The organism is Psychrobacter sp. AT9 (assembly GCF_047272965.1).
Classification (GTDB): Bacteria; Pseudomonadota; Gammaproteobacteria; order Pseudomonadales; family Moraxellaceae; genus Psychrobacter; species Psychrobacter glaciei.
Genome location: NZ_JBKOTW010000001.1, coordinates 3,286,732 through 3,344,402 on the forward strand (window position 1 = coordinate 3,286,732; position 57,671 = coordinate 3,344,402).

At 44.5% G+C, this 57,671-nt stretch carries 28 protein-coding genes, 6 tRNA genes, 8 rRNA genes and 1 pseudogene; 16 read left to right on the forward strand and 27 right to left on the reverse strand.

Going from position 1 to position 57,671, the window contains the following annotated elements:
* Positions 1 to 324 precede the first annotated feature (324 nt).
* The 11 genes and pseudogenes from ACMFL8_RS13775 to ACMFL8_RS13825 all read left to right on the forward strand — a co-directional run bounded on the left by ACMFL8_RS13775 (position 325) and on the right by ACMFL8_RS13825 (position 13,611).
* Positions 325 to 1,851, forward strand: a complete 1,527-nt coding sequence (locus tag ACMFL8_RS13775) for an aldehyde dehydrogenase family protein (protein ID WP_413190416.1) — start codon at positions 325 to 327, stop codon at positions 1,849 to 1,851.
* Between the two features lie 97 nt (positions 1,852 to 1,948).
* Positions 1,949 to 2,977: an alcohol dehydrogenase AdhP gene (adhP, locus tag ACMFL8_RS13780; protein WP_413190417.1), complete on the forward strand. Its 1,029-nt coding sequence runs from the start codon at positions 1,949 to 1,951 to the stop codon at positions 2,975 to 2,977.
* Between the two features lie 184 nt (positions 2,978 to 3,161).
* Positions 3,162 to 3,488 (forward strand): DUF779 domain-containing protein, encoded by a 327-nt coding sequence (locus ACMFL8_RS13785; RefSeq protein WP_060995664.1) that lies wholly within the window; start codon positions 3,162 to 3,164, stop codon positions 3,486 to 3,488.
* 262 nt (positions 3,489 to 3,750) lie between these two features.
* Positions 3,751 to 4,719, forward strand: a complete 969-nt coding sequence (locus ACMFL8_RS13790) for an IS4 family transposase (RefSeq protein WP_227523112.1) — start codon at positions 3,751 to 3,753, stop codon at positions 4,717 to 4,719.
* Positions 4,720 to 4,741: 22 nt separating this feature from the next.
* Positions 4,742 to 5,197 (forward strand): annotated as a pseudogene (locus tag ACMFL8_RS13795) (DDE-type integrase/transposase/recombinase); the annotation flags it as partial.
* Positions 5,198 to 5,930: 733 nt separating this feature from the next.
* The gene (locus ACMFL8_RS13800; protein WP_189586985.1) at positions 5,931 to 6,575 is read left to right on the forward strand and encodes a TetR/AcrR family transcriptional regulator; all 645 of its coding nucleotides are present in this window, start codon (positions 5,931 to 5,933) and stop codon (positions 6,573 to 6,575) included.
* A gap of 116 nt (positions 6,576 to 6,691) precedes the next feature.
* Positions 6,692 to 7,501, forward strand: coding sequence for a MipA/OmpV family protein (locus tag ACMFL8_RS13805; protein WP_413191292.1), 810 nt, complete (start codon positions 6,692 to 6,694; stop codon positions 7,499 to 7,501).
* A gap of 136 nt (positions 7,502 to 7,637) precedes the next feature.
* Complete coding sequence (locus ACMFL8_RS13810; RefSeq protein WP_413191293.1) at positions 7,638 to 8,774, forward strand: efflux RND transporter periplasmic adaptor subunit; 1,137 nt, start codon at positions 7,638 to 7,640, stop codon at positions 8,772 to 8,774.
* Positions 8,771 to 11,869 (forward strand): efflux RND transporter permease subunit, encoded by a 3,099-nt coding sequence (locus ACMFL8_RS13815; protein ID WP_413191294.1) that lies wholly within the window; start codon positions 8,771 to 8,773, stop codon positions 11,867 to 11,869. Before ACMFL8_RS13810 ends, ACMFL8_RS13815 begins: the two co-directional genes overlap by 4 nt.
* Before the next feature lie 138 nt (positions 11,870 to 12,007).
* Positions 12,008 to 12,781, forward strand: coding sequence for an STAS/SEC14 domain-containing protein (locus ACMFL8_RS13820; RefSeq protein ID WP_413191295.1), 774 nt, complete (start codon positions 12,008 to 12,010; stop codon positions 12,779 to 12,781).
* Positions 12,782 to 13,203: 422 nt separating this feature from the next.
* The gene (locus ACMFL8_RS13825; RefSeq protein WP_189586974.1) at positions 13,204 to 13,611 is read left to right on the forward strand and encodes a MerR family transcriptional regulator; all 408 of its coding nucleotides are present in this window, start codon (positions 13,204 to 13,206) and stop codon (positions 13,609 to 13,611) included.
* 88 nt (positions 13,612 to 13,699) lie between these two features.
* Here ACMFL8_RS13825 and ahr read toward each other — a convergent pair whose 3' ends face one another.
* The 4 genes from ahr to recG form a co-directional block, all read right to left on the reverse strand.
* Entirely contained in the window at positions 13,700 to 14,707 is a 1,008-nt protein-coding gene (gene ahr / locus ACMFL8_RS13830; RefSeq protein ID WP_189586973.1) for an NADPH-dependent aldehyde reductase Ahr, read from the reverse strand.
* Between the two features lie 510 nt (positions 14,708 to 15,217).
* Complete coding sequence (locus ACMFL8_RS13835; protein ID WP_413191296.1) at positions 15,218 to 18,319, reverse strand: efflux RND transporter permease subunit; 3,102 nt, start codon at positions 18,317 to 18,319, stop codon at positions 15,218 to 15,220.
* The gene (locus ACMFL8_RS13840; protein WP_413191297.1) at positions 18,316 to 19,614 is read right to left on the reverse strand and encodes an efflux RND transporter periplasmic adaptor subunit; all 1,299 of its coding nucleotides are present in this window, start codon (positions 19,612 to 19,614) and stop codon (positions 18,316 to 18,318) included. The genes ACMFL8_RS13835 and ACMFL8_RS13840 overlap by 4 nt, the downstream gene beginning before the upstream one ends.
* A gap of 681 nt (positions 19,615 to 20,295) precedes the next feature.
* Positions 20,296 to 22,662, reverse strand: coding sequence for an ATP-dependent DNA helicase RecG (gene recG, locus ACMFL8_RS13845; RefSeq protein WP_413191298.1), 2,367 nt, complete (start codon positions 22,660 to 22,662; stop codon positions 20,296 to 20,298).
* 382 nt (positions 22,663 to 23,044) lie between these two features.
* On the opposite strand from recG, the gene ACMFL8_RS13850 reads away from it, so the two are divergent.
* Positions 23,045 to 24,043 (forward strand): patatin-like phospholipase family protein, encoded by a 999-nt coding sequence (locus ACMFL8_RS13850; RefSeq protein ID WP_413191299.1) that lies wholly within the window; start codon positions 23,045 to 23,047, stop codon positions 24,041 to 24,043.
* 226 nt (positions 24,044 to 24,269) lie between these two features.
* Here ACMFL8_RS13850 and ACMFL8_RS13855 read toward each other — a convergent pair whose 3' ends face one another.
* On the reverse strand, positions 24,270 to 24,869 hold the full coding sequence (locus ACMFL8_RS13855; RefSeq protein ID WP_010201301.1) for a hypothetical protein: 600 nt from the start codon (positions 24,867 to 24,869) through the stop codon (positions 24,270 to 24,272).
* Between the two features lie 469 nt (positions 24,870 to 25,338).
* Between ACMFL8_RS13855 and argA the strand changes: the two genes are divergently transcribed.
* Entirely contained in the window at positions 25,339 to 26,661 is a 1,323-nt protein-coding gene (argA, locus tag ACMFL8_RS13860; RefSeq protein WP_413191300.1) for an amino-acid N-acetyltransferase, read from the forward strand.
* Positions 26,662 to 26,795: 134 nt separating this feature from the next.
* On the opposite strand, the gene ACMFL8_RS13865 is transcribed toward argA, so the two are convergent.
* The gene (locus ACMFL8_RS13865; RefSeq protein ID WP_189586963.1) at positions 26,796 to 27,527 is read right to left on the reverse strand and encodes an FKBP-type peptidyl-prolyl cis-trans isomerase; all 732 of its coding nucleotides are present in this window, start codon (positions 27,525 to 27,527) and stop codon (positions 26,796 to 26,798) included.
* A gap of 499 nt (positions 27,528 to 28,026) precedes the next feature.
* On the opposite strand from ACMFL8_RS13865, the gene ACMFL8_RS13870 reads away from it, so the two are divergent.
* Positions 28,027 to 29,721 (forward strand): mechanosensitive ion channel, encoded by a 1,695-nt coding sequence (locus ACMFL8_RS13870; RefSeq protein ID WP_413191301.1) that lies wholly within the window; start codon positions 28,027 to 28,029, stop codon positions 29,719 to 29,721.
* 276 nt (positions 29,722 to 29,997) lie between these two features.
* On the opposite strand, the gene ACMFL8_RS13875 is transcribed toward ACMFL8_RS13870, so the two are convergent.
* Positions 29,998 to 31,494 carry a hypothetical protein gene (locus ACMFL8_RS13875; protein ID WP_413191302.1) on the reverse strand — a complete coding sequence of 499 codons (1,497 nt, stop codon included), beginning with the start codon at positions 31,492 to 31,494 and terminating at the stop codon, positions 29,998 to 30,000.
* A 285-nt stretch (positions 31,495 to 31,779) separates the two neighbouring features.
* Here ACMFL8_RS13875 and ACMFL8_RS13880 point away from each other — a divergent pair, with 285 nt between their 5' ends.
* A complete protein-coding gene (locus ACMFL8_RS13880) occupies positions 31,780 to 32,562 on the forward strand; it encodes an SDR family NAD(P)-dependent oxidoreductase (RefSeq protein WP_189586957.1) in 783 nt (260 codons plus the stop codon).
* Positions 32,563 to 32,644: 82 nt separating this feature from the next.
* Here ACMFL8_RS13880 and ACMFL8_RS13885 read toward each other — a convergent pair whose 3' ends face one another.
* From ACMFL8_RS13885 to ACMFL8_RS13895, 3 genes are all read right to left on the reverse strand, one after another.
* The gene (locus ACMFL8_RS13885) at positions 32,645 to 33,343 is read right to left on the reverse strand and encodes a lysophospholipid acyltransferase family protein (protein WP_413191303.1); all 699 of its coding nucleotides are present in this window, start codon (positions 33,341 to 33,343) and stop codon (positions 32,645 to 32,647) included.
* 144 nt (positions 33,344 to 33,487) lie between these two features.
* A complete protein-coding gene (parE, locus tag ACMFL8_RS13890) occupies positions 33,488 to 35,374 on the reverse strand; it encodes a DNA topoisomerase IV subunit B (protein WP_201589714.1) in 1,887 nt (628 codons plus the stop codon).
* A 110-nt stretch (positions 35,375 to 35,484) separates the two neighbouring features.
* Positions 35,485 to 36,117, reverse strand: coding sequence for a YqiA/YcfP family alpha/beta fold hydrolase (locus ACMFL8_RS13895; RefSeq protein ID WP_413191304.1), 633 nt, complete (start codon positions 36,115 to 36,117; stop codon positions 35,485 to 35,487).
* Between the two features lie 187 nt (positions 36,118 to 36,304).
* On the opposite strand from ACMFL8_RS13895, the gene ACMFL8_RS13900 reads away from it, so the two are divergent.
* Positions 36,305 to 36,565 carry a DUF1289 domain-containing protein gene (locus tag ACMFL8_RS13900; protein ID WP_413191305.1) on the forward strand — a complete coding sequence of 87 codons (261 nt, stop codon included), beginning with the start codon at positions 36,305 to 36,307 and terminating at the stop codon, positions 36,563 to 36,565.
* A 247-nt stretch (positions 36,566 to 36,812) separates the two neighbouring features.
* On the opposite strand, the gene ACMFL8_RS13905 is transcribed toward ACMFL8_RS13900, so the two are convergent.
* The 17 genes from ACMFL8_RS13905 to ACMFL8_RS13985 form a co-directional block, all read right to left on the reverse strand.
* Positions 36,813 to 39,428 carry an AAA family ATPase gene (locus ACMFL8_RS13905; RefSeq protein ID WP_413191306.1) on the reverse strand — a complete coding sequence of 872 codons (2,616 nt, stop codon included), beginning with the start codon at positions 39,426 to 39,428 and terminating at the stop codon, positions 36,813 to 36,815.
* 353 nt (positions 39,429 to 39,781) lie between these two features.
* Positions 39,782 to 39,896 (reverse strand): 5S ribosomal RNA (gene rrf / locus ACMFL8_RS13910).
* A 188-nt stretch (positions 39,897 to 40,084) separates the two neighbouring features.
* A 23S ribosomal RNA gene (locus tag ACMFL8_RS13915) occupies positions 40,085 to 42,946 on the reverse strand.
* Positions 42,947 to 43,303: 357 nt separating this feature from the next.
* A tRNA-Ala gene (locus ACMFL8_RS13920) sits at positions 43,304 to 43,379 on the reverse strand.
* A gap of 10 nt (positions 43,380 to 43,389) precedes the next feature.
* Positions 43,390 to 43,466, reverse strand: a tRNA-Ile gene (locus ACMFL8_RS13925).
* 92 nt (positions 43,467 to 43,558) lie between these two features.
* Positions 43,559 to 45,097, reverse strand: a 16S ribosomal RNA gene (locus tag ACMFL8_RS13930).
* Positions 45,098 to 45,938: 841 nt separating this feature from the next.
* On the reverse strand, positions 45,939 to 46,388 hold the full coding sequence (locus tag ACMFL8_RS13935; protein ID WP_413191307.1) for a hypothetical protein: 450 nt from the start codon (positions 46,386 to 46,388) through the stop codon (positions 45,939 to 45,941).
* 463 nt (positions 46,389 to 46,851) lie between these two features.
* Positions 46,852 to 46,966, reverse strand: a 5S ribosomal RNA gene (gene rrf, locus ACMFL8_RS13940).
* A 188-nt stretch (positions 46,967 to 47,154) separates the two neighbouring features.
* Positions 47,155 to 50,016: ribosomal RNA gene (locus ACMFL8_RS13945) — 23S ribosomal RNA — on the reverse strand.
* 357 nt (positions 50,017 to 50,373) lie between these two features.
* Positions 50,374 to 50,449, reverse strand: a tRNA-Ala gene (locus ACMFL8_RS13950).
* Positions 50,450 to 50,459: 10 nt separating this feature from the next.
* Positions 50,460 to 50,536 (reverse strand) — tRNA-Ile (locus ACMFL8_RS13955).
* Between the two features lie 92 nt (positions 50,537 to 50,628).
* A 16S ribosomal RNA gene (locus ACMFL8_RS13960) occupies positions 50,629 to 52,167 on the reverse strand.
* Positions 52,168 to 53,008: 841 nt separating this feature from the next.
* Positions 53,009 to 53,458, reverse strand: coding sequence for a hypothetical protein (locus tag ACMFL8_RS13965; RefSeq protein ID WP_413191307.1), 450 nt, complete (start codon positions 53,456 to 53,458; stop codon positions 53,009 to 53,011).
* A 463-nt stretch (positions 53,459 to 53,921) separates the two neighbouring features.
* Positions 53,922 to 54,036, reverse strand: a 5S ribosomal RNA gene (gene rrf, locus ACMFL8_RS13970).
* 188 nt (positions 54,037 to 54,224) lie between these two features.
* Positions 54,225 to 57,086: ribosomal RNA gene (locus ACMFL8_RS13975) — 23S ribosomal RNA — on the reverse strand.
* The 16S, 23S and 5S rRNA genes sit together here with 6 tRNA genes alongside, the layout of an rRNA operon.
* A 357-nt stretch (positions 57,087 to 57,443) precedes the next feature.
* Positions 57,444 to 57,519: transfer RNA gene (locus ACMFL8_RS13980), tRNA-Ala, on the reverse strand.
* A 10-nt stretch (positions 57,520 to 57,529) separates the two neighbouring features.
* A tRNA-Ile gene (locus ACMFL8_RS13985) sits at positions 57,530 to 57,606 on the reverse strand.
* Positions 57,607 to 57,671: the final 65 nt, after the last annotated feature.

Here is a 57,671-nt window from a genome sequence, read left to right on the forward strand (position 1 = left end):
TCAGGTTTTGGGTTAAAGTTTCACTAAGTCTGTTAAAGTTTGGCATGGTCTGATTCGTCTTAAAAATTACTATTATGCCTTTGCTTTAACAGACTTTTTTGTTTTTTTGTCGTGTGCAGAGCCTAAATTTATGAAACAACCTGATTTGCTTTACTAAAAGTACCTATCTATATGTATAAAAGTTCAGTAGGATAGACTGTCAACCTGATCAGGAAGATCCAGCAAAACCGTGCAAGTGACTTTATAGATATGACCTCAAAAGATCATATATCAAAGGCTTGAACGTTTATTTGCTTTATAAATTAATACAACAAGGAGTCGTTAATGCTACACGCCTATCCCAATACAGAAAACAGCCCCGTCCAATTCCGCGAAAAATATGACAACTTTATCAATGGTGAGTGGGTCGCACCAGCCGATGGAGAATACTTTGACAACACCAGCCCCATTGACGGTAAAGTCATCTGCCAAGTCGCCCGTTCAAAAGAAGCGGATATTGAAAAAGCCTTAGACGCTGCTCATGCTGCCAAAGACGCTTGGGGCAAAACCAGTGTCGCTGAACGTGCCAATCTACTGCTCAAAATTGCAGATAAGATGGAAGCCAATTTAGAAGCCATCGCCATTGCCGAAACGTATGAAAACGGCAAGCCTGTACGTGAAACCCTAGCAGCAGACATTCCATTAGCTGTCGATCACTTTCGCTATTTTGCCAGTGCCATTCGTGCACAAGAAGGCGGCATCAGTCAAATTGATGATGACACGGTTGCTTATCACTTCCATGAGCCACTTGGTGTCGTCGGCCAAATTATCCCATGGAACTTTCCGATCCTCATGGCAGTATGGAAGCTAGCCCCTGCGCTTGCTGCTGGTAACTGTATAGTACTCAAGCCTGCAGAGCAAACGCCTGCCTCTATCCTATTTATGCTAGAGACGATCGGGATTGCTGATATCTTACCAAAAGGTGTCCTCAACGTGGTCAACGGTTTCGGAGTTGAAGCTGGTAAGCCGCTTGCCTCCAATCCACGTATCAATAAAGTTGCCTTTACTGGTGAGACGACTACTGGTCGCCTAATCATGCAGTACGCCAGTGAAAACATCATTCCAGTTACCCTAGAGCTGGGTGGTAAGAGTCCAAATATCTTCTTTGCTGATGTCATGGACGAAGACGATGATTTCTTGGATAAAGCCGTTGAAGGTTTGGTCATGTTTGCCTTAAACCAAGGTGAGATTTGTACCTGTCCGTCGCGTGCGCTGGTACATGAGAGTATTTATGATGAATTTATCAAACGCTGTGTCGAGCGTGTTGAAGCCATCAAAATGGGCAATCCACTAGACACTGACACCATGATTGGTGCCCAAGCCAGCTCAGACCAGTTAGAAAAAATCTTATCTTATCTGGATATCGGTAAAAAAGAAGGCGCAAAAGTCTTGGTTGGCGGCGAGCAAGCCAAACACGATGGCGAGCTTGGCGACGGTTATTATGTGAAACCGACCATCTTTGAAGGCACCAATGATATGCGCGTGTTCCAAGAAGAAATCTTTGGACCAGTACTTGCCGTCACGAAATTTAAAGACGACGAAGAGGCCATGAGCATTGCCAATGATACCTTATATGGTCTTGGTGCTGGAGTCTGGACACGCAGTGTACACAAAGCCTATCGCTTCGGACGTGGCATCCAAGCAGGTCGCGTGTGGACCAACTGCTACCACATCTATCCTTCGCATTCTGCATTTGGTGGCTACAAGCAATCGGGTATCGGCCGCGAAAACCACCTAATGATGCTTGATCATTATCAGCAAACCAAAAACATGCTGGTTTCTTATAGTCCCAAAAAGATGGGCTTCTTTTAAGCCTGTCTGTCACGCACTTTATGGCAGCCACCATAAAATAATGAGTTGGTAGATATGACATCTATCAACTCACCATCCACGATAAGGAGAAAGTAACATGGCTAATAAAATGAAAGCTGCGGTTCTGCATGAGTTCAACCAACCTCTGCAGATTGAAGAAGTTGATATCCCTACCCCAGGTCCTGGTCAAATTGTAGTAAAAATGCAGGCATCAGGTGTCTGTCATACCGACCTGCACGCTGTCGAAGGCGATTGGCCAGTCAAACCAAGCCCCCCGTTTATCCCTGGTCATGAAGGTGTCGGCCTGATCACTGCTGTGGGTGAAGGTGTTAAGCATATTAAAGAAGGCGACCGTGTCGGTGTGCCTTGGCTCTACTCTGCCTGTGGTCACTGTACGCACTGTCTAGGTGGCTGGGAAACCCTGTGCCTAAGTCAAAAGAACTCTGGCTACTCAGTGAATGGTAGCTTTGCAGAATACGTATTGGCAGATGCTGACTATGTTGGCATTATTCCTGAGAGCGTTGACTCTGTTGAGATTGCACCAGTTCTATGTGCGGGTGTGACGGTATATAAAGGTCTGAAAATGACAGACACCAAACCAGGTGATTGGGTCGTCATTTCAGGTATCGGTGGACTTGGTCACATGGCGGTACAGTACGCCATTGCCATGGGACTGAACGTTGCTGCCGTCGATATTGACGATGAAAAGCTCGATTTTGCCAAAAAACTGGGGGCAAAAGTCACCGTCAATGCCAAAAACACCGATCCTGGTGAGTATCTGCAAGAAGAGATCGGCGGTGCTCATGGTGTGCTAGTGACAGCCGTCTCCTCTAAGGCCTTTGATCAAGCGCTGACCATGCTGCGCCGCGGTGGTACTTTAGTCTGTAATGGTCTGCCAACAGGCGACTTCCCTGTCTCTATCTTTGATACGGTACTAAATGGTATTACCATTCGTGGCTCAATCGTTGGTACACGCCTGGACCTACAAGAGTCGCTAGATATGGCAGCGGCAGGTCAAGTAAAAGCGACTGTTGCCGCTGAGCCACTTGAAAACATCAATGACATTTTTGATCGTATGCGTGATGGTAAGATTGAGGGTCGCATCGTCATTGATTACTCTATGTAGACATGTCAATTATTTGAGACATTTTTATTTTTTAGAAATTATCTCGATAATTACGACGTTTGGTCACAAATAACAGGTCGTATCGTTTTCAGCCACATGCTATTAATGATGTGAGTGATGATGATGCGGCCTTTTATATTTTACCGATTAGTTTGGGTAAAAGTTTAAAAATAAGGAGCACGTTATGAAACTTGAAGCGACAGAAGCCTGCGTTGCGTTAATTGAGCTATTAAAGTCCAAACACGGTGACCTGATGTTCCATCAATCTGGCGGCTGCTGCGATGGTAGCTCACCGATGTGTTATCCATTGGGCGAGTTTAAAGTGGGCGGCCAAGACGTGCTCATCGGTGAGCTCGCTGGCTGTCCCTTTTATATGGGTAAAGCGCAGCATAAACTTTGGCAACATACGGATTTAACCATCGATGTGGTCGATGGACGCGGGGCCAGTTTTTCGCTTGAGATACCTGAAGGTAAGCGCTTTATCGTCCGTTCAGAAGTATGTGCGGTGTAAACTACTACTTTATTCACAAGAAGCTATCAGTCTCATATCAGCGCATTTTATGTCTTATTGCTCTGCACACGACAAAAAAACAAAAAAGTCTGTTAAAGCAAAGGCATAATAGTAATTTTTAAGACGAATCAGACCATGCCAAACTTTAACAGACTTAGTGAAACTTTAACCCAAAACCTGAGTATGAACAAGGCAAGAATCACATGTTTGAGCCTAATGATAATAGCCCTGATTACTGCTCAAAGCAGTAATCTTAAAAAAAATAGCAAGACACCTTCCTAAGGGTGGCAAGACCGACAGTCACTATCGCAGACTACAGCGATTTTTTGCCGAAGCGAGGATAGACTACGATCAACTGGCTTTAATGATATATCGACTATTTGGGCTAGGCAAACTCACCTTAACCATTGACCGCACCAACTGGAAATGGGGTAAAAGTAACCTCAACATCTTTATGCTAGGGGTGGTATATAAAGGGATAGCCATCCCCTTATACTGGCAAATGCTAGATAAGCGAGGTAATACAAACCATCTTGAACGCTGTGAACTTATTGAGCGGTTTATCAAACAATTTGGCAAAGATAACCTTGAGATGATAGTAGCAGACAGAGAGTTTGTTGGCGAAAAATGGTTTAACTGGCTCACCAATAATCACATACCCTTTGCCATACGGATTAAGAAGAACAGTAAAGTTAAGAATCATCATGGCAAGTTGGTACAGATTAAAGAGTTATTACGCCATGTTAGCCATCAAGAAACATATCGACATGGACGAATACTGACTGTCGATGGTTGTTTGGTTCGAGTATTTGCCAAGCGTGATAAAGACTATGGTTTAGTGATTGTGGCCACCAATCAACTAGAAACAGTGGATGCGATGACAAGCTATGCTAAGCGTTGGGAGATTGAGACTTTATTTGCTTGTCTAAAGGGCCGTGGCTTTAATCTTGAAGATACCCACTTAACCCATCTTGATCGGGTCAGTAAATTAGTCGCAGTGAACGCCTTAGCATTTTGTTGGGCTTATCATGTCGGTATTTATAAAGACAAAGATAAGCCGTTAAAGCGCAAGTTAAAGTCAAACGCTCGACCTCAAGCCAGTTTGTTTGCGCTTGGCCTGGATGTGTTGATTGAGGGCCTTCACTTGGTGTTCTTTAACAATGATAAGACTGTATTTCGACAGTTAGTTAGCTTTTTAACCCCTAAACCTATGAAAATCGGGTGGGGATGATTTTTTTGTCGTGTGCAGAGATACCGCTTTTATTATTGATGTGTTTGCTCGCGCTATTGTGGACTGGAAAGTATCGAATCGGATGAATACCGATATGGTGATGGCGGCATTAAACCAAGCAATAGCAGATAGAAACTATCCCAAAGATGTCATTCATCACAGTGATCGAGGGGTTCAGTATTTATCCATTCGCTACACGGATAAAATGACAGACTGCGGCGTGATTGATTCTGTTGGTACAACAGGCGATTCATACGACAATGCATTGGCTGAAACGGTCAATGGGCTTTATAAGTCTGAGGTGATTCATTATTTAAAGCAAAACTGGACTGGTGTGAACGATGTTGAACTAGCAACCCTTGAGTGGGTAGATTGGTTCAATAAAACACGACTGCATAGTACGATTGGTTATGTGTCACCTTTTGATTTTGAAAAGCGGTATTATGATAATTTAACCCTGTCAGGCATCGCTGCCTGACTCAAGTATTTTTTGATTATGTATTTGGGATAGAAGATTGTGGTTTTCACTATACTCTCAGTGAGCTATTTAGCCCTTACACACCGAAGCAGGTTCTTGAACAAATGGGTTATTCAACCCTAGGAAGTGCGCAAAGTACTAGATACTCAATCACAATCAATGATTTAAAACTAACTTAAAGTATTCTAAAGTTAATGACTCTAATTTTAAAATTTTTCTAGGATGATACTTTATTACTCCAAAAAGAAGAAGTTTTATTAAAAGCACTTTGCTAGGATGACACTTTATTATTTTCTGTATAAAATGTCGTATAATAAAATCAATAGTTTACGATCCTTTTAGGATGATACTTTATTACTCGCTGACAAAACTGTCATTGAGTAATTATTTATCATACTGAGTAATCAAGTATCATCCTCTCACTTAGATATTTACCCCTGCTATTTTCGATTCAATAGCAGGGGTTTTTTATGCGCTCAAAAAACTGACCTCTCCTATAAAATCTGTAAACTTGAACTTGAGAGAATTTAGGGCGTGTTGAACATTCGACCATGGCACTGACTCGCGAATATTCAACACGCCCTAATCAATCAGCGTTCACTATCTCGATGAGATCGAAGGCTTCTCTTCAAAAAAATGATAAATATATATATTCATTTTTATAGAAATACTTGTTACTATGACTGTCAGTCTATACAATGACCAGCAGTCACAACATGAATAGGTGTAGATTATGGGTATTCAAGAGCGCAAGATTCGCGAATTCGAACAACGCGGTCAGGAAATTCTCGATGCCGCTTTGAGTCTGTTTGGGTCAGATGACTGGGAACAAGTCACTGTTGAGCAAATCGCAAAAAAATCTGAGGTCGGTAAAGGCACTATTTATAAGCATTTTGAAAGTAAAAATGAGATTTATGTACGACTCGCCATTCGCTTTCAAAAACGCATGGCAAGTGAAATAGGTCTTCTCGATCAGTCGATGCCTGTGCTCGACCGGCTTCGCTGTTATATTCGCGCGGCATGGGAGATGCACTTATCTAGTAAAGAGCTGCATCGAGTATTCATGTTTTGCAGCCGAGCTGAATTTCGCGCGCAACTGCCTAGTAATTTACTGACCGAGATGCAAGAAGCTGAATCGCGAGTCAGTATTTTTACCCACCAACTTATGGTTGAAGGTATTGAACAGGGCTTGTTTCCAAACAAACCGATCAATCTGCTAATTTTTGGCCTCCAGTCAATGTTTTGGGGTGCGATACAGCTCATATGGAGCGGTTATCTTGGCGACATTGATCATGAGCAACATTTGGAAGAAGTAACGAGTTTTATGATCGCTGGATTGGTACATCATAACCAGCCTATCCCGCAGACTAAAGACTAAGTAACACTATTAACCCCATTTTAAATTTTTAGCACGCCGACCTATACACGCTTTTTTTTACCTAACCGTGACCAACAGTCATATATAGACCAACAGTCTTAAAAGAGAAATTAATCATGAACCCGCATGCAAAAAGCTTAAAAAACTCACTGTACCCATCTGCTATTACACTACTGGTACTCGCCACTCTAGGAATGAGTACGGCGGCTATCGCTCAGTCAGAATCGAACGCCAGTAATAAAAATGAGTCGAATTTCACAGTGGGTGCTGGTTTGGCTTACTCACCAGAATATGAGGGATCAGAAGATTATAAGACCAGTGTTTTACCACTGATTAATTATCGTAATGGTCGTTTTTTTGCGGGTGCGCTTGGCGGCATAGGCTATGACTTATCGACCAAAAAGGGTTTATCTATCGGGCCTGTTCTTTCTTATCAACCTGGGCGTGACGAGAGCGACCACGAACGCTTAAAAGGACTTGGTGACATTGATCCAAGTGCCAATTTAGGTGCTTTTGTGAAATGGGATCTACAACCATTTTCTGTGAATAGCACCATTAAGCAAGGCTTAGGTGGCGATGTAAGTGGCACTGAACTTAAATTAGGGGTTGGTTATGCGCTACCTTTAGGCCCTAAAGACAGCCTCAATTTTGATGCCTCTATAAATTGGGCGGATCAAGACATCATGGAGGGGTATTTTGGTGTCACACCAGAGCAATCAAATAACTCTGGTCTAGCTACTTATGATGCCAGTGCTGGTATCAGACGTTATGGTGTGGGTGCCTCTTGGACTCATATCTATACACCGAAAGTATTTTCGACGTTAAATGCAGGGGTTTATCAGCTTGGTAGTGAAGCGGCAGATAGCCCAATTACCACATCACGTACTGGTGGTCTCGTAGGCGCTAGTGTCGGCTACAAATTCTGATAAAAAAGCTGATGATATTTTTAGCAACAACAGGCGTTAGATTTGATGTGCTACAACGCTCAGAGCAGTTACTTCAGGCACTAATAGGTGGTTGTAATAGTACATCCCAATAAGCCCTAAAACATAGAGAATTACAATGAATATTAAATACTGGGCTTTCCCCCTTAGTGTCGTACTGGCTTTGACAGCGGCATGTTCAAAAGAACATGAGGTTATCGATACAAAGTCGGAAGAATCGAGTATTCGGACGGTTAGTGTAGATACGGTCATATTACGTCCTATGACTGGAAGTGTGACTGCTTCTGGATTACTGTTACCGCGCCAAGAAGTGGCAGTTGGTTCCGAGATATCAGGCTATCGAGTAGCTGAATTGCTGGTCGATGAAGGGTCAACCGTTAAGAAAAATCAGGTATTGGCTCGTCTTGATCCAAGTCTACTCTTAGCCAAAATCGCTCAAGCGGAAGCCAACCTTACTCAAGCTAAAACCCTTGCAAACCAGTCAAGCGCTGAAGCTGATCGCATCAAAGGCTATGAGGACATCGGTGCATTTTCAGAAGAGGAGATTGCGACCCGAGTGGCTAAAGCGAAGAACTCAAATGCTGGGGTTGAGGTAGCTCAAGCCCAATTAAATGAATTACAAACACAGCGCAACCTTATGGAAGTACGCTCTCCAGTAAATGGGTTTGTACTTGAGCGCATCGTGCGTCTTGGAGATGTCTCGGGGCAGTCGCAACCTATGTTTCGTCTTGCCAGCAATAGCTTAATTGAAATGGATGCTGAAGTACCTGAAGATGATCTTGCTACTATTACTATTGGTCAAGCTGCAACGGTCATATTACCATCGGGCGCTGAGTTACAAGGTAAAGTGAGACTACTATCACCTCGTATCGATCCAGAAACGAAACTGGGTCATGTGCGGGTACAGCTTCCAACCCACCCTGAGCTAAGAGCGGGTGGTTATGCGAAAGTTGTTTTTCAGCAGGTTTCTACACCTGTCCCTGCTGTCCCTGAAAAAGCCGTACAGTTTGAGGCCAGTGGTGCGCTATTAATCGTCATTGATAAAGACAATTTGGCGCGGCGTGTTGTGGTAGAAACTGGCGCTCGAACCGATGGTTTTGTTGAAATCAAAAACGGACCAGCCGTCGGTACTCGTGTTGCACTTGGCGGTGGTGCTTTCTTATTGAATGGTGATGCAGTCAATCCAATCAATAAAGCAAATGAGCCTGACGCTGTATCAGACAAGGTTGCACCAGCCACGAAGGTGACACCATGAATTTGCACATTTCGGCATGGGCAATTCGCAACCCAATCCCAGTTGTCCTCCTATTCATTGTACTCATGATTGCAGGGATGAGCGGTTACCGCGCTCTCCCTATTAAACTTTATCCAGACGTCTCATTTCCGATTGTCCAAGTAAGCGTTACCTTATCAGGTGCAGCAGCAAGCGAAGTTGAAACTCAGATTACTCGTACCGTTGAAGCTGCCGTATCCAATGTCTCTGGCGTCAAACATGTGCAATCCGTTGTCACACAGGGCTTGTCATCCAGTACGATTGAGTTCGAAATTGGTGAAGATGCACAAAAAGCAACGGACGAAGTTCGTTCAGCTATTGATCGCATCAGAAGCAGTCTGCCGTCTAGTATTGAAGAACCTATCGTACAGCGTTTTGATATAGACTCAGCACCTATCGTCACGTATGCCGTCTCTACCGAAACGATGACGGATGTCGAGCTTAGCTGGTTTGTAGAGGATACCGTCGCGCGTCAGTTAATTACGCAAGAAGGGGTCGCACAAGTCGATTTGGTTGGTGGCATCAACCGAGAGATTAATGTCACACTCGACCCCAATCGTCTGCAAGCATTAGGTTTGACAGCGCCCAATATCAATGATGCATTACGAACATCAAGCACCGATGTGCCTGGTGGACGTTCTGAAATTGGTGAGCGCGAACAAACAGTGCGCGTACTTGGCGCGGCCGAATCGGTACAAGCACTAAATAACTTGGTCATCCCTAGTATCAGTGGCAATACTGTTCAGCTCTCTGATGTTGCCACGGTCTCTAGTGGTGCAGCCGAAAGACGTGGATTTGCTTCTCTAAACGGTCAATCGGTCGTTGGCTTTCAAGTCAAAAAAACCAAAGCTGCCTCTGATGTTGCGGTAGCAGATGCCATTGCTAGCGCCACTAGCCAGTTGGCAAAAGACTATCCTGATGTAAAATTTGAGCGCATTGTATCGACAGCTACCAGTACACAAAATAGTTTTACGGCTACTCTGAGCGCTTTGATAGAAGGGATGTTGCTTGCCGCCATCGTAGTATTTCTGTTTTTACGTAACTGGCGCGCGACGCTCATTGCCGCTGCAGCGATGCCGATTTCTCTCATTCCGACCTTTGCGGTGATGAGCTGGATGGGTTTTAGCTTAAACATGATTACCCTACTCGCTTTAACGTTGGTTATTGGTATTTTGGTCGATGATGCGATCGTTGAAATAGAAAATATTCAAAAGCGTATTGAAACAGGTCAAAGTCCCTATGAGGCTTCATTGGTAGGGGCAGATGAAATTGGGCTGGCAGTAGTAGCAACCACAGCAACGATTGTCGTTGTATTTTTACCAGTATCATTGATGGGTGGTTTTGCCGGTCAGTTCTTTAAAGAGTTTGGTTTTACGGTTGCTATTTCAGTATTGTTTTCACTGTTAGTCGCTCGCTTGTTGACTCCTTTAATGGCTGCCTATTTATTAAAGCCATCAACCAAACCACATGAACCAAAACCCTTTAAAGGTATTTACCGCACAGTGCTAGATCTTGCGCTCGTGTACCGTTGGACATCACTTGGTCTAGCTGGATTGCTACTCGGCGGCTCTGTTTTTCTAGCCACTCTGCTACCAACAGGTGTGACACCTCCACAAGATAACGGTATTGTTCAACTGTCTATTGAAGGCGCGCCTGGGGCAACCTTGGATGACATGCGCCGTAGTAATGATGTCCTAACCAAAAAATTGCTTGCTTTAGACGAGATAAAAACAGTATTTACCTCGATCGGTTCAAACTCTAGTAATGGTGATGTGAGCTCTGGGCAAGCAACGGTACTGCTTACAGAAGAAAGATCACAATCAACACAATCTTTCCAAAGCTCACTAGGTGCTCTATTGCTGAGTGTTCCTGACGTGCGTATCGGTTTTGGTCAGGCTGGCGGCGGCGGTAGTACCACGCTGCAAATTGTCTTAGCCAGTGAAAACGCTGATGCGTTATCTGAATCGACTCTCAAGCTTGAACGCGAAATGCGTGAGCTTGCCGAGCTTAGTAATGTGCATCAAGTGACACCTAGACCCAGCTCGGAGCTGATTATAACGCCCAAACCAGCTGAAGCAGCTCGTCTGGGTATTACCTCTAGTACGCTTGGCTCAGTGATTCGTGTCGCCACCCTTGGTGATGTCGATTCCAATACTGCCAAATTCAATACGGGTGATCAGCGTTTGCCTATTCGTGTGCGCTTGCCTGATAGCGCACGTACCGATTTAAAAACCCTTGGAAACTTAGAAGTACCAACATCTAACGGAACCTCAGTTCCTTTGTCAGCAGTGGCTGATCTCAGTTTCCAACCGGGTGCATCACGTATTGATCGCTATGATCGTAAGCGCCGTGCCACTATCGAAGCACAGCTCAATGGCGTGACCTTGGGAGAAGCAACAGCCGCCATTGATCAACTAGATACTCTCCAGAACCTACCCTCTGACGTGACTCAACCTGCCTTTGGTGATAGTGAAACCATGAATGAGCTTTTTTCTAGCTTTGGTATTGCCATATTGGCGGGTATCGGTCTCATCTACGGCGTGATGGTGCTGTTATTCAAGAGCTTCTTTAAGCCGATTACGATATTAGCGGCATTGCCTTTATCACTAGCGGGTGCATTTTTGGGTCTATTGATAGCAGGCAGCTCGCTTGATTTGTCAGCACTGATTGGCTTATTGATGCTCATGGGGTTGGCGGCTAAAAACTCAATTTTATTGGTCGAATTTACCATTGAAGCTGAAAATAAAGGCGCATCACAAAGAGAGGCATTACTCTCGGCTTGCCGTGAGCGTGTACGTCCAATCGTGATGACAACGATAGCCATGGCGGCGGGGATGGTTCCTACCGCGCTAGCACTGGGCGAAGGATCAGAGTTCCGTGCGCCTATGGCTATTGCCGTCATTGGAGGGCTGATTAGCTCGACATTGTTATCGCTTATTTTGGTACCCGTGGTCTATGAGTTGATCGAAGACTTTGAACTATGGATAAAACCAAAGCTGGCTAAATTGGTTGAGCTGCCACCAGAGAAAAATTTGGAGCCAGTTACAACGAAAAGAGAAAGTAACGAACACGATTAATCACTTACTTAATACAAGCATTCGCTCTCTTGAGCGTTTACGTGTAAAGCCTTTAGCAGATAGCAAATGAGACATACCTGCTGTCTGCTGGGTTTTGCAAAATTTGAAAGTTGATAAATATAATATAAGGATAAAATTATGTTAAAACAAATAAATGCTCCAGATCATGTCATCGCCCTATTCCTCGATGGAACGCTGACTGGCGAAGGCCTACAAGAATATCGTCATGTTTTGGAAAAAAAGCTACAAGAGCATGATCAAATTGGTCTCTATATTGATATCACAGAGCTGACGGACATGACTGCGAATTCGATAGTAGAAGGAACTAAAGCGGACATGGAGCTGTTTAGCCACATAAAGCAGCTTAAGAGATGCGCTTTTGTGTCAGATAAAGAATGGCCAAAAGCGGCTATCTCAATCGCTGATCGACTACTGCCGATGTTAGAGATGAAAGTATTTTCTTCAAGTGAGAAAGCAGACGCCTTAAACTGGGCAGCTGAGAAATCCGAGCAGCCTATAGAAAAGCGTGGCGCCATTCGTTTCTTGCCTACGAATAAAGACAACGTGCTCGCTTTTGAGGTGGACGGTGTATTGTCCTCAAGTGAAATGCCAAGCGTCACGCAAAAGCTTGAGCAATTCCTTAATGATCATGACACGGTAAGATTGCTTGCCCGAATGAAAAACTTTGATGGTTTCGATCCCTCTATCCTTATACACAGCAGCGGTTTACTATCCATGAAAGTGGCTGCTATGAAAAAACTAGAGCGCTACGCTATCGTCGGCGCACCGCGCTGGATGTGTACATTCATTGAAACGATGAACCCAATTTTTCCAAAAGTGGACATCAAAACCTTTACTGCCGATCAGGAAAATGAGGCGCTTGCTTGGCTTGATGCTGAGCTGGTGAAATAGCCTTTATAGAACGATAACTGACATATTTGCTTTTACCAACAGCTCTTCAAAAGGAGGGCTGCTCTATTTGTAAGTCGAACTAATAATAATATTGGCTCAATGAGACATTTAAACGCTTACTTTAGAAGCGTCTTGATATGTTCTCAATATTCAAAATTACTGCACTTATATTCTATCGATATGATTTAGGACACCATCAAATGGTCAGAAAACATGCTCAAACAACATGGGCTTTACTATCGGCGATAGCAATATTGAGCATATTAGCGATACTTTTGCTGCTGACACTGTTCATCTAATGACAGTTTCGGTATATAACAGTCTCGGTATATTTTTAAGCAAATACGACTAAAGGTAGACATAACAGTCTAGAGTGAAATGGACACTACGTTTTTGAGGTTACTAGTTTTTGAGGTTACTATATGGTATCTGACACGTCATTTTTATTAATAGGAACGTTGGCGATGCAAGCCAATACCACCAAAGACACTGTGCGCCATTATCATGATATGGGTTTACTAAAATCCCGTAAGCGCCAAGCAGGTTCGCGCCTATACACTGAGTTTCATCCAGAATGTGTCGAGCGTATCGACCTTATCAAAAATGCACAAGCGGTCGGTTTTAATCTCAACGAACTTAAAGTCTGGTTGAATGATTATTATGATGGCACTCTCGATATTGATAAGCAAATGGATGTGATTTCCGAAAAGATTGCTCAAGCGCAGCGTCAACAAGTCAATTTAATCAATGTGATTAACCAACTTAGTGCGCGCCATACTGCTTTAAAAGAAATGAAATCAGATAATATTGGCAAAGCAAATATTCAATAATACTTTGGCGATTACCAACAGCAGACGCAGTGGCACTCCATCTATGAGATGAATTGTCACCACGACAGTCGTGCTTAGCGGAGATTAATTATTTTTGATCTCTTTCTAATACCACTCGATAGCGAGCGTTACCGCTTTCTAGTCTCTCGAATGCTTCATTTATCTCAGACATTTTATAGGTTTCAGTCACTGGCTGAATATTATGTCGAGCAGCAAAATCTAGCATTTTTCGCAGGGTCGACGGTGAGCCGACTGGCGAGCCTGATAGGCTGTTTTGAGCCATGATCATTGGTGCAGCCACTATCTCTAACGGCGCTTCTAATAGACCAACAAAATGCAGTTTACCTTTTGGTCTCAACGTCTTAATAACGACATCCCAATTCATATCAACATTCACTGTTGATATGATTAAATCAAAAGAGCCCGCTGCTTTTTTGATTTCGTTCTCATCTCTTGAGTTTAAAGAGTGATGAGCACCCAACTCTTTTGCTTCTTCCATCTTTGATTCGCTGGTAAATGCTGTCACTTCACAGCCCCACGCATTAGCAAACTGAAGCGCAAGATGACCCAGACCACCAATACCGATAACCGCTACTCTAGAGGTTGGTTTGATATCGTATTGCATTAGTGGGTTAAATACTGTGACGCCACCACACAGCAGTGGCCCTACCGCATTGAAATCAAGCCCTTCAGGAATTTTGATAACGCTGGTATCTTTTGCGCGTACTTTATCGGCAAAGCCGCCATGGTTACCAATGATGGTTCCTTCCTGCTTAGCACAGAGGTTATGGTCACCGCCGATACATAGATCACAAATATTGCAGTATCCTTTATGCCAGCCAAGACCGACTTTATCGCCAAGCTCAAGATGCTTTACGTGCTTGCCTTTTGCGAGGACTTTACCTGCAACTTCATGCCCACCGACAAACGGATATTCGGTCATACCCCATTCGTTTTGCCACATAGAAAGATCACTGTGGCAGACACCGCAGCTATGCACTTCGATTTCTACTTCGTGATCGCCTAAGGTGCCAGGATCATATTGATAAGGCACAAACTCGCCGCCTTTCTCTTTTGCTGCGTATGCATTAATCATCATTATTCCTTATTTAATAGTATTTATGGAGGAGCGCTCATAACAAATGAGCCAGTCGTTTCTAACGATTCAAATTTTTCCCATTCAAAAAAGGGTCGTCGATAAGTTAAACTGGCCTGACCAAAGATTGGTTAATTTATACCATCCAAGTCAATAGTTGTAAGACTATCATAATACAAAGCCTCGTACTTGAAAGGCGACGAATCACCAACACTATCGCTTTGCCGCCTCAATCGGAATGTTCAGCATGATTGTCGACAGAGACATTGGATTCATAATGACATGCATGGCTTTGCGGTAGTAACTAGCAGGGCAATCACATCGTTTGTGCTTGTGTGCTTGTGTGCTTGTGTGCTTGTGTGCTTGTGTGCTTGTGTGCTTGTGTGCTTGTGTGCTTATAAAATGACAGCAAGCCCATACTTAATCAATAAGTATGGGCTTGTCTGTGTCAGACCTAGCATTATTACTGCTAATGCTAGGTCATGTATACGATCAAACAAAGACGTTAAATCATATTTTACTGTCCGTCGTTGTCTGCTCTTTGCCACTTGGCACAAGCCATTTAGCAAACCATCCTGACAGATCATCCATCAACGTATAGACGACTGGGATGACCACCAAACTCAGCAGCGTTGAAGTCACTAGACCACCCAATACCGCTGCTGCCATCGGTCGCCTAAAAGTAGGGTCAGCATCACCCCAACCAAACACCAATGGCAACATGCCCGCCCCCATTGCGATGGTGGTCATGATGATAGGACGCGCACGCTTATGACAGGCATCAACAATCGCCTCAAAACGTGCCAGCCCGCGACGTTGGGCAATCAAGGCATAATCAACCAACAGAATCGAGTTTTTGGTCGCAATGCCCATGAGCATAATAAAACCAATCATCGAGGGCATCGATAGGCTACTGTTGGTAATAACCAAGCCGACAAACGCACCGCCTATTGATAGAGGCAATGCCATCAAAATGGTAAATGGCTGCAACAACCGACCAAATAATAAGATAAGCACGCCTAATATACAAACCACACCCACTGACATCGCAATGATAAAGCCACTAAAGAGATCTGCCATATTTTCGGCTTGACCTTGATCGATGATGGTAATAGAAGGCGGCAATTGTTGCATGGTCGGCACTGATTTAACCGCTTGCACCAAATCGCCCAGCTCACCATCTGCCGGCTGCACCGTAATGCTAATAGCACGCTCTCGATCCAACCTACTTATCTGAGCAGGACCTGTGCCAAAATCTAACGCAGCGACTTCGCCCACACGTACGCCTTGACCTGCTGGTAGTGAGTTTGGTACGTACAAGCCCTCTAACTGACTGACATTTTGTTTGGCAACATCTGGCAGACGCACCACAATAGGAATCTGACGCGTATCCAGATTGAGCTTGGATAAGCGCTGTTCGTAGTCGCCGACAGTCGCCACACGTAAAGTCGTAGCGATATCTTGCGTGGTCACGCCTTTATCAGCCATCGCTAACCTATCTGGTGTCACCGTTAGCTCTTGACGTGGCAAACTGCGATCACTGGTCACAGCACCTACGCTTGGCAAACCTCGAATTTCAGTCATGATCTGCTGAACAGTCTGCTCAAGCAGCTGTGGACTGGTACTGGTTAACGAAAAATTATAGCCACTCTCACCACCACTTGATAGTCCAACGGTAAAGCGAGCGCCAGGTACTTCTGTCATCAACTTACTGATTTTACGTTCTATTTCTTGCTTAGTGCCCCGCTCCGCACGCGGTGCAAGCACAATATCCAAACTGGCAATATTCTCCGCTTTGCTACCACCAGACTCTGAACTCAGGGATGCTTGTGCTTCTCCCACTGACGTAAAGATATTCGTCACTTCAGGCATGGCTAAAATGCGCGCACTGGCAAGCGCTGACACGCGCTCCGTATCTGCGAGCGACACATCAGGGGTTAGCTCAATAGCCACACGGGTTTGGTCAATATCGTTGTCTGGAATAAAAGAAGTCGGTAGTAGTTTCACTAATGCCAACGAGGCCACAAACAATACCAACGTTGCACCCATAGTTAGCCAACGACGATGAAGCGTCCATGAGACAATTTTGAGATACCACGTCATCAATGCGCTTTGCTTTTCGACATGCTTTTTCTCGGGTCGTAAGATGTATGCAGCCATCATAGGTGTGATCAGACGCGCCACCATAAGCGATGCAAAAATCGATAACGCAGCCGTCCAACCGAATTGACGGAAAAACTGCCCAACAATACCGCCCATAAAGGCCGTCGGTAAAAACACAGCAATCAAGGTAAAGGTAGTGGCGACAACAGCCAAACCAATCTCATCAGCGGCTTCCATCGCCGCTTCATAAGGCGTCTTGCCCATCCTTAAATGCCTGATGATGTTTTCGACCTCGACGATTGCATCATCGACCAGTACCCCAATGACCAATGACAATGCCAGTAGTGAGATAATATTGAGACTAAAGCCAAATAAGTACATACCTAAGAAGGTAGGAATCACTGACAGCGGCAACGCCACAGCGGCAACAATAGTCGCCCGAATATTGCGTAAAAACAGAAATACCACCACCACGGCAAGCAAACCACCTTCGATCAGCATGCGTAATGAAGCTTGGTAGTCTTCCGCAATAGGCGTCGCTCGATCATAGACCTTTTCAATACTGATATTGCCCACATCGGCAGTCAACTTGGCAAGCTCGTCATCGACCAGTTCCATTACCTCAACTTCACTGGCACCACGCGAGCGAGTGATATTAAATGCAACCACCGTTTGACCGTCGAGCTTAGCGATAGAGCTAGGATCAGCCGCACCATCAGTGATTTGCGCCATACGTCCAAGCGCTTGAGTACCGCCTGTAGGGACAGCCACTTGTAGATCATTAAGCTCGCCTGCACGCTCGACCGCGCCCAAAACGCGAATGGTTTGGGTGGTTTTACCCACTTCTGCTTCACCACCTGAGCTATCTTGTTGAATACCTGCTATTTGCTGTGACAGCTGGGTAATCGAAAACTTCAAACCACTCAAAGTGATAGGATCAGCTGCGACCGTAATCTCACGCTGAAGCCCGCCGATACGACCGACTGTACTGACACCTGGTATATCAGAGAGCCGTTTAGTGATCGTGTCATCTACGAACCATGACAGATCCTCTACACTCATATTGTTAGCAGCGACAGAGTAAGTAACGACTGGAAATCCTGCGGTAGACACCTTGGTAATGATTGGGTCGTTGGCTGCGGCTGGTAGATCGCCACGCACTTCGCCAACCGCCGAACGTACATCGTCGACCGCTTCTTGAATGTCTTTTTCTAACGTAAACTCGGTGGCAATGGTCGCCGCACCCGTCTGTAGGGTGGTACGAATATGACTCACACCTTCGATACTGGTTAGTTTGTTTTCAATTTTCTTTGCGATATCGTTTTCGAGCTGCGAAGGCGCAGCCCCAGGTAGGGTCACCGTGACGACCACCGCTGGCAAGTCTATATCTGGAAACTGCTGTACCTTCATTTTCATAAAGCCATAGATGCCGCCTAAGGTTAGGAGCACAAATAGCAGAATAGCCACGAGCGGATTTTTGATCGAGTAAGCGGAGACGTTTAAGCTCATGATTGTGCCTGCGTTGCTGTACTCGTTTGGCTCACACCATTAACTATACGCACTAGGTCGCCATCGTTCAAAAAACTACCGCCTTGCTTCACGATACGACTATCGCTTGGCAGAGGCTCTAGCACTGCTACGTTCTCGCCAAGTCGTGCGCCCAAAGTCACTCGTTGTTGCTTGATACGACCCATGGACTTACCGTCTTGGTTTGTAAGACTGGTCACTAGCATCACATAATCATAACCGTCATTGCTAACGATGGCGCTATTAGGAATCGTTTGGGTGCTGGCACTCCCTAGTAAAAATTCGCCAGTCTGATACATGCCTGCGCGTACTTTTGAGTTGGCCGCTAGACTCGCATAAATAGTGATCTGGCGGTTATTTTCCGCCGTCGGTGCGATACGGCTCACTTGCCCCATCACTGAATCACCATTTGGCAATCCTACTCGCACCGATGTGCCGACATTGATGTCACCGATAAGTTTAGGATCTATATCTGCCCGCCACTCCAAAACACCACCTTTGATAATCGTGAACAGTGGCTCACCGCCAGCCACTATCCCAACTTCCACCATTTTTTCACTGATAATACCGCTGACAGGCGCCATAACCTTTGAATTGTCTAGCGTTAAGCGCTGATTATTTAAGCGGGCTTTGGAGGCCTGCAAAGACGCTCTAGCTCGCATCTCAGAGGTACGATAGCGATCGGCCTCTTGTTTGCTAATGGCATCAATATCTACCAACGGCAAGACACGTGCGGCATCAGCGCTGGCATTGGCAAGCGTTGCTTCAGCTTCTGCCACATCGGCCTCTGCTTGCAAGACTTGCTGCTCCATGGCATCGGTATCAAATATCGCCAATACTTGACCTGCTTTGACCCGCTCACCTTCCTCAACCAGTACGCGCTCAATAGCCACACCATTGACTTTAGCGCTGACATTAGCCACGTCTTTGGCATTGATGGTGCCGTCAGCACTTAACGTATTGCCAATCGTATCTTGGCTTGGCATCACCGTTTCTACCGATAATACAGATTGTTCTGTACTAGCGTCGCTAGTAGGGGTGCCATCATTTTGTGTACTGGCAGATGCTAGCGCCTCGTCATTCATCGCTTTATCACTAGCACCCCAGTATTTTCCAAGCAGAACACCCATGACCAGCACAATGCCCAATACTGGCAACAACCATAGCGGCAATTTCGACGAAGACTTATTAGCATTAGCCAGCGTGTCAGGTTGACGATATGGTGGCAGCTCAGATTGAGAAGATGGTTTAGGATTGGTTTCTTCAAGATCGCTCATGATAGGTCTCTATAAATACGGGCAATAATAAAAATTAAGATAGTCGGTCATTGGAATGTGTTTTTTGATCGCACACTTTGGCAATACCGAGCCTATCCCACTAACGATGGGGTCAGTAGTAAAAGAGCAAAGGCAGATTGGCTAAATGAAAATGGGATAACAGTGGCACAAGCAGGCGTAGACGTCTGTTTCATAATACATCCTTGTATAAATATTCAGACAGTTGAAAAGTAGTGGTACAAATAACACGATAATGATGCAACCTCATAAATTGCCACACTACTCGATGTATATCAATGACAATCAGCGAACACATGAGTTAGTATTAATAGATAAAAACTACCAAAGAGCCATTTTCATTAACTAAAGCGATGGCAGAAAAAATGATGCATAAATTATTGATTTCGCTCGCTCTTTATATTTATTGTTTAGGGCGTGTCCTCATTTTAAAAATGGTGATAAAGATGAGATAAATTGCCGTCAAACGAGGAAAATAGCGCAGATAATATCGGGATATTAACCAGCTGTTTAACGATGTTTGGCAAAATTTAGCCATTTTTAGCCCATTTAGATATGATCAATTGAATTGAGGACACGCCCTAGCATTAAATAATGAGCATGACTAACAAGGATAAATAGCATCCCGAATTATTCGGTAAGAATGCAGAGAAAAAAACTCTGCTATGCATTGGTATAGCGACTGGCCTCTGGCATCCAGCGATGGATCAGCTGGCTGACATCTGCTTTACGTGCAGGATCTGCAATTAAGTGTTTGGCGAGACGCTGGGCAATCGCAAATAATTGCTCATCACGGATCAAATCCGCCAAATAATAACCAACATTGCCCGTTTGACGTTTGCCTAACAGCTCACCTGGCCCGCGCAGTTCCAAATCTTTTTGGGCAATAACAAAGCCATCGGTGCTATCGCGCAATACATTTAGACGCTCAGTACCTGTCTCTGATAACGGCTTTTGATAGAGCAAGACACAGTAACTTTTGGTCGAACCACGCCCGACTCGTCCACGCAATTGATGTAGTTGCGATAGACCCAAACGCTCGGCGTTCTCGATAACCATTAGCGACGCATTCGGGACATCGACGCCAACCTCGATGACCGTTGTAGCAATTAACAAATCAAGATTTCCGGATTTGAATGCTTGCATGATGGCTTGTTTATCAACGGATTTCATCTTGCCATGGACAAGACCAATACGAATATTTAAGCGCTCATTTAAGTCCTCGTAAGTGGCTTCAGCGGCTTGTGCATCCAGCACGCTAGACTCTTCCACCAGCGAGCAAACCCAATACGCTTGCCTGCCCGCCTCACAATTAATCGCAATACGTTCGATCACATCATCACGGCGGTTACGGTCAATCGTCACCGTCGTAATTGGCGTGCGACCCGGTGGCAGCTCATCAATGATGGAGGTGTCCATATCGCCGTAGACGCTCATCGCTAGCGTACGCGGAATGGGCGTTGCCGTCATTATTAGCTGATGCGGCGTGCTATTGGCCACGCCTTTACTGGTCAAAGCCATGCGCTGCTCGACACCGAAACGGTGCTGCTCATCGATAATAACCAAGCCCAATTTAGCAAACTGTACTTGCTCTTGAAATAACGCATGGGTGCCGACGACCACTTGCACGGTGTTTTCAGCCACAGCTACCAACGCTTCGCGGCGCTGCTTTGCGGTTTGTTTACCCGCCAGCCAACCAACCCCAACGCCTAAGGGTTCAAACCATTGTTTAAAATTAACCAAATGCTGCTCTGCTAAAATCTCTGTGGGTGCCATAACAGCCACTTGCCAGCCACTATCAAGCGCATAGCCCGCCGCGCCCGCCGCCACTAACGTTTTGCCAGCACCCACGTCCCCTTGTACCAGTCGTAGCATCGGAATAGAAGTCGCCATATCGGCCGTGATGTCTTTCATCACTCGTTGCTGCGCGCCCGTTAAATCAAACGGTAACGCGGCAAATAATTGATCAGCCAATGGGCTTCTAGTGGCACATTTAGGGGCTTTATGCTGATGCAATTGCTGACGACGATATAATAGACTGAGTTGATGCGCGGTCAACTCTTCAATGATCAAGCGCTGACAAGCAGCATGGGTGCGAGCACTTAGTTGGGTCAATAGCTGATATTGCCGCCCAGCATCGGTATAAGTTGGTGGAGTGTGCAATAGTACCAAGGCTTCAAATATCGTCAGGGTATAGACATTATTAGCGGCCATCGTATCGCGATTATGATTCATCGCGTCATACGTTGCATCATAAATAGCGGGCTGGGCTTTGTTGACACTATTACTGGTAGCATTGTCGGGCACACTGCGGGCGAGTGTTGAAAAAATATCTTCAGACTCATACGCCTCTATTACCGATTTTTTTGGTGGTTCAAAAGGTACCAATGGTAAATCCGCAACGACGGCAAAATCTTCATTGGTAAACAGCGTCATCGGTAGACCCTGACTACGCACCGTTTGCAGTGCCAACTTAATCAAGGTACGCAATTTATTCTGATGCAAGCCTTTGACACTGGGATAAATGGGCTGCAACCCAGTATTAGTCATGGCGCTGCTATCAGTGATGATTTGATATTCGGGATGGTGCATCTGCTTGCCATAACGGCTGACTTTTACTTCGCCGAACAATTGCAATTGTGTACCCAAGCTCATGGTCTGCGCCAGACCACGATAGACCTTAAAAAACCGCAATGATATCGTATCGGTGTCATCGTCTACAATTACGGTCATGCCACTACGCTTGACATCGACGTGTACCACACGCCCAGTGATTAATGCTGCTTGTCCATGCCCCACGTCTGCTATCGATACCAGTCGGCTACGATCTTCATAATCTCGTGGCAGATGTAGCAGCAAATCAAAGATTCGTACGATACCCAACTGCGCGAGTTGCTCAGCAACCTTAGAGCCGACGCCTGCCAACGCCGTCACTGGCATATCGAGTGCCGATAGAGGTTGCTCAGATATCCCATGAGCGGTTGACTGGGCTGAGGAAGGAGCTGAAGCGTGACTGACCGACATGGGCATCAAAAATCCTAACGATATTGGTTTTAAATTCCGTAAGCGCAAAATGTCTTATTAGGACACGCCCTAAGCATTCTACTGCTAGTAATGAGCTGCAAAGGTGATAGCAATCAACCAGCTATCAAAATACTGAATCAGTCTCATTATAACTGACAACATGATTGATTATGCTAAGCTATTTAGTAATACTGCGTTTAGACACTTTGTAGAGAAATACATCCAGTCTATTTTATGGATAAGCAACTTTATCGATAAGTAGCTTTGTCGATTTGGCAAAATTTCTGACGATGTTTAGCAAAATTTAGCCATTTTAAGACCACTAAATATATAAATGTGCTAATTGATAACACGCCCTAATTTACGATGATTTTATAAGGTCTTTTTTATGTTTGCTCCTGCTCTATTGCCTCAATCTTATCATCATTTAACATTCCTGCGTATCAGTGTGCTTGCTGTATTGGCTCTAGGCACTAACGCTTGTAGCACACTGACACCAGCACCGGCACCAGTAGCGCCCATAGCAAACGTACCAAAAGTGGCGTTAGTGTTGGGCGGCGGCGGTGCCAAAGGGTTTGCCCATGTTGGCGTGATTAAGGCTTTAGAGGAAAACGGTATCAAACCAACCTTGGTCGTTGGCACGAGCATCGGCAGCTTGGTTGGTAGTCTATACGCTAGCGGCTACACGCCAGCACAGCTTGAGCGCTTGGCATTGACCACCACTGACAGCGAATTGACGGACTTCACCTTATCCAACCAAGGATTTATAGAAGGTATCAAACTCAAAAACTTTGTTAATAATAAAGTGGGCGCAAAAGCCATAGAGGACTTTCCGATTGCTTTTGCAGCAGTCGCAGCAGAAAAGCATACCTTAAAAAAAGCCGTCTTTACCACTGGCGATGCAGGTCTTGCTGTCCAAGCATCCTGTAGTGTGCCCAATATTTTTATTGCTCCGCGTATCCCTGAAAAAGTCGGCAAAAAATATATCGATGGTGGAGTGGTTAGTTTAGTACCGGTTGATAGCGCGCGCGACTTGGGTGCTGATATTATCATCGCTGTCGATGTGACGATGCCTACCTCGAATAAAAAGAACATAACAAGCAATCTCTTACCCGCTATCACCTCATTGAGTAGCTTTTGGGGCTTACTTGAAAACAATTTAACCGCCAGCACTGCTCATTCAAATACCAAGCACAGCGCATCAATGCGCAATGAACGCGCGCGTGCTGATATTGTGATTACCCCTGATGTCGGTCATATCAGCTCATTAGATACCAGTCAACGTAGCGCCCTTATTGCTGCTGGCACGCAAGCCACCACACCACAAATCAATGCGATTAAACAATTAATAAAAGAAAAATCACAGAGTAAATATGCAACTTTATAACGATATAGTCAAAATATCTTAAAAACACGACGGTATTGCTGATATCAGCAGTGCGTGATGGTTCGATATTACTTTTCACTGACTATATATAGTAAATCCTCGACAAGCTAACCTCAAAATTAGGATTTCAGCCATTAAAAAAGCACCGCAGTCATAAACTGTGGTGCTTTTTGCCGTTAGCTAAATCAATTTTGCTTAAACAGCATGTATCAATTAATAAGCAAATCTATTTAACGCGAGCGCGGTATTTCACTGCTACGGTGTCATTGAGGCCAACACCTTCGATATCCCAGCGTACTGCTTTGTAGTATTTGAATGGGATTTCTTGTAATTGATTGTCTACCTTGCCACGTAGCGGCATACGGGCGAAAGTATCGCCATCGGTGCTGCCATATGGGAAGTCAGGCGAGACCGCGCGCAATAGTTCTACTTGCTCAGGGATACTCATGGTGACCGTCATTTTGCGTACTCGATCAGCATTGGTATTGGTAAAATACCCTTGATACTCTAAGACGTTGCCTGCTTGCAAGCGCGTGTTGGCATTAACAGGTACCAAGACCTCCTGACCATTGGCATCAACACTGATCAGCGAGGCAGTAATTTTGGTATTAACGGCTTGCACACTAGAATTACCGCTACGGGTGCTTGCTTGATTGGTACTTGACTGCATGGTAGCTAAATTATCAACTGCTTGCTCTGGGGTCGGCAGCATCGCTGAGGCTTGGGTCACAGCCATGACGCCGACGAGCGTACCAGCGATCACGTGAAACAGACGGTGTCCGCTAAAAGCGCTAAAAGGATTGGCAAAATGGTTACTTTTTTTCATGACTTTCATTATCCCTAGTTAATATATCGGTAAAACGCAGCTGGCAAAACCTGACTGTCTGGTTAATGCATTTTCAATGCTTTTTAAACTCTGACATTTATCGCTTTAACTTTTTAAGTTTTTCGCGGTTTGGATAGACGAGACTTTATATGAGCAATACACTTAATGACGACATCTCTGATTATGAGCAGGCTATTATCATATACGCTCCATGCTAGTAACGTTCATTCTTATTGATTATCTGCGTTAGCTGTCTATAAAGCAATAGCGCTTAGCATAGCAAAAAGCGTTTGTAGGTACACTAACCCCGTGTTGAGGTTGTGTATATTGTCAATTTACTACAAAGATTGATGAACGCTACTGAAATAAAAGATAGCTCACAACGGCGTTTTTTGCTATGGTAATTCTTTAGCGACTGGCATTTTTTGTCACGTCCTTTTTTCTTATTCTGACTACTACTGCTCCCATTATGACTACTAGCGCCATGCCACAGATTAATCCCGAATACGTTCATTGGTTCCGTAATTCTGCCCCCTACATTAATACCCATCGCGGTAAGACTTTTGTGATCATGTTTGGCGGTGAAGCGGTCAATCACCCGAATTTTAGTACGCTTATTCATGACTTCGCCTTGTTACATAGCTTGGGCATCAAGCTGGTGTTGGTACATGGGGCCCGACCGCAAATCGAAAACAACCTGCAAGGCACTGATATCACCTCGCCGTTGCATGAAGACATTCGAGTGACGCCGCGTGTAGCGATGCCGTCTATCTTGCAAGCCGTTGGTGCCATTCGCTTACAGATTGAAGCACAGCTATCGATGGGACTGGCCAATTCACCCATGTACGGCTCGCGCATCGATGCCGTTTCGGGCAATTTTGTCACCGCTCGCCCTTATGGCATTCGTAATGGTGTCGATTATCAAATGACGGGTGAAGTGCGCTCTATCGACGTTGAGGCCATCAAAAACAACCTACTCCACGATCATATCGTGATTTTAGGCTCGATGGGTTATTCAGCGACTGGTGAAGTTTTCAACCTACTCGCTGAAGATGTGGCATTGAGTGCTGCCGTCGCACTTGGCGCGGATAAGCTGATATTCTTAGGTGAAGAAACGGGTATCAATGACGATGATCGCTTGCTACGCGAAATGATTCCAAATGAAGTCGATCGTTTCTTACGTGGCCGTGATCTAAATTGTGAGATCAACTACTTTTTAAATTGCGCCAGTAATGCTTGCCGCCAAGGCGTTCATCGCACCCATATTATCTCTTATGCCAAAGATGGTGCATTATTAGAAGAGCTATTCACTCGTGATGGCTCTGGTACGCTCATTAGCCACGACCCTTATGAAGAGATTCGCCGAGCAGATATCGACGATGTCGTGGGACTTATTGAACTGTTATTACCGTTAGAAGAACAAGGCATCTTGGTCAGTCGTTCGCGCGAATGCTTGGAGCAAGAGATTGATCACTATAGTGTGATTGAGCGTGATGGTATGATTCTGGGCTGTGCCGCGCTTTATCCATTAGATGCAGATGCGGCAGAAGTCGCTTGTGTCGCGGTTCATCCCGAATATCGTAGCGGCAGCCGAGGTGCGGATTTGCTAGCGTTTTTAGAGCAGCAAGCGTGCAGCCATGGTTTGCACAAATTGTTTGTGTTGACGACTCGTACCGCCCATTGGTTCGTTGAACAAGGCTTTGCAGAAGTTGAAGCAAGCGCCTTACCAGAAGCACGACAAGAAAAGTATCATAACGGACGTAACTCTAAAGTCTTCCAAAAGACACTTTAACGAGTGACTCAATTGATGAGTAAACAGTGAACTAAACCACGTCCAAACAAAAAGCCCTCATAATATTTATGAGGGCTTTTTCTGTTTTAGGATGAAACGTAGGACGGTGCAGATTATTACGTTTTATCGCAGCATTATTTTACTTTTAACAGCTCAACCGTAAAGATTAAAGTGCTATTAGGCTCGATACCTGAGTTACCTGCCTCGCCATAAGCGATGTCTGATGGGATGTAAAACTCGTATTTGCCGCCCTCTTTCATCAACTGTAGACCTTCCGTCCAGCCAGCGATAACTTGATTTAGTGGGAATTCAATCGGCTCACCACGCTCATAAGAGCTGTCAAATACCGTACCATCGATCAATTTACCTTCGTAGTTTACTTCAACCACGTCAGTCGCTTTTGGTGATTTACCAGTACCTGGAGCGATTACTTTGTATTGTAGACCAGAAGCCGTCTCTTTCACGCCTTCTTTTTTCGCATTTGCAACTAAGAATGCTTCACCAGCGGCTTTGTTGTCAGTCGCTTTGCTTTCCATATCTTTGACAAACTTCTCTTCTTGCTCTTTTTGATAGGTCATCAATACTTCTTGCATTTGCTCTTGTGTCAGTGCGGAATCAGTGCCTTCATAACCATCACGGAAGCCTTTTTCAAAGGTATCAAGGTTGAGATCACCGACCGCTTCTTTGTTACCTTCTGCCATCATATAGCCCAAGCTATAACCCACTTTTTCATTGGCTGGGCTTTTTTCAGTCACTGAAACGCTTTGACTAGAGGTTTCTTGATTACCATTATTAGTACTACAACCGGTAACTAATAACATAGCACTAACAAGTGCACTAACGCTTAAAGTAGTGATTTTTTTCATAGAGTACTCTCAAATTGTAAGTATAGTGGCGAGATGTCACATATTTCTATAATAACAAATCTTAGTTTTAGGAGCCATGTTTAGGATGAAATTATCGGGCCAATGTACAGTCTGTGTTAACATTTCTCATAAAAATAACAAGTTATCACACAAATATAGTAACAGGTTAAGCTTTCTGTCTTTAAATCTATCAATACATCAGCTAAGCTAAATTAGTTAAGGTGATAAGTAACTGGACGTCAGTTTTACTAATATATATTGGGATGTCGGTAGCCATATTGCGTAATAGAGATGTATGGCCATCGCAGATCCACATTTTCCTATAGTAGTATTACTTTTCCAGTCACTATAATGTCCCTGTATAACTTAAATTAAAAACACTATTTATAATTACCATCTATATGATTTTGCTCAATAACTAAGGTTCTGATTACCTACTATTTGTAATGGTTACCTTTGTTATTTCACAGCTCATATATGATGATTCAAGGAGGATAAGATGAATCCAACATTTACATCTTTTAATGGTTATCTTGGTGGGCCGATCGGCTCCATTATTGGTGCTATCTTAATATTTATTATTGGCTGGCTCGTAGCTTTAGGCATCGCGGCACTGGTACGCGGTGTGCTGTCTAAAGTGAATCTTAATCAACGCATGAACTCTTCTACTGGCAAAACCTATGATCTAGAGGGTATTATCTCTAAGATTATTTTTTGGTTTATCTTTATCATTGCCATTTCAGGAGCGCTTAGTCAGTTGAACTTGAACTCTATCTCAGCACCGTTTGCAAATATGGTTAACCAAGTATTGGCGTTCATTCCTAATCTGATCGGTGCTATTGCTCTTGGTGTGATTGGTTGGGTTGTGGCAACTGTTGCCCGCACAGCGATCAACGCAGCACTGGCCAAAACATCAATGGATGAGCGTTTAAGCGCTAAAGCTGGCGTAAAACCAATGAGTAGTACGATTGCTGATATGGTTTACTGGTTCATCTTATTGGTTGTTCTAACCATGGTATTGGGCCAATTAGAGCTTGATGGTTTATTTGCCCCATTGACTAATATGGTAGACAAAATCTTCAGCTTTATTCCTAACATCCTAATTGCTGGTGTGGTGTTTGTCGTTGGTTATATCATTGCTAAAGTTGTACGCGGCATTGTGACCAACCTTGTTTCTACTTTTAACGTGCAAGAGTTGGCGTCAAAAGCAGGTTTGAACGAGCAAAACAGCCTACCTAATATCGCGGGTTCATTAGCGTTTTTAGTTGTGATTATCCCAACGATTATTGCCGCATTAAATGCGTTAAAAATCGAAGTGATTGCTCGTCCTGCGACGAATATGCTGAACAAAATCATGGAAGCCTTGCCAAACATCTTTATGGCAGTGGCTATCCTAGTAGTGACTTTCTACGTGGTACGTATGGTCGCTAATATTATTAAAGGCTTGATCGAAAACACTCAGATCAACCAGTTGCCTGCGAAAGTTGGCTTACAAGAAACCATGGGTGATAAAAGAGTCTCTGACCTTGTTGGTTATGCGATCATCTTTTTTGCCATGCTGTTTGCCGCTATCGCAGCCGCTGATTTATTAGGTTTTGAGCCTATCTCAGCTATTATCACGATGTTTATCGCTTTCGGTGCCAACATCATTTTGGGCGCGATCATTCTATTCATCGGTTTTTGGCTTGCCAATATCATTGCTGGTGTCGTTGAGCGCTCTGAGCAAGGCTCACAGTTCTTAGCAAACATCGTACGTGTATTAATCATGGGCTTGGTACTAGCCATGGGTCTAAAAGCGATGGGTATTGCTGACTCTATCGTTAACCTAGCATTTGGTCTAACGTTAGGTGCCGTTGCGGTTGCCTTTGCTCTATCATTCGGTCTTGGCGGTCAAGAAGCAGCAGCACGTTTCCTACGCAAGATGCAGGACAAAATGGACAAAGAGCGCACTGAAGCAAAAGCGAAGTCTGCTTTGACGCCTAATTCATCAACGCAAGACAAAGTTGCTGATTCAGTTCGTGAGAATACGCCGAGTGCACCAACTACCTCGACTACCAACTTACGTACAGATACGGTCGATACCACAAAACTTGGTACTGACCCTGTAGATACTACTGATCTCGGAACTACTGGAACTACGACTAATAACGATTTATTACCTGGTAGCGGTCTTATCGACGACACCAATAAATAAACCTTTATGAAAGTATAATTTCGAACAAAAAAAAGACAGCTCAGGCTGTCTTTTTTTATGGGTGTTTGTATGATAAATGATTTCTTTAAGTTGAACGACAACAAATTTATCCATAGTCAAAATACCCCAAAACGCTACGATACTGCAGATATCAATTTTTTGTAGCCTCTGTCTGCACAGGCACAGCAAGCAAGAAAAATTGATATAAACAGTGCGTGATGTATCGATATCACTTTTCACTGACTGATATTATTTTTCACTGACTATAGTATCGATTTATAGCTTATCTTTACGGGCTGGAATAGAAAGGTTGAGACGGATCTGAGGCAAATCATTTACTGGCTTGTTTGGCTTCTTAGCCGCTTGCTTCTTAGCCACTGGCTGCTGAATATCTTGCTGCTCAGCACCTTGCTGTTTGAGACGTTGTATTTGCTTGGTAAGTTGACGTTCGCGCTGAGTCATATTATTCACGGGTTGAATCCACAGATCGATATCTATAAAGGTTTCGCCAGCATCAGAGATAAAATCTATACCAAGTATGATGACATGGTGTAGCTCAGCCATCGGCAGACGCGTAGCGACATCTTGCGCAATTTTCTGTAAGTTTGGCTGAATAGCCGCTTTACTGTTCTGCCCCGCCAAATCTTGCCCATAAAATATCAGCACATAATGCCGACCAAGATTTTCATATGAATGCTGATGTACCACATAGCCAGTTTTTTGCAACGCCGGCTTTTGTTGTGGGTGTCTATATAAAGTTCGAATCAGTTCATGCCGCGAAAACGCGGATTCATCTAATAATTGCTGCTGCCAAAGAGAGAACTGTGGCTTTAGAGACTCGGTGTCTGCTTGAGCTGTCAGCTCTGCACTGACCGTGTCGATCATCTGCGTACTAAGTTGCGACCAGAGTGTTGCTGCTTGTTGCCTATGTTGTTGATACATCTGGGCAGTTTGGCTCTTATTTTTTTGAGCTAAGGTCATGGCTACCAAGGCAGCATTTGGTGCTTGCTGAATACCATATTTGATAAGGGCATTATCGATTGTAATAGCATGGTCAAATAAGAGGGCACTGCTTAAAAACTGCGTGACAAGCATGTCTTCAGATTCAAAACTCGCGACATGGCTGGAGACCGAGCGCTGGAGCTGGTCAAGATGATACCCTAAGAATCGCCACAGCTCGCATGGCGTCTGTAATGCAAGCATTATCGAACACCAGTCATGCCAGCTAAATACTTGCAGTCGCTGTGCATGGTCACTCATATCGACGACCAAATTTTCCATAAAATAGCGCGCTGCAAATTCGTGCTTTAAGCGCTTCGGTAACTGATTGCGCTGACGGTTATGTTCAATATTATTGTCATTGTTGTGTTCATCATTATTGTCACTGTTATTATTGTTGCTACTATTAGCGTCCTCACTGAACTGGATGTCGACGACCAATACGTCATAAACGAGCGCCTGATTGTCTTTATCTTGAGAAGAGTCAGTCTTAGTCTTTTGCCATGCTAGCACCGCTTTGACCGCTGCCATACGTACTGTTTCGATATTAGCCAAGCTGGTCTCAGAAGGCAGATATAAGATGAGCGCTAATAGTTGAAGCTTACCTAGTGGTAAATGATAGTGATACTGTCGAGCTGTATAATGAGCCTCATAACGAATCTCTATGGTTTGCATGTTAGGTAAAACAATATCTAAAGCATCTGTCTGTAGATAGCAGGCCAACTCATTGACCAGATAACCCCCATCAGATGTGCCAGTAATCGAATTGAACACAGTCTCAACCTTTTATTATCAATGAAATATAACGTACCCTACACGGCAACTTACAAAGATCATGCCATTTTTGTGAGGATGATAGGCATAATTCAATAAAGAAAAAGTAAACTACATAAGTGCAATTATACAAAGTCGCTTTCCAAGCAATGACTTGTTATGATGACATAAAAGTAGCACAGCTGACGCATTGATTTATAGTGCAGCCATTACGTTAGGGTCTGCTCATTCATTTTTTATGTAGTGACTATTATTATTTGCATATAAGAACAAGGACTGAATACTATGAAACGTTTTAAAGAAAAAACCGTTATCGTAACAGGAGCAGGCTCAGGTATTGGTCGTGCGACGGCCATTCGCTTTGCTCAGGAAGGCGCCAGTGTCGTTTTAGTGGGACGGACTGCCGATACGTTGGCAGAAACCGCTAAAGAATTCCCGCAAGACCGTACGTGGATTCATACCGATAATTATATGACCATCACTTGTGACATTAGTGTGCAGAGCCAAGTGCAAGAAATGATTAAAAGAGCCATTGATCAGTTTGAAAAAATTGATATCTTGGTGAACAATGCAGGTAAAGCCACCCAAGGTAAAATTACTGAGCTAACGGCTGAAGACTGGAAATCAGCGATTGATGTGAATTTAAACGGTACTTTTTATGTCTGTCAGGCAGCCATGCCACATTTGATAGCGACCAAAGGTAATATCGTCAATGTCTCCTCATTATCAGGGGTCGGTGGTGATTGGAATATGGCCGCTTACAATGCTGCCAAAGCTGGCGTTAGCAATCTAACGCGTACCCTCGCCTTAGATCATGGTCCTGATGGAGTGCGAGTCAACGCGGTTAATCCAAGCGTGACTAAGACAAACATGACCAGTGCCATTCAGAATAATGATGCCAAGACTGATAAATTCTTAGATCGTTGTCCACTTGGTCGTCTGGCCACGCCAGAGGATATTGCCGCCGCGATTACTTTTTTAGCGAGTGATGATGCGTCGATGATTACCGGTGTTAATTTACCGGTAGATGGTGGGGTTAGTGCTTCTAACGGTCAGCCTCAGTTTTAGCTATTGCTCTCTTTGTAATTGAATATGAGTATTTTGCTAACCATCCCTAAGAGGCTTAAATACTCATATTCGCAAGATAGACCTAATCGGCTGAATTATTAACATCCTGTAGTGGCTGCGATAAGCGCTCAGGATGTCTTGGTATTACCCCTTTATATTGAGCATAAATTTTTGGTAAGTCAGCCTCGATATCTCCAGTAGGATACACAGCAGATAAAAAACGCACTTCTTTGGTATTATAATCTAACGCCACTGGCAAAATAGGGATACCAGCACCCACTGCTAAGTAATAAAATCCTGTCTTCCAGTCTTTGGTATATTCCCGCGTGCCTTCTGGAGATAATCCCAAAAACAGTGGCTCACCGGTTTTAAACTTATCAATACTCGCTTGTAGCACAGAACCTTTATTACCACGATCGATGGGAATAATACCCATCCAACGTAATAGTTGCGCCAATACTGGGACTTTGAATAACGTATGTTTACCCATAATGCTGATTTTTAAATCTAAGGCAAACAAGCTGGGTAATGCATAGACGCCATCAACGTTTGACGTGTGCGGCAATGCCAATACCACCGCTTGCGAGATATCTGGAATTTCACCAACGATTCGCCATCCTGAGGTTTTTAACAGGAAAGAAGCTATCACTGGAGCAATTGTGCCGCCCCGTTTGGGAATTAAATGCCCTAAATCCTTTTTGCTAAGCTTTGGTAATATTTTAGAGCGTGCAGAATTAGCAGCAATTGGTGGCTTAGAACGATGGGTAAACTTCGATGTCATAACGGCACCAGATTATAAAAGATAGCTACATAATACCATTAAGTTTATGCCACTAAATTGCCTTTTACAGGCTTTTATTGCGCTATCTCTTACTCGACTCTACAGTGAGCAATCAGCCTATCTAGTATTCATTATTACGATACTTTATGAAATATCAGCCAAGTTGCCTTTATCCTCAAGCCAAGTCTTACGGTCAGCAGAGCGTTTTTTGGCGAGCAGCATATCCATCACGCTATTGGTGAGCACCATATCATCCATATCTAGTTGCACCAAACGACGGGTATCACGATTCATAGTCGTCTCACGCAGCTGCTCTGCACTCATCTCACCCAGCCCTTTAAAGCGGGTAATCTGCGCTTTTTTATTACCTGGTACATTGGCTAAAATGTGGGCAAGCTCAGGCTCATCCAACGCATAATGCACGTCTTTACCGACATCTACGCGATATAATGGCGGCATGGCGACAAATAAATGTCCTGCATCGACTAACGCTGGAAAATGCTTAACGAATAACGCGCAAATCAAGGTGGCAATATGCAGACCATCAGAATCCGCATCCGCTAAAATACATACTTTGTCATAACGTAGTTCGGACAAATCGTCTGACGCCGGATCGACACCGATAGCGATGGCAATATCATGGATTTCTTGGCTCGACAGCACGGTATCTGACGACACTTCCCATGTATTTAGAATCTTACCGCGCAGTGGCAATATGGCCTGATAATGACGATCTCGTGCCTGTTTGGCACTACCACCCGCCGAATCTCCTTCCACCAAAAACAACTCTGCGCCATCACGCAAATCACCACGGCAATCAGCCAATTTACCCGGTAATGCAGGACCTTGAGTAATCTTTTTACGCGCGACTTTTTTGGCAGATTTTAGGCGACGTCCCGCTTTATTAATCGCCAACTCGGCAATTTGAGCACCCATATCGGCATGTTGATTTAACCACAAGCTAAAGGCATCTTTTGCCAATGTCTGTACGGCTCCGGCAGCTTCACGGCTAGATAAACGCTCTTTGGTTTGCCCTGAAAATTGTGGCTCAGAAAACTTCAGCGACAGGATATAATTGACCCCATCCCATACATCTTCAGCCGTTAACTTCACACTACGCGGCAATAGGTTATGAATATCACAAAACTCGCGTAAGGCTTCTAGAATACCGGTGCGCAGACCATTAACGTGCGTGCCGCCTTGCGCAGTCGGGATAAGGTTAACATAGCTTTCTTGAATCGGCGTACCACCATCAGGCAACCAAGACAGTGCAAAGGTAATGGCTGCACGTTCGCCCGCTTTCGCATCGTAATTATAGTAGAAAGGTGCCTCAGGCAGCGTCTCAAGACCATCTAACTGTTCGTTTAAATATTCAACAACGCCATCGGCAAACTGCCAAACGATTTTTTCATTGTTAATATCATCGACGAACTCAATCGTCAAACCCGCGGCCAACACCGCTTTGGCTTTTAGATTGTGCTTTAGTTGTTTAACATTAAATTTTGGCGTATCGAAAAAGCTACCATCCGCCCAAAAATGTACTTTAGTACCGCGTTTGCGCTTGTTTGAGCTGATCGTTTCCGTCAAAGGCGTAACTGGTGCACCATTTTCAAACGCCATTTCAAACTGTGTACTATCACGCCATACGGTGACTTCAACGCGGGTGGACAGCGCATTGACGACAGAGATACCAACACCATGCAGACCACCCGAAACTTCATAGTTAGCGGTCGAAAACTTACCGCCAGCATGTAAGCGGGTCAAAATCAGCTCAATTCCTGACTGCTTAAACTCAGGATGAATATCAGTCGGCATACCGCGCCCGTCATCCTCGACTGACAACGAGCCATCACTGTACAATTGAACTTTGATGGTCTTAGCATAACCCGCCAACGCCTCATCTACTGAGTTATCAATCACCTCTTGTGCCAAGTGGTTGGGACGGGTGGTGTCCGTATACATGCCGGGCCGACGACGTACCGGCTCAAGTCCTTCTAAAACTTCTAACGATTGCGCATTATATTCACTCACAAATGCTTCCCTTAATATTCACAGATCATTCATTCTATTGAACCATTATAACCAAAAATAACGACGGTAACGCTAATTGTCAGTCGCTCACGTCAGATAATGTCGTCTCTTTAAGCCGATAACAAACGCTGTAGCGTACTAATGACCATCGGTAATTGCTCACCAAAATCCGTAAATCTATGATCGCCACCCGCTTGCACAGTTACTGTCGCTTCCTGCACTTGATAAAAATCTTTTGATAGCTCAGCATTTAGCAGCTCGTCATCTTCTTTTAGCAAGACAGCGATTTTATGCGGATAATTAATGGATACCAATTGATGATCTGCAAACCATTGTAAATCCGCAGGGGTAATATTCCAGCCGCCCGCGGTCGTATGCAGGACATTACCATGAGATAACTCGTCACTGCTTTCTTTATTTGATACTGAGATGTCAGAAAAACGCTGTAGAGTAACATGAGGCTGAGTGCTAGGGTTTAGCAATAGTGCGGGACAACCTGTATGATTACTCACCAAGGTAGAAACATAGCCTCCTAACGAGCTGCCAATCAGTACAGTTTTGTCTTCTGTATTGAGTGCGGTTACCAATTTAACTAATTGCTCAAATACTTGCTCATGGGCACTGTTAAGATCAGGGCGATATACGTTAATATCAGCATGATGCTGCTGGCAATAGCTTTCTAATAATATGCCTTTGGTCGAGTTGGCATCACTATCCAATCCATGAATATAAATAATGTTCACGTACAATCTCACTTATTAATTTTGTTATGATGACTTTATATAGACTATAAAAGCTAAGCATAGCATTGCCTCGCCAAAAACAGTAACAACAAAGCGGCACACTATTATTCGTTATTTACGACATAATAGTGTTTCAAAATAAGATAAGACAAGTTAAGGGAATAACGATAAGTGCGATGGAGCCGCCATGAATCAACAGTTTGAACTGTTCGATATCACCAATCCATGTATTGGTGTTTGCACGAGCAATAAAAAAGGCTATTGCTTTGGTTGCCTGCGTAGTCGTCCTGAGCGTCAGTTATGGCTGAACATGACTAACGAGCAGCGCCGTGAGGTGCTACGGCTAGTCTCTGGACGCAGGCAACGTATCGAACAAATGAAACAGCGTAAAGGTGAGCAGTTAGGATTTGATTTTGAAGAAGTGGTTGAAGTTGGGGAGTTGTTTTGAAAGATGAAGATTACGGTGTAAGGTTAAATAATAATGATGCTTTAATAGTCGATCTACTAATTCTTAAAAGATCATGAATAGCAAATAGTCAAATTTTTTATTAATTCATGTTAATTTTAGATAAGGATTGCAATTACTACTTTCAAACATTGCACAGCTTTTTGAAAAAATATGATAGTTTTACCAATCAAACTAAATATGCTTTTACATACTCTCTTATTTATTATAACTTTTGCATAGTACGCGTCTACATAGACTGATCTAAAAGTTCTAAAGCCACAATCATTGTAGAAACTGTATTTCTATCAAATTCGGCTCTATCATTTTCTTCGTGCGTGCCTTTATTCAAATATACCCATTCACGTGAATTACCATTTAGTCCAACCAAAATACTCAAAGGATCCAAAACAGTACTTTTATTTTGATCAGAGAAGTCAGCATTACCGATTTTTGATTTAAGCTGATCAGATAAGTTTCTTAACTCAATTGGAGCTGAAGCGCCCCGCAACTTTATACTCAGATTACCATCGCCATACTTAGTTACATAGCGCCAAACTTTTCCTTTAGTCAAACACTCCATTGCTTTTCTTGATTTTGATAAAGCTTCTCTAATCTCATTTCTATCAAAGTGCTCTCTAGCAGCAATAATATAGTTCCTAGGAGCACAGTTAAAATCTACATTTATATGAGATTCTTCTAGCCTAGGTAAAAAGGTAAACGATTGAGTCTGAGCAGCAACTTTAGCGGGAAGGAGGTTTTGAATGTCTTTGAAAAACTCTTCTCCATGACAGGTAAGAATTATTTGTTTTCCAGAAAAGAACTGATCTTCAAATAGCGTGCGCCTTATTGATTCTCTATGGTCGTCATCTATAGCATTTACTGGATCATCAAAAATTAAAATTGGACAATTTTCTTTCAGATTTTTTGAGAGAAGAATGGCTAAGCCAATACAGCGAATATGCCCTTCACTAAGCATGTGCAATGGATCATAGAACTGATCTGGATTATTTTGAAATGATATTTCAAGACGTTGATTTTGAACTAGAGGAAGCTTTACTCTAGCCAAAAGTTCTGATGGCAAATCATTTCTATTAAACGAATTATACAGCTCAACAACCTGCTCACTTAAGTCAGCTACAAGTTGTGCAGGAAGTCTATCATTGTAAGAGTTCAAGAGTATTACGAAACTCTTATAAGCTTCTGATATAGAGCGATTTCTTTGGATATTCGGTATGTCAGCTTGAACATCAGCTATTAACTGAGCGTTTTCAATATCGAAGCTACTAATTATTTTTTGAGAATTTAAAATCGATTGGTCGGCTGTCTGTCTGCGCGTTATAAGAACCGTAATATCGCGAGAGAAATCACGTAGCCTATTTAGTTCGGCTTGTTTTATTGAGCGTAATTGAACAGCCTGATCAATCCCCTTATCTGCATCTTCAAGATGTTTCACTTGTGAACGTAAATGCTGCCACGCAGCGAAGCCATCTTGCATTGGCTGTTGTAAGCCATTCCACCATTCAATGCTTCCCTGAATACTAGGTGGTACTTGATACTGGGTAAGTGAATTCGGAGAAAATCGGCTGCAACAGGTATTTACTATTTGAGCAAGTGAAAGTAATTCCCGATTTACTTTTTGTTCTAAACATTGAAGAGTACTTTGTTGCTCAGCCAAGTGCTGTAGCTTTTGTAGCTCTTTGTCGGAATTAGTAAACGGGTTTACTGCAACTTGGCCAAGTGGAGTTTTACAAGCCGGGCAGTTATTGGGACTACTTTTTTGTACTTGTGTTACAGCATTATAGAGATTCTTGAATGATATTTGCTGACTTACACTCGCTAACTCTTGGCTTAGAGTATTATGTTCGTTTAGATAATTAGCGATATTTAAACCTAACTCATTTAATTTTGCGAGACTCAAAAAAGACTTGATAGCTAAAGGCTGCTGTATTTCGGATTCTATCTGTGAAATTAACCCAACATTTTCACTATTACCAAGTAATTCAAGCACCAATTGGATAAAGTTTGCACCTTCGCGGTATTTGTTAGCTAAAGCCTGCTCATCTGTACTTATCTTTATTGATTCAGCGTTATTTATTTCTATTTGCTGCTCAGCACCCTCAAGTCCTTGTCGCCTTTGTGCTAATAGTGCCGCTTTCGGGCATGTAAGATCAATATACTTAGGATCAATTTCAGTAGTGAACTTTCGAACAAAGTCACTAAACGAGTCCAAACCAAATAGCGTTGAAATTAACTCTGTTTGTTTGGCAGGGACTTGGGCTGCAATTCTCGAAAAATTATCAATTCTATTTCTTTCAACAAAACAAAATCTATAAAGTGAGTCATCCGCCTCGATGTTAATCTCTTCCTGATTTTCATTCAATCCAGTAAGAACTGGGATACTAAAACGATCTACATATGCATTTTTGAAGTAGCTGTGTTGATCTCGAAAGCGTTTACTTTCCGCTTCTGCAACATTATTCAAAAGTGAATATTCAAGCGCTTCGCAAAAACTTGATTTACCTGTACCGTTTGGCCCATAGATTAAGACTAAGTTACTGGTTAGGTCAAAAGACTCCTCCCTAGAGAATCCACGAAATGGACCTACTTTTAAACTTTTCAGTTGAGTAATTGGAGATTTATAGGCAGTTAAATTTTCGACTGGAGGTTGAATAATACAGTTTAAAGTGTTCCAGCTATCTTGAGCCAATTGAATAATAGCTCTAATTCTATGACCTTGATGCGTACCTAATGATGCTAAATGATCTAAGTTTAAAAAAACAAGATTAGCTATTTTGCGCTCATCTTCGTTGATAGTTTCTGAATTAAGAGTTTGCAGAAAACGTAAGTACTCAGAACGGACCATATAACATCCCTACTTCCACAATAATATCCATCCAAAAAATGAACAACTAGAAAATAAGCTGCTAATTATGCACAAAATCTATAAAAACTTACTATCCTACAAACTTATCATTAATAGCAACACTCAACAATATAAATATGGAAGTAAAATCAACTAAAGTACATTTATATATAGATAATGATTAAATTGATTGAAAAGTAAGACAGAAAAATGAGAACTATTAAGATAGAAGAGTAACTATACCTGATATGGATGAATAAAAGAGTTAGTTAGAATAACAGCTAATAAGAAAACCGCACCCAAAACAAAACCCCCTCTGCTTTCGCAAAGGGGGTTTTGTTTTTAGAATAGAGAGCTGACGATGACCTACTCTCACATGGACGAATCCACACTACCATTGGCGCTACGATGTTTCACTTCTGAGTTCGGGAAGGGATCAGGTGGGGCCATCGCGCTATTGTCGTCAGCAAAGGGGGTTAGATATGAGTCTGATGTTGTTATCATTGACGTCAAGATATTATCTATTGGTCGACCAACTTGTAACCTAACTGAATCAAGGTTAAAGGTGATATCGAAATATTCTTTCTTTTATTCTATAGCCTAGGCTATACAAGATAGATTAATTAGAGCTTTGATACAAACCACTTGGGTGTTGTATGGTCAAGCCAAACGAGCAATTAGTACAGGTTAGCTACACACATCGCTGTGCTTCCACACCCTGCCTATCAACGTCGTAGTCTTCAACGGCTCTTTAGGGAAATCTAATCTTGAGGTGGGCTTCCCGCTTAGATGCTTTCAGCGGTTATCCCATCCGAACGTAGCTACCGGGCAATGCCACTGGCGTGACAACCCGAACACCAGAGGTTCGTCCACTCTGGTCCTCTCGTACTAGGAGCAGATCCTCTCAAATTTCCAACGCCCACGGTAGATAGGGACCGAACTGTCTCACGACGTTCTAAACCCAGCTCGCGTACCTCTTTAAATGGCGAACAGCCATACCCTTAGGACCTGCTTCAGCCCTAGGATGAGATGAGCCGACATCGAGGTGCCAAACACCGCCGTCGATATGAACTCTTGGGCGGTATCAGCCTGTTATCCCCAGAGTACCTTTTATCCGTTGAGCGATGGCCCTTCCATACAGAACCACCGGATCACTAAGACCTACTTTCGTACCTGCTCGACTTGTGGGTCTCGCAGTTAAGCGCGCTTTTGCCTTTATACTCTACGACCGATTTCCGACCGGTCTGAGCGCACCTTCGTACTCCTCCGTTACTCTTTAGGAGGAGACCGCCCCAGTCAAACTACCCACCATACATTGTCCTCGGTATTGTTATACCTGAGTTAGAACCCCAACATGACCAGGGTGGTATTTCAAGATTGGCTCCACAAACACTAGCGTGTCTGCTTCAAAGCCTCCCACCTATCCTGCACAAGTCAGGTCAAAGTTCAATGTAAAGCTGTAGTAAAGGTTCACGGGGTCTTTCCGTCTAGCCGCGGGTACACAGCATCTTCACTGCGATTTCGATTTCACTGAGTCTCTGCTGGAGACAGCGCTGCCATCATTATGCCATTCGTGCAGGTCGGAACTTACCCGACAAGGAATTTCGCTACCTTAGGACCGTTATAGTTACGGCCGCCGTTTACTGGGGCTTCGATCAAGAGCTTCGCTTACGCTAACCCCATCAATTAACCTTCCAGCACCGGGCAGGCATCACACCCTATACGTCCACTTTCGTGTTTGCAGAGTGCTGTGTTTTTAATAAACAGTTGCAGCAGCCTGGTATCTGCGACTGTCAACAGCTCAAGGAGCAAGTCCTATCACCATCAACAGCGTACCTTCTCCCGAAGTTACGGTACCATTTTGCCTAGTTCCTTCAGCAGAGTTCTCTCAAGCGCCTTGGTATTCTCTACCTGATCACCTGTGTCGGTTTAGGGTACGATTCGTTTATAACTATTGCTTAGAAGCTTTTCCTGGAAGCATGGTATTTGCCACTTCGCTGTACAAGTACAGCTTGCTATCAGATCTCAGCCATGTAGTAGCCCGGATTTACCTAAGCCACAAGCCTACATCCTTTCACCTGGACAACCAACGCCAGGCTGACATAACCTTCTCCGTCCCTCCATCGCATTATAAACAAGTATCAGAATATTAACTGATTTCCCATCGACTACGCCTTTCGGCCTCGCCTTAGGGGTCGACTCACCCAGCCCCGATTAACGTTGGACTGGAACCCTTGATCTTCCGGCGTGCGAGCTTTTCACTCGCATTATCGTTACTCACGTCAGCATTCGCTCTTGTGATACCTCCAGCATGCCTTACGACACACCTTCACAGGCTTACACAACGCTCCCCTACCACTTGAAAACAAATTCAAATCCGCAGCTTCGGCTCCTAGTTTGAGCCCCGTTACATCTTCCGCGCGGGCCGACTCGACTAGTGAGCTATTACGCTTTCTTTAAAGGATGGCTGCTTCTAAGCCAACCTCCTAGCTGTCTATGCCTTCCCACCTCGTTTCCCACTTAACTAGGAATTTGGGGCCTTAGCTGGCGGTCTGGGTTGTTTCCCTCTCCACAATGGACGTTAGCACCCACTGTGTGTCTCCCGGATATCACTCATCGGTATTCGGAGTTTGCATCGGTTTGGTAAGTCGGTATGACCCCCTAGCCGAAACAGTGCTCTACCCCCAATGGTGTTCGTCCGAGGCGCTACCTAAATAGCTTTCGGGGAGAACCAGCTATCACCGAGTTTGATTAGCCTTTCACCCCTATCCACAAGTCATCCCCTGGCTTTTCAACGACAGTGGGTTCGGTCCTCCGGTTGATGTTACTCAACTTTCAACCTGCTCATGGATAGATCACTCGGTTTCGGGTCTATGCCCTGCAACTAAACGCCCTATTAAGACTCGGTTTCCCTACGGCTCCCCTAAACGGTTAACCTTGCTACAGAACATAAGTCGCTGACCCATTATACAAAAGGTACGCGGTCACCCTAATAAATTAAGGCTCCCACTGCTTGTACGCACACGGTTTCAGGTTCTATTTCACTCCCCTCACAGGGGTTCTTTTCGCCTTTCCCTCACGGTACTGGTTCACTATCGGTCAGTCAGGAGTATTTAGCCTTGGAGGATGGTCCCCCCATCTTCAAACAGGATTTCTCGTGCCCCGCTCTACTTAATATGTTAACGCTAATGTTTCGAATACAGGACTATCACCTACTACGGTCAGCTTTCCCACGCTGTTCTTCTACATTAGCACTAATCGGCTTCTCCCCGTTCGCTCGCCGCTACTTGGGGAATCTCATTTGATGTCTATTCCTAAGGGTACTGAGATGTTTCACTTCCCCTCGTTCGCTTCTCGTACAAGTACGAGATACCTACCTTATGGTAAGTGGGTTTCCCCATTCAGAAATCTCCGGATCACAGGATATTGCCGCCTCCCCGAAGCTTATCGCAGGCTGTCACGTCTTTCATCGCCTCTGACTGCCAAGGCATCCACCATGTGCGCTTCATTACTTGACCATACAACCCCAAGTAGTCTTAACTTATAAATAAGTTTTAACTTCAAAGTGTCATAAAGTCTAATTATGATAACGATATCACCTAATTTTATACGCTTGATTCAGTTCTCTTTACTTTTTTAATAACTCACTACTGGGATAACAACTGATGTCGTTAAGTAGTGAGTTATTAAGGTTAGGAACAACGCGTGAACACGTGTTCCTAACCCAGACTCATATCTATGTTTTTAAATAGTTCTTACGCTCTCGTCGAGTCATAAGTTCTGTATAAAACAGAAAGAAATAATCGTATGATGTAATATCTGAATTATTTGTTTCTGTTTATGCTTGTTTAATATATTTACTATCGTATTTATTATGGTGGAGCCAAACGGAGTCGAACCGTTGACCTCCTGCGTGCAAGGCAGGCGCTCTACCAACTGAGCTATGGCCCCGTAAAATAAATGGTAGGCCTGGGCAGACTTGAACTGCCGACCCCCGCGTTATCAACACGGTGCTCTAACCAGCTGAGCTACAGGCCTGTGTCTGCCTGTAAAGGCAAAGCGCTAATAATAAATACTAGCTAAACTAAAGAACAACTTGTTGTGAATTCTTGCTGACCGAATGCCATCTATAAGGAGGTGATCCAGCCGCAGGTTCCCCTACGGCTACCTTGTTACGACTTCACCCCAGTCATCAACCACACCGTGGTGAACGCCTCCCCGAAGGTTAAGCTATCCACTTCTGGTGCAATCAACTCCCATGGTGTGACGGGCGGTGTGTACAAGGCCCGGGAACGTATTCACCGCGGCATTCTGATCCGCGATTACTAGCGATTCCTACTTCATGGAGTCGAGTTGCAGACTCCAATCTGGACTACGATAGGCTTTTTGAGATTCGCATCACATCGCTGTGTAGCTGCCCTCTGTACCTACCATTGTAGCACGTGTGTAGCCCTGGTCGTAAGGGCCATGATGACTTGACGTCGTCCCCGCCTTCCTCCAGTTTGTCACTGGCAGTATCCTTAGAGTTCCCGGCTTAACCCGCTGGTAACTAAGGACAAGGGTTGCGCTCGTTGCGGGACTTAACCCAACATCTCACGACACGAGCTGACGACAGCCATGCAGCACCTGTATTCTAATTCCCGAAGGCACTCCCGCATCTCTGCAGGATTCTAGATATGTCAAGACCAGGTAAGGTTCTTCGCGTTGCATCGAATTAAACCACATGCTCCACCGCTTGTGCGGGCCCCCGTCAATTCATTTGAGTTTTAACCTTGCGGCCGTACTCCCCAGGCGGTCTACTTATTGCGTTAGCTGCGTCACTAAGTCCTCAAGGGACCCAACGACTAGTAGACATCGTTTACGGCGTGGACTACCAGGGTATCTAATCCTGTTTGCTACCCACGCTTTCGAGCCTCAGTGTCAGTATTATGCCAGAAGGCTGCCTTCGCCATCGGTATTCCTCCAGATCTCTACGCATTTCACCGCTACACCTGGAATTCTACCTTCCTCTCACATACTCTAGCTCAACAGTATCAGATGCAGTTCCCAGGTTGAGCCCGGGGATTTCACATCTGACTTATCGAGCCACCTACGCTCCCTTTACGCCCAGTAATTCCGATTAACGCTTGCACCCTCTGTATTACCGCGGCTGCTGGCACAGAGTTAGCCGGTGCTTATTCTGCAGCTAATGTCATCGTCCGTGGGTATTAACCACGGAGTCTTCTTCACTGCTTAAAGTGCTTTACAACCAAAAGGCCTTCTTCACACACGCGGCATGGCTGGATCAGGGTTTCCCCCATTGTCCAATATTCCCCACTGCTGCCTCCCGTAGGAGTCCGGGCCGTGTCTCAGTCCCGGTGTGGCTGATCATCCTCTCAGACCAGCTACAGATCGTCGCCATGGTAGGCCTTTACCCCACCATCTAGCTAATCCGACTTAGGCTCATCTAATAGCGAGAGCAGTAAACTGCCCCCTTTCTCCCGTAGGTCGTATGCGGTATTAATACGAGTTTCCCCGTGCTATCCCCCACTACTAGGTAGATTCCTAAGTATTACTCACCCGTCCGCCGCTCGACGCCTGATAGCAAGCTATCATCGTTTCCGCTCGACTTGCATGTGTTAAGCCTGCCGCCAGCGTTCAATCTGAGCCATGATCAAACTCTTCAGTTTAATCTTGCTATGAAGTCCTTTAAAGAGACTTCTAAACTTGGCTCATCTAATCTGGCAAAATCGCTAAAAATTATGTTCGTAATGAATTAACTTTGAGTTTTTCTGCTGTCTTAAATGATAATTTTTATAGTTAGAATGAACTCCGAAAAGGAGCTAAAACCAACTTTATTTTTTAGCATTCTGAATCAGCAAAAATCCACACAAGTTGTTCTTTAGTTATGCTTTTAAATAGTGCTCAATCACTGTCGTCCAGTAACTGATATATTGGGTATCTCTCTTGCTGTTTAGTCTCAAACCCTTGCGGGTTAAGCTATCTAGCGAGCCGACTATCTTATCATAATGATTGGGATTGTCAAGCTTTTTTATAATTTGTTTCATCAGGTTAACTGGGTTATTAATGTGTAATCTACACACTAGTTACTTCCAGCTCGTCTTGATGAGGGCGTATTATAGACGCTTTAAATTCTGTGTCAAGAGGTAATTTCTATTTAGTTTGAAGTAAATGTCTCATCACTCATTCTAAACAGCCTTCCCTTTCAACTAGGGCGCATTATACGGGGTTTTAAGACTGGGTCAAGGTAAATCGTTATTTTTGGTGTAATGGACAAAATTCATGCTAGAAATTAGAAGGTAGTGGCTAATGGACAAAATTCATGCTATTTGAGTGTCTTTGACCCTAAAAAGTCTTTAATAAGCCGTAACTTACGATACTCATTTAGTCCATGATGACTATGTAATTGTCGCTTAAGCTCACTGAATAACCCTTCGAGAGAATTAGTGGTATTTGGTAGGTCTAAATGCCCATATTCTTGATAAGTAAACAACCAATCGCTATTGGTTCTTAAGCTACGATAAGCACTTCTAAGACGCTTGTGCGGCCGGTATCCTCATTGGTACTACGTTCATTAAAATAGGCTTCATGAGTCAGATACCAGTGATCTAAGCGATTTACAAAGGCATCTTTATCAAGCTGTTTTATTTCTAAAGTAAGTCGTCTAAGCTCAATACTGGCACTGTTCTTAGGGCGGCGTGTTAAATAGCGGGTCACTATTTGCACTTGATGAAACTGGCACATCTGGCAAGGGATGCGGGTGAATAACGTTCTCAGTTCTCGTCTACCATCACAGGTGATGCTTTGTATATCTACGCTTAACGATACTAGATGATCAATCCCTTGCTTATAAGCACTATTGGTTTCATGACTGACTATCGCATAATTAAGAACGGTTCTAGTGGTGTTGTCCATAAAGACCATTAAACCAAACTTGCGACCAAAGTAAGTGGTGTCCATGATGATATTAGCAGTCTTAGGACGTTTAGCTGGATACTCAATACTGACTTTATCTAAGCGTCTTTGAATGGTTTTAAGACTACAGTGATATTTATCCGCCAGTTGTTGGTAGGTCTGTTTTCCTTGCGTATCTTCAGTCCAAAGCGTTCGGTTATTAAGTCTTTTGCCACCTAAAAACTGCCGCCTGCAAGCTAGACATTGATACTGCTGTTTGCCAAGCTTACGTCCATTCTTCTTGGTGTGTTTATCACTACAAAAAGGGCAGTTTTTTGATTCATGGCGTTGATTCCTTGCAAATATAGACAGTATATAGCGTTAGACCCTACGTCAGCATGAATTTTGTCCATTACACCTTATTTTTTTATGATTATATTACTGTGTAAGATTTTATGACTTAAATTGTTTTTTCTAGCCAAAGAAAAGCCCCTCAACTTAATTGTTGAGGGGCTTTTCAGGAATAGAGAGCTGACGATGACCTACTCTCACATGGACGAATCCACACTACCATTGGCGCTACGATGTTTCACTTCTGAGTTCGGGAAGGGATCAGGTGGGGCCATCGCGCTATTGTCGTCAGCAAAGGGGGTTAGATATGAGTCTGATGTTGTTATCATTGACGTCAAGATATTATCTATTGGTCGACCAACTTGTAACCTAACTGAATCAAGGTTAAAGGTGATATCGAAATATTCTTTCTTTTATTCTATAGCCTAGGCTATACAAGATAGATTAATTAGAGCTTTGATACAAACCACTTGGGTGTTGTATGGTCAAGCCAAACGAGCAATTAGTACAGGTTAGCTACACACATCGCTGTGCTTCCACACCCTGCCTATCAACGTCGTAGTCTTCAACGGCTCTTTAGGGAAATCTAATCTTGAGGTGGGCTTCCCGCTTAGATGCTTTCAGCGGTTATCCCATCCGAACGTAGCTACCGGGCAATGCCACTGGCGTGACAACCCGAACACCAGAGGTTCGTCCACTCTGGTCCTCTCGTACTAGGAGCAGATCCTCTCAAATTTCCAACGCCCACGGTAGATAGGGACCGAACTGTCTCACGACGTTCTAAACCCAGCTCGCGTACCTCTTTAAATGGCGAACAGCCATACCCTTAGGACCTGCTTCAGCCCTAGGATGAGATGAGCCGACATCGAGGTGCCAAACACCGCCGTCGATATGAACTCTTGGGCGGTATCAGCCTGTTATCCCCAGAGTACCTTTTATCCGTTGAGCGATGGCCCTTCCATACAGAACCACCGGATCACTAAGACCTACTTTCGTACCTGCTCGACTTGTGGGTCTCGCAGTTAAGCGCGCTTTTGCCTTTATACTCTACGACCGATTTCCGACCGGTCTGAGCGCACCTTCGTACTCCTCCGTTACTCTTTAGGAGGAGACCGCCCCAGTCAAACTACCCACCATACATTGTCCTCGGTATTGTTATACCTGAGTTAGAACCCCAACATGACCAGGGTGGTATTTCAAGATTGGCTCCACAAACACTAGCGTGTCTGCTTCAAAGCCTCCCACCTATCCTGCACAAGTCAGGTCAAAGTTCAATGTAAAGCTGTAGTAAAGGTTCACGGGGTCTTTCCGTCTAGCCGCGGGTACACAGCATCTTCACTGCGATTTCGATTTCACTGAGTCTCTGCTGGAGACAGCGCTGCCATCATTATGCCATTCGTGCAGGTCGGAACTTACCCGACAAGGAATTTCGCTACCTTAGGACCGTTATAGTTACGGCCGCCGTTTACTGGGGCTTCGATCAAGAGCTTCGCTTACGCTAACCCCATCAATTAACCTTCCAGCACCGGGCAGGCATCACACCCTATACGTCCACTTTCGTGTTTGCAGAGTGCTGTGTTTTTAATAAACAGTTGCAGCAGCCTGGTATCTGCGACTGTCAACAGCTCAAGGAGCAAGTCCTATCACCATCAACAGCGTACCTTCTCCCGAAGTTACGGTACCATTTTGCCTAGTTCCTTCAGCAGAGTTCTCTCAAGCGCCTTGGTATTCTCTACCTGATCACCTGTGTCGGTTTAGGGTACGATTCGTTTATAACTATTGCTTAGAAGCTTTTCCTGGAAGCATGGTATTTGCCACTTCGCTGTACAAGTACAGCTTGCTATCAGATCTCAGCCATGTAGTAGCCCGGATTTACCTAAGCCACAAGCCTACATCCTTTCACCTGGACAACCAACGCCAGGCTGACATAACCTTCTCCGTCCCTCCATCGCATTATAAACAAGTATCAGAATATTAACTGATTTCCCATCGACTACGCCTTTCGGCCTCGCCTTAGGGGTCGACTCACCCAGCCCCGATTAACGTTGGACTGGAACCCTTGATCTTCCGGCGTGCGAGCTTTTCACTCGCATTATCGTTACTCACGTCAGCATTCGCTCTTGTGATACCTCCAGCATGCCTTACGACACACCTTCACAGGCTTACACAACGCTCCCCTACCACTTGAAAACAAATTCAAATCCGCAGCTTCGGCTCCTAGTTTGAGCCCCGTTACATCTTCCGCGCGGGCCGACTCGACTAGTGAGCTATTACGCTTTCTTTAAAGGATGGCTGCTTCTAAGCCAACCTCCTAGCTGTCTATGCCTTCCCACCTCGTTTCCCACTTAACTAGGAATTTGGGGCCTTAGCTGGCGGTCTGGGTTGTTTCCCTCTCCACAATGGACGTTAGCACCCACTGTGTGTCTCCCGGATATCACTCATCGGTATTCGGAGTTTGCATCGGTTTGGTAAGTCGGTATGACCCCCTAGCCGAAACAGTGCTCTACCCCCAATGGTGTTCGTCCGAGGCGCTACCTAAATAGCTTTCGGGGAGAACCAGCTATCACCGAGTTTGATTAGCCTTTCACCCCTATCCACAAGTCATCCCCTGGCTTTTCAACGACAGTGGGTTCGGTCCTCCGGTTGATGTTACTCAACTTTCAACCTGCTCATGGATAGATCACTCGGTTTCGGGTCTATGCCCTGCAACTAAACGCCCTATTAAGACTCGGTTTCCCTACGGCTCCCCTAAACGGTTAACCTTGCTACAGAACATAAGTCGCTGACCCATTATACAAAAGGTACGCGGTCACCCTAATAAATTAAGGCTCCCACTGCTTGTACGCACACGGTTTCAGGTTCTATTTCACTCCCCTCACAGGGGTTCTTTTCGCCTTTCCCTCACGGTACTGGTTCACTATCGGTCAGTCAGGAGTATTTAGCCTTGGAGGATGGTCCCCCCATCTTCAAACAGGATTTCTCGTGCCCCGCTCTACTTAATATGTTAACGCTAATGTTTCGAATACAGGACTATCACCTACTACGGTCAGCTTTCCCACGCTGTTCTTCTACATTAGCACTAATCGGCTTCTCCCCGTTCGCTCGCCGCTACTTGGGGAATCTCATTTGATGTCTATTCCTAAGGGTACTGAGATGTTTCACTTCCCCTCGTTCGCTTCTCGTACAAGTACGAGATACCTACCTTATGGTAAGTGGGTTTCCCCATTCAGAAATCTCCGGATCACAGGATATTGCCGCCTCCCCGAAGCTTATCGCAGGCTGTCACGTCTTTCATCGCCTCTGACTGCCAAGGCATCCACCATGTGCGCTTCATTACTTGACCATACAACCCCAAGTAGTCTTAACTTATAAATAAGTTTTAACTTCAAAGTGTCATAAAGTCTAATTATGATAACGATATCACCTAATTTTATACGCTTGATTCAGTTCTCTTTACTTTTTTAATAACTCACTACTGGGATAACAACTGATGTCGTTAAGTAGTGAGTTATTAAGGTTAGGAACAACGCGTGAACACGTGTTCCTAACCCAGACTCATATCTATGTTTTTAAATAGTTCTTACGCTCTCGTCGAGTCATAAGTTCTGTATAAAACAGAAAGAAATAATCGTATGATGTAATATCTGAATTATTTGTTTCTGTTTATGCTTGTTTAATATATTTACTATCGTATTTATTATGGTGGAGCCAAACGGAGTCGAACCGTTGACCTCCTGCGTGCAAGGCAGGCGCTCTACCAACTGAGCTATGGCCCCGTAAAATAAATGGTAGGCCTGGGCAGACTTGAACTGCCGACCCCCGCGTTATCAACACGGTGCTCTAACCAGCTGAGCTACAGGCCTGTGTCTGCCTGTAAAGGCAAAGCGCTAATAATAAATACTAGCTAAACTAAAGAACAACTTGTTGTGAATTCTTGCTGACCGAATGCCATCTATAAGGAGGTGATCCAGCCGCAGGTTCCCCTACGGCTACCTTGTTACGACTTCACCCCAGTCATCAACCACACCGTGGTGAACGCCTCCCCGAAGGTTAAGCTATCCACTTCTGGTGCAATCAACTCCCATGGTGTGACGGGCGGTGTGTACAAGGCCCGGGAACGTATTCACCGCGGCATTCTGATCCGCGATTACTAGCGATTCCTACTTCATGGAGTCGAGTTGCAGACTCCAATCTGGACTACGATAGGCTTTTTGAGATTCGCATCACATCGCTGTGTAGCTGCCCTCTGTACCTACCATTGTAGCACGTGTGTAGCCCTGGTCGTAAGGGCCATGATGACTTGACGTCGTCCCCGCCTTCCTCCAGTTTGTCACTGGCAGTATCCTTAGAGTTCCCGGCTTAACCCGCTGGTAACTAAGGACAAGGGTTGCGCTCGTTGCGGGACTTAACCCAACATCTCACGACACGAGCTGACGACAGCCATGCAGCACCTGTATTCTAATTCCCGAAGGCACTCCCGCATCTCTGCAGGATTCTAGATATGTCAAGACCAGGTAAGGTTCTTCGCGTTGCATCGAATTAAACCACATGCTCCACCGCTTGTGCGGGCCCCCGTCAATTCATTTGAGTTTTAACCTTGCGGCCGTACTCCCCAGGCGGTCTACTTATTGCGTTAGCTGCGTCACTAAGTCCTCAAGGGACCCAACGACTAGTAGACATCGTTTACGGCGTGGACTACCAGGGTATCTAATCCTGTTTGCTACCCACGCTTTCGAGCCTCAGTGTCAGTATTATGCCAGAAGGCTGCCTTCGCCATCGGTATTCCTCCAGATCTCTACGCATTTCACCGCTACACCTGGAATTCTACCTTCCTCTCACATACTCTAGCTCAACAGTATCAGATGCAGTTCCCAGGTTGAGCCCGGGGATTTCACATCTGACTTATCGAGCCACCTACGCTCCCTTTACGCCCAGTAATTCCGATTAACGCTTGCACCCTCTGTATTACCGCGGCTGCTGGCACAGAGTTAGCCGGTGCTTATTCTGCAGCTAATGTCATCGTCCGTGGGTATTAACCACGGAGTCTTCTTCACTGCTTAAAGTGCTTTACAACCAAAAGGCCTTCTTCACACACGCGGCATGGCTGGATCAGGGTTTCCCCCATTGTCCAATATTCCCCACTGCTGCCTCCCGTAGGAGTCCGGGCCGTGTCTCAGTCCCGGTGTGGCTGATCATCCTCTCAGACCAGCTACAGATCGTCGCCATGGTAGGCCTTTACCCCACCATCTAGCTAATCCGACTTAGGCTCATCTAATAGCGAGAGCAGTAAACTGCCCCCTTTCTCCCGTAGGTCGTATGCGGTATTAATACGAGTTTCCCCGTGCTATCCCCCACTACTAGGTAGATTCCTAAGTATTACTCACCCGTCCGCCGCTCGACGCCTGATAGCAAGCTATCATCGTTTCCGCTCGACTTGCATGTGTTAAGCCTGCCGCCAGCGTTCAATCTGAGCCATGATCAAACTCTTCAGTTTAATCTTGCTATGAAGTCCTTTAAAGAGACTTCTAAACTTGGCTCATCTAATCTGGCAAAATCGCTAAAAATTATGTTCGTAATGAATTAACTTTGAGTTTTTCTGCTGTCTTAAATGATAATTTTTATAGTTAGAATGAACTCCGAAAAGGAGCTAAAACCAACTTTATTTTTTAGCATTCTGAATCAGCAAAAATCCACACAAGTTGTTCTTTAGTTATGCTTTTAAATAGTGCTCAATCACTGTCGTCCAGTAACTGATATATTGGGTATCTCTCTTGCTGTTTAGTCTCAAACCCTTGCGGGTTAAGCTATCTAGCGAGCCGACTATCTTATCATAATGATTGGGATTGTCAAGCTTTTTTATAATTTGTTTCATCAGGTTAACTGGGTTATTAATGTGTAATCTACACACTAGTTACTTCCAGCTCGTCTTGATGAGGGCGTATTATAGACGCTTTAAATTCTGTGTCAAGAGGTAATTTCTATTTAGTTTGAAGTAAATGTCTCATCACTCATTCTAAACAGCCTTCCCTTTCAACTAGGGCGCATTATACGGGGTTTTAAGACTGGGTCAAGGTAAATCGTTATTTTTGGTGTAATGGACAAAATTCATGCTAGAAATTAGAAGGTAGTGGCTAATGGACAAAATTCATGCTATTTGAGTGTCTTTGACCCTAAAAAGTCTTTAATAAGCCGTAACTTACGATACTCATTTAGTCCATGATGACTATGTAATTGTCGCTTAAGCTCACTGAATAACCCTTCGAGAGAATTAGTGGTATTTGGTAGGTCTAAATGCCCATATTCTTGATAAGTAAACAACCAATCGCTATTGGTTCTTAAGCTACGATAAGCACTTCTAAGACGCTTGTGCGGCCGGTATCCTCATTGGTACTACGTTCATTAAAATAGGCTTCATGAGTCAGATACCAGTGATCTAAGCGATTTACAAAGGCATCTTTATCAAGCTGTTTTATTTCTAAAGTAAGTCGTCTAAGCTCAATACTGGCACTGTTCTTAGGGCGGCGTGTTAAATAGCGGGTCACTATTTGCACTTGATGAAACTGGCACATCTGGCAAGGGATGCGGGTGAATAACGTTCTCAGTTCTCGTCTACCATCACAGGTGATGCTTTGTATATCTACGCTTAACGATACTAGATGATCAATCCCTTGCTTATAAGCACTATTGGTTTCATGACTGACTATCGCATAATTAAGAACGGTTCTAGTGGTGTTGTCCATAAAGACCATTAAACCAAACTTGCGACCAAAGTAAGTGGTGTCCATGATGATATTAGCAGTCTTAGGACGTTTAGCTGGATACTCAATACTGACTTTATCTAAGCGTCTTTGAATGGTTTTAAGACTACAGTGATATTTATCCGCCAGTTGTTGGTAGGTCTGTTTTCCTTGCGTATCTTCAGTCCAAAGCGTTCGGTTATTAAGTCTTTTGCCACCTAAAAACTGCCGCCTGCAAGCTAGACATTGATACTGCTGTTTGCCAAGCTTACGTCCATTCTTCTTGGTGTGTTTATCACTACAAAAAGGGCAGTTTTTTGATTCATGGCGTTGATTCCTTGCAAATATAGACAGTATATAGCGTTAGACCCTACGTCAGCATGAATTTTGTCCATTACACCTTATTTTTTTATGATTATATTACTGTGTAAGATTTTATGACTTAAATTGTTTTTTCTAGCCAAAGAAAAGCCCCTCAACTTAATTGTTGAGGGGCTTTTCAGGAATAGAGAGCTGACGATGACCTACTCTCACATGGACGAATCCACACTACCATTGGCGCTACGATGTTTCACTTCTGAGTTCGGGAAGGGATCAGGTGGGGCCATCGCGCTATTGTCGTCAGCAAAGGGGGTTAGATATGAGTCTGATGTTGTTATCATTGACGTCAAGATATTATCTATTGGTCGACCAACTTGTAACCTAACTGAATCAAGGTTAAAGGTGATATCGAAATATTCTTTCTTTTATTCTATAGCCTAGGCTATACAAGATAGATTAATTAGAGCTTTGATACAAACCACTTGGGTGTTGTATGGTCAAGCCAAACGAGCAATTAGTACAGGTTAGCTACACACATCGCTGTGCTTCCACACCCTGCCTATCAACGTCGTAGTCTTCAACGGCTCTTTAGGGAAATCTAATCTTGAGGTGGGCTTCCCGCTTAGATGCTTTCAGCGGTTATCCCATCCGAACGTAGCTACCGGGCAATGCCACTGGCGTGACAACCCGAACACCAGAGGTTCGTCCACTCTGGTCCTCTCGTACTAGGAGCAGATCCTCTCAAATTTCCAACGCCCACGGTAGATAGGGACCGAACTGTCTCACGACGTTCTAAACCCAGCTCGCGTACCTCTTTAAATGGCGAACAGCCATACCCTTAGGACCTGCTTCAGCCCTAGGATGAGATGAGCCGACATCGAGGTGCCAAACACCGCCGTCGATATGAACTCTTGGGCGGTATCAGCCTGTTATCCCCAGAGTACCTTTTATCCGTTGAGCGATGGCCCTTCCATACAGAACCACCGGATCACTAAGACCTACTTTCGTACCTGCTCGACTTGTGGGTCTCGCAGTTAAGCGCGCTTTTGCCTTTATACTCTACGACCGATTTCCGACCGGTCTGAGCGCACCTTCGTACTCCTCCGTTACTCTTTAGGAGGAGACCGCCCCAGTCAAACTACCCACCATACATTGTCCTCGGTATTGTTATACCTGAGTTAGAACCCCAACATGACCAGGGTGGTATTTCAAGATTGGCTCCACAAACACTAGCGTGTCTGCTTCAAAGCCTCCCACCTATCCTGCACAAGTCAGGTCAAAGTTCAATGTAAAGCTGTAGTAAAGGTTCACGGGGTCTTTCCGTCTAGCCGCGGGTACACAGCATCTTCACTGCGATTTCGATTTCACTGAGTCTCTGCTGGAGACAGCGCTGCCATCATTATGCCATTCGTGCAGGTCGGAACTTACCCGACAAGGAATTTCGCTACCTTAGGACCGTTATAGTTACGGCCGCCGTTTACTGGGGCTTCGATCAAGAGCTTCGCTTACGCTAACCCCATCAATTAACCTTCCAGCACCGGGCAGGCATCACACCCTATACGTCCACTTTCGTGTTTGCAGAGTGCTGTGTTTTTAATAAACAGTTGCAGCAGCCTGGTATCTGCGACTGTCAACAGCTCAAGGAGCAAGTCCTATCACCATCAACAGCGTACCTTCTCCCGAAGTTACGGTACCATTTTGCCTAGTTCCTTCAGCAGAGTTCTCTCAAGCGCCTTGGTATTCTCTACCTGATCACCTGTGTCGGTTTAGGGTACGATTCGTTTATAACTATTGCTTAGAAGCTTTTCCTGGAAGCATGGTATTTGCCACTTCGCTGTACAAGTACAGCTTGCTATCAGATCTCAGCCATGTAGTAGCCCGGATTTACCTAAGCCACAAGCCTACATCCTTTCACCTGGACAACCAACGCCAGGCTGACATAACCTTCTCCGTCCCTCCATCGCATTATAAACAAGTATCAGAATATTAACTGATTTCCCATCGACTACGCCTTTCGGCCTCGCCTTAGGGGTCGACTCACCCAGCCCCGATTAACGTTGGACTGGAACCCTTGATCTTCCGGCGTGCGAGCTTTTCACTCGCATTATCGTTACTCACGTCAGCATTCGCTCTTGTGATACCTCCAGCATGCCTTACGACACACCTTCACAGGCTTACACAACGCTCCCCTACCACTTGAAAACAAATTCAAATCCGCAGCTTCGGCTCCTAGTTTGAGCCCCGTTACATCTTCCGCGCGGGCCGACTCGACTAGTGAGCTATTACGCTTTCTTTAAAGGATGGCTGCTTCTAAGCCAACCTCCTAGCTGTCTATGCCTTCCCACCTCGTTTCCCACTTAACTAGGAATTTGGGGCCTTAGCTGGCGGTCTGGGTTGTTTCCCTCTCCACAATGGACGTTAGCACCCACTGTGTGTCTCCCGGATATCACTCATCGGTATTCGGAGTTTGCATCGGTTTGGTAAGTCGGTATGACCCCCTAGCCGAAACAGTGCTCTACCCCCAATGGTGTTCGTCCGAGGCGCTACCTAAATAGCTTTCGGGGAGAACCAGCTATCACCGAGTTTGATTAGCCTTTCACCCCTATCCACAAGTCATCCCCTGGCTTTTCAACGACAGTGGGTTCGGTCCTCCGGTTGATGTTACTCAACTTTCAACCTGCTCATGGATAGATCACTCGGTTTCGGGTCTATGCCCTGCAACTAAACGCCCTATTAAGACTCGGTTTCCCTACGGCTCCCCTAAACGGTTAACCTTGCTACAGAACATAAGTCGCTGACCCATTATACAAAAGGTACGCGGTCACCCTAATAAATTAAGGCTCCCACTGCTTGTACGCACACGGTTTCAGGTTCTATTTCACTCCCCTCACAGGGGTTCTTTTCGCCTTTCCCTCACGGTACTGGTTCACTATCGGTCAGTCAGGAGTATTTAGCCTTGGAGGATGGTCCCCCCATCTTCAAACAGGATTTCTCGTGCCCCGCTCTACTTAATATGTTAACGCTAATGTTTCGAATACAGGACTATCACCTACTACGGTCAGCTTTCCCACGCTGTTCTTCTACATTAGCACTAATCGGCTTCTCCCCGTTCGCTCGCCGCTACTTGGGGAATCTCATTTGATGTCTATTCCTAAGGGTACTGAGATGTTTCACTTCCCCTCGTTCGCTTCTCGTACAAGTACGAGATACCTACCTTATGGTAAGTGGGTTTCCCCATTCAGAAATCTCCGGATCACAGGATATTGCCGCCTCCCCGAAGCTTATCGCAGGCTGTCACGTCTTTCATCGCCTCTGACTGCCAAGGCATCCACCATGTGCGCTTCATTACTTGACCATACAACCCCAAGTAGTCTTAACTTATAAATAAGTTTTAACTTCAAAGTGTCATAAAGTCTAATTATGATAACGATATCACCTAATTTTATACGCTTGATTCAGTTCTCTTTACTTTTTTAATAACTCACTACTGGGATAACAACTGATGTCGTTAAGTAGTGAGTTATTAAGGTTAGGAACAACGCGTGAACACGTGTTCCTAACCCAGACTCATATCTATGTTTTTAAATAGTTCTTACGCTCTCGTCGAGTCATAAGTTCTGTATAAAACAGAAAGAAATAATCGTATGATGTAATATCTGAATTATTTGTTTCTGTTTATGCTTGTTTAATATATTTACTATCGTATTTATTATGGTGGAGCCAAACGGAGTCGAACCGTTGACCTCCTGCGTGCAAGGCAGGCGCTCTACCAACTGAGCTATGGCCCCGTAAAATAAATGGTAGGCCTGGGCAGACTTGAACTGCCGACCCCCGCGTTATCAACACGGTGCTCTAACCAGCTGAGCTACAGGCCTGTGTCTGCCTGTAAAGGCAAAGCGCTAATAATAAATACTAGCTAAACTAAAGAACAACTTGTTGT

Bases quoted from the DNA above. Each gene is read 5' to 3' on its own strand.
- ACMFL8_RS13870 (WP_413191301.1), top strand. From the start codon at position 28,027: ATGAATCCAACATTTACATCTTTTAATGGTTATCTTGGTGGGCCGATC.
- ACMFL8_RS13840 (WP_413191297.1), bottom strand. From the start codon at position 19,614: ATGAGCGATCTTGAAGAAACCAATCCTAAACCATCTTCTCAATCTGAG.
- ACMFL8_RS13885 (WP_413191303.1), bottom strand. From the start codon at position 33,343: ATGACATCGAAGTTTACCCATCGTTCTAAGCCACCAATTGCTGCTAAT.
- ACMFL8_RS13800 (WP_189586985.1), top strand. From the start codon at position 5,931: ATGGGTATTCAAGAGCGCAAGATTCGCGAATTCGAACAACGCGGTCAG.
- ACMFL8_RS13900 (WP_413191305.1), top strand. From the start codon at position 36,305: ATGAATCAACAGTTTGAACTGTTCGATATCACCAATCCATGTATTGGT.
- ACMFL8_RS13820 (WP_413191295.1), top strand. From the start codon at position 12,008: ATGTTAAAACAAATAAATGCTCCAGATCATGTCATCGCCCTATTCCTC.
- ACMFL8_RS13905 (WP_413191306.1), bottom strand. From the start codon at position 39,428: ATGGTCCGTTCTGAGTACTTACGTTTTCTGCAAACTCTTAATTCAGAA.
- ACMFL8_RS13785 (WP_060995664.1), top strand. From the start codon at position 3,162: ATGAAACTTGAAGCGACAGAAGCCTGCGTTGCGTTAATTGAGCTATTA.
- ACMFL8_RS13880 (WP_189586957.1), top strand. From the start codon at position 31,780: ATGAAACGTTTTAAAGAAAAAACCGTTATCGTAACAGGAGCAGGCTCA.
- ACMFL8_RS13810 (WP_413191293.1), top strand. From the start codon at position 7,638: ATGAATATTAAATACTGGGCTTTCCCCCTTAGTGTCGTACTGGCTTTG.
- ACMFL8_RS13865 (WP_189586963.1), bottom strand. From the start codon at position 27,527: ATGAAAAAAATCACTACTTTAAGCGTTAGTGCACTTGTTAGTGCTATG.
- ahr (WP_189586973.1), bottom strand. From the start codon at position 14,707: ATGATTAATGCATACGCAGCAAAAGAGAAAGGCGGCGAGTTTGTGCCT.
- ACMFL8_RS13935 (WP_413191307.1), bottom strand. From the start codon at position 46,388: ATGGACACCACTTACTTTGGTCGCAAGTTTGGTTTAATGGTCTTTATG.
- ACMFL8_RS13835 (WP_413191296.1), bottom strand. From the start codon at position 18,319: ATGAGCTTAAACGTCTCCGCTTACTCGATCAAAAATCCGCTCGTGGCT.
- ACMFL8_RS13805 (WP_413191292.1), top strand. From the start codon at position 6,692: ATGAACCCGCATGCAAAAAGCTTAAAAAACTCACTGTACCCATCTGCT.
- ACMFL8_RS13825 (WP_189586974.1), top strand. From the start codon at position 13,204: ATGGTATCTGACACGTCATTTTTATTAATAGGAACGTTGGCGATGCAA.
- argA (WP_413191300.1), top strand. From the start codon at position 25,339: ATGACTACTAGCGCCATGCCACAGATTAATCCCGAATACGTTCATTGG.
- ACMFL8_RS13965 (WP_413191307.1), bottom strand. From the start codon at position 53,458: ATGGACACCACTTACTTTGGTCGCAAGTTTGGTTTAATGGTCTTTATG.
- recG (WP_413191298.1), bottom strand. From the start codon at position 22,662: ATGCCCATGTCGGTCAGTCACGCTTCAGCTCCTTCCTCAGCCCAGTCA.
- ACMFL8_RS13775 (WP_413190416.1), top strand. From the start codon at position 325: ATGCTACACGCCTATCCCAATACAGAAAACAGCCCCGTCCAATTCCGC.
- ACMFL8_RS13855 (WP_010201301.1), bottom strand. From the start codon at position 24,869: ATGAAAAAAAGTAACCATTTTGCCAATCCTTTTAGCGCTTTTAGCGGA.
- adhP (WP_413190417.1), top strand. From the start codon at position 1,949: ATGGCTAATAAAATGAAAGCTGCGGTTCTGCATGAGTTCAACCAACCT.
- ACMFL8_RS13815 (WP_413191294.1), top strand. From the start codon at position 8,771: ATGAATTTGCACATTTCGGCATGGGCAATTCGCAACCCAATCCCAGTT.
- ACMFL8_RS13850 (WP_413191299.1), top strand. From the start codon at position 23,045: ATGTTTGCTCCTGCTCTATTGCCTCAATCTTATCATCATTTAACATTC.